The sequence below is a fragment of the Agromyces terreus genome (genome assembly GCF_009749465.1).
GTDB classification, from domain to species: domain Bacteria; phylum Actinomycetota; class Actinomycetes; order Actinomycetales; family Microbacteriaceae; genus Agromyces; species Agromyces terreus.
In genome coordinates this window covers 1-57,036 of the sequence record NZ_WBIS01000005.1, presented here as the reverse complement: position 1 = coordinate 57,036, position 57,036 = coordinate 1, and the positions used below count along the sequence as shown (strand labels likewise).

At 72.7% G+C, this 57,036-nt stretch carries 50 protein-coding genes and 1 tRNA gene; 29 read left to right on the top strand and 22 right to left on the bottom strand.

Annotated elements, in window-relative coordinates:
* Window positions 1-31 precede the first annotated feature (31 nt).
* Together rsgA and aroA are read right to left on the bottom strand one after the other, a co-directional pair.
* Window positions 32-1,069 carry a ribosome small subunit-dependent GTPase A gene (rsgA, locus tag GQQ92_RS11455; RefSeq protein WP_156999426.1) on the bottom strand — a complete coding sequence of 346 codons (1,038 nt, stop codon included), beginning with the start codon at window positions 1,067-1,069 and terminating at the stop codon, window positions 32-34.
* Window positions 1,066-2,436 carry a 3-phosphoshikimate 1-carboxyvinyltransferase gene (gene aroA / locus GQQ92_RS11450; RefSeq protein WP_156999424.1) on the bottom strand — a complete coding sequence of 457 codons (1,371 nt, stop codon included), beginning with the start codon at window positions 2,434-2,436 and terminating at the stop codon, window positions 1,066-1,068. The genes rsgA and aroA overlap by 4 nt, the downstream gene beginning before the upstream one ends.
* A 190-nt stretch (window positions 2,437-2,626) precedes the next feature.
* On the opposite strand from aroA, the gene GQQ92_RS11445 reads away from it, so the two are divergent.
* From GQQ92_RS11445 to GQQ92_RS11435, 3 genes are all read left to right on the top strand, one after another.
* Window positions 2,627-3,271, top strand: a complete 645-nt coding sequence (locus GQQ92_RS11445; RefSeq protein ID WP_156999422.1) for a sigma-70 family RNA polymerase sigma factor — start codon at window positions 2,627-2,629, stop codon at window positions 3,269-3,271.
* Window positions 3,268-3,525 (top strand): zf-HC2 domain-containing protein, encoded by a 258-nt coding sequence (locus tag GQQ92_RS11440; RefSeq protein WP_156999420.1) that lies wholly within the window; start codon window positions 3,268-3,270, stop codon window positions 3,523-3,525. Before GQQ92_RS11445 ends, GQQ92_RS11440 begins: the two co-directional genes overlap by 4 nt.
* A gap of 99 nt (window positions 3,526-3,624) precedes the next feature.
* Window positions 3,625-5,901 carry an MMPL family transporter gene (locus GQQ92_RS11435; protein ID WP_156999418.1) on the top strand — a complete coding sequence of 759 codons (2,277 nt, stop codon included), beginning with the start codon at window positions 3,625-3,627 and terminating at the stop codon, window positions 5,899-5,901.
* Between the two features lie 169 nt (window positions 5,902-6,070).
* Here GQQ92_RS11435 and GQQ92_RS11430 read toward each other — a convergent pair whose 3' ends face one another.
* Entirely contained in the window at window positions 6,071-9,886 is a 3,816-nt protein-coding gene (locus GQQ92_RS11430) for a multifunctional oxoglutarate decarboxylase/oxoglutarate dehydrogenase thiamine pyrophosphate-binding subunit/dihydrolipoyllysine-residue succinyltransferase subunit (RefSeq protein WP_156999416.1), read from the bottom strand.
* 147 nt (window positions 9,887-10,033) lie between these two features.
* Between GQQ92_RS11430 and guaB1 the strand changes: the two genes are divergently transcribed.
* From guaB1 to GQQ92_RS11415, 3 genes are all read left to right on the top strand, one after another.
* Window positions 10,034-11,473, top strand: coding sequence for a GMP reductase (gene guaB1 / locus GQQ92_RS11425; protein ID WP_156999414.1), 1,440 nt, complete (start codon window positions 10,034-10,036; stop codon window positions 11,471-11,473).
* 112 nt (window positions 11,474-11,585) lie between these two features.
* Entirely contained in the window at window positions 11,586-12,914 is a 1,329-nt protein-coding gene (locus GQQ92_RS11420) for a hemolysin family protein (RefSeq protein WP_156999412.1), read from the top strand.
* Window positions 12,911-13,948, top strand: a complete 1,038-nt coding sequence (locus tag GQQ92_RS11415) for a hemolysin family protein (protein WP_156999410.1) — start codon at window positions 12,911-12,913, stop codon at window positions 13,946-13,948. The genes GQQ92_RS11420 and GQQ92_RS11415 overlap by 4 nt, the downstream gene beginning before the upstream one ends.
* 44 nt (window positions 13,949-13,992) lie before the next feature.
* On the opposite strand, the gene GQQ92_RS11410 is transcribed toward GQQ92_RS11415, so the two are convergent.
* Together GQQ92_RS11410 and GQQ92_RS11405 are read right to left on the bottom strand one after the other, a co-directional pair.
* Window positions 13,993-15,120, bottom strand: coding sequence for an NADH:flavin oxidoreductase/NADH oxidase (locus GQQ92_RS11410; protein ID WP_156999409.1), 1,128 nt, complete (start codon window positions 15,118-15,120; stop codon window positions 13,993-13,995).
* Window positions 15,117-15,767 (bottom strand): HAD family hydrolase, encoded by a 651-nt coding sequence (locus tag GQQ92_RS11405; protein WP_156999407.1) that lies wholly within the window; start codon window positions 15,765-15,767, stop codon window positions 15,117-15,119. The genes GQQ92_RS11410 and GQQ92_RS11405 overlap by 4 nt, the downstream gene beginning before the upstream one ends.
* Before the next feature lie 23 nt (window positions 15,768-15,790).
* Here GQQ92_RS11405 and GQQ92_RS11400 point away from each other — a divergent pair, with 23 nt between their 5' ends.
* From GQQ92_RS11400 to GQQ92_RS11385, 4 genes are all read left to right on the top strand, one after another.
* Window positions 15,791-16,639: an ADP-dependent NAD(P)H-hydrate dehydratase gene (locus GQQ92_RS11400; RefSeq protein ID WP_156999405.1), complete on the top strand. Its 849-nt coding sequence runs from the start codon at window positions 15,791-15,793 to the stop codon at window positions 16,637-16,639.
* 114 nt (window positions 16,640-16,753) lie between these two features.
* Window positions 16,754-18,013 (top strand): glycosyltransferase 87 family protein, encoded by a 1,260-nt coding sequence (locus GQQ92_RS11395; RefSeq protein WP_156999403.1) that lies wholly within the window; start codon window positions 16,754-16,756, stop codon window positions 18,011-18,013.
* Window positions 18,014-18,036: 23 nt separating this feature from the next.
* Window positions 18,037-18,342, top strand: a complete 306-nt coding sequence (locus tag GQQ92_RS11390; RefSeq protein WP_156999401.1) for a thiamine-binding protein — start codon at window positions 18,037-18,039, stop codon at window positions 18,340-18,342.
* 156 nt (window positions 18,343-18,498) lie between these two features.
* Entirely contained in the window at window positions 18,499-19,773 is a 1,275-nt protein-coding gene (locus GQQ92_RS11385) for an MFS transporter (RefSeq protein ID WP_156999399.1), read from the top strand.
* 110 nt (window positions 19,774-19,883) lie between these two features.
* Here GQQ92_RS11385 and GQQ92_RS11380 read toward each other — a convergent pair whose 3' ends face one another.
* From GQQ92_RS11380 to GQQ92_RS11355, 6 genes are all read right to left on the bottom strand, one after another.
* Window positions 19,884-20,534, bottom strand: coding sequence for a response regulator transcription factor (locus tag GQQ92_RS11380; RefSeq protein ID WP_156999398.1), 651 nt, complete (start codon window positions 20,532-20,534; stop codon window positions 19,884-19,886).
* Window positions 20,527-21,843, bottom strand: coding sequence for a hypothetical protein (locus GQQ92_RS11375; RefSeq protein ID WP_156999396.1), 1,317 nt, complete (start codon window positions 21,841-21,843; stop codon window positions 20,527-20,529). Before GQQ92_RS11375 ends, GQQ92_RS11380 begins: the two co-directional genes overlap by 8 nt.
* Window positions 21,840-23,000: a sensor histidine kinase gene (locus GQQ92_RS11370; protein ID WP_156999394.1), complete on the bottom strand. Its 1,161-nt coding sequence runs from the start codon at window positions 22,998-23,000 to the stop codon at window positions 21,840-21,842. Before GQQ92_RS11370 ends, GQQ92_RS11375 begins: the two co-directional genes overlap by 4 nt.
* Before the next feature lie 111 nt (window positions 23,001-23,111).
* Window positions 23,112-24,317: a homoserine O-acetyltransferase MetX gene (gene metX / locus GQQ92_RS11365; protein ID WP_156999392.1), complete on the bottom strand. Its 1,206-nt coding sequence runs from the start codon at window positions 24,315-24,317 to the stop codon at window positions 23,112-23,114.
* A gap of 155 nt (window positions 24,318-24,472) precedes the next feature.
* Window positions 24,473-25,798, bottom strand: a complete 1,326-nt coding sequence (locus GQQ92_RS11360) for a bifunctional o-acetylhomoserine/o-acetylserine sulfhydrylase (protein WP_156999390.1) — start codon at window positions 25,796-25,798, stop codon at window positions 24,473-24,475.
* A 102-nt stretch (window positions 25,799-25,900) separates the two neighbouring features.
* Complete coding sequence (locus GQQ92_RS11355; RefSeq protein WP_156999388.1) at window positions 25,901-27,064, bottom strand: acyltransferase family protein; 1,164 nt, start codon at window positions 27,062-27,064, stop codon at window positions 25,901-25,903.
* Window positions 27,065-27,304: 240 nt separating this feature from the next.
* On the opposite strand from GQQ92_RS11355, the gene GQQ92_RS11350 reads away from it, so the two are divergent.
* The 6 genes from GQQ92_RS11350 to GQQ92_RS11325 all read left to right on the top strand — a co-directional run bounded on the left by GQQ92_RS11350 (window position 27,305) and on the right by GQQ92_RS11325 (window position 31,804).
* Window positions 27,305-28,093 (top strand): SDR family NAD(P)-dependent oxidoreductase, encoded by a 789-nt coding sequence (locus GQQ92_RS11350; RefSeq protein WP_156999386.1) that lies wholly within the window; start codon window positions 27,305-27,307, stop codon window positions 28,091-28,093.
* A 2-nt stretch (window positions 28,094-28,095) separates the two neighbouring features.
* Window positions 28,096-28,875: a potassium channel family protein gene (locus GQQ92_RS16575; protein WP_197738218.1), complete on the top strand. Its 780-nt coding sequence runs from the start codon at window positions 28,096-28,098 to the stop codon at window positions 28,873-28,875.
* A gap of 42 nt (window positions 28,876-28,917) precedes the next feature.
* On the top strand, window positions 28,918-29,451 hold the full coding sequence (locus tag GQQ92_RS11340; protein ID WP_156999382.1) for a phosphoribosyltransferase: 534 nt from the start codon (window positions 28,918-28,920) through the stop codon (window positions 29,449-29,451).
* Window positions 29,448-30,161, top strand: coding sequence for a Type 1 glutamine amidotransferase-like domain-containing protein (locus GQQ92_RS11335; protein ID WP_156999381.1), 714 nt, complete (start codon window positions 29,448-29,450; stop codon window positions 30,159-30,161). Before GQQ92_RS11340 ends, GQQ92_RS11335 begins: the two co-directional genes overlap by 4 nt.
* Before the next feature lie 4 nt (window positions 30,162-30,165).
* Window positions 30,166-30,864, top strand: coding sequence for a uracil-DNA glycosylase (locus GQQ92_RS11330; RefSeq protein ID WP_156999380.1), 699 nt, complete (start codon window positions 30,166-30,168; stop codon window positions 30,862-30,864).
* A gap of 361 nt (window positions 30,865-31,225) precedes the next feature.
* Entirely contained in the window at window positions 31,226-31,804 is a 579-nt protein-coding gene (locus GQQ92_RS11325) for a GNAT family N-acetyltransferase (RefSeq protein ID WP_156999379.1), read from the top strand.
* Between the two features lie 59 nt (window positions 31,805-31,863).
* On the opposite strand, the gene GQQ92_RS11320 is transcribed toward GQQ92_RS11325, so the two are convergent.
* The gene (locus GQQ92_RS11320) at window positions 31,864-32,508 is read right to left on the bottom strand and encodes a hypothetical protein (RefSeq protein ID WP_156999378.1); all 645 of its coding nucleotides are present in this window, start codon (window positions 32,506-32,508) and stop codon (window positions 31,864-31,866) included.
* Between the two features lie 47 nt (window positions 32,509-32,555).
* Here GQQ92_RS11320 and GQQ92_RS11315 point away from each other — a divergent pair, with 47 nt between their 5' ends.
* From GQQ92_RS11315 to GQQ92_RS11290, 6 genes are all read left to right on the top strand, one after another.
* Entirely contained in the window at window positions 32,556-33,977 is a 1,422-nt protein-coding gene (locus tag GQQ92_RS11315; RefSeq protein WP_156999377.1) for an amidase, read from the top strand.
* A 64-nt stretch (window positions 33,978-34,041) separates the two neighbouring features.
* Window positions 34,042-35,013, top strand: a complete 972-nt coding sequence (locus tag GQQ92_RS11310) for a siderophore-interacting protein (protein WP_156999376.1) — start codon at window positions 34,042-34,044, stop codon at window positions 35,011-35,013.
* The gene (locus GQQ92_RS11305; protein ID WP_308206776.1) at window positions 35,010-36,128 is read left to right on the top strand and encodes a FecCD family ABC transporter permease; all 1,119 of its coding nucleotides are present in this window, start codon (window positions 35,010-35,012) and stop codon (window positions 36,126-36,128) included. Before GQQ92_RS11310 ends, GQQ92_RS11305 begins: the two co-directional genes overlap by 4 nt.
* Window positions 36,128-37,216, top strand: a complete 1,089-nt coding sequence (locus GQQ92_RS11300; RefSeq protein ID WP_232057658.1) for a FecCD family ABC transporter permease — start codon at window positions 36,128-36,130, stop codon at window positions 37,214-37,216. Before GQQ92_RS11305 ends, GQQ92_RS11300 begins: the two co-directional genes overlap by 1 nt.
* The gene (locus GQQ92_RS11295; protein ID WP_156999375.1) at window positions 37,213-38,061 is read left to right on the top strand and encodes an ABC transporter ATP-binding protein; all 849 of its coding nucleotides are present in this window, start codon (window positions 37,213-37,215) and stop codon (window positions 38,059-38,061) included. The genes GQQ92_RS11300 and GQQ92_RS11295 overlap by 4 nt, the downstream gene beginning before the upstream one ends.
* A gap of 86 nt (window positions 38,062-38,147) precedes the next feature.
* Window positions 38,148-39,179: an iron-siderophore ABC transporter substrate-binding protein gene (locus tag GQQ92_RS11290; protein WP_156999374.1), complete on the top strand. Its 1,032-nt coding sequence runs from the start codon at window positions 38,148-38,150 to the stop codon at window positions 39,177-39,179.
* A gap of 161 nt (window positions 39,180-39,340) precedes the next feature.
* On the opposite strand, the gene GQQ92_RS11285 is transcribed toward GQQ92_RS11290, so the two are convergent.
* The 10 genes from GQQ92_RS11285 to GQQ92_RS11240 form a co-directional block, all read right to left on the bottom strand.
* Window positions 39,341-39,739: a Fe-S oxidoreductase gene (locus tag GQQ92_RS11285; protein WP_232057657.1), complete on the bottom strand. Its 399-nt coding sequence runs from the start codon at window positions 39,737-39,739 to the stop codon at window positions 39,341-39,343.
* Entirely contained in the window at window positions 39,736-41,289 is a 1,554-nt protein-coding gene (locus GQQ92_RS11280; protein ID WP_156999372.1) for a dihydrolipoyl dehydrogenase family protein, read from the bottom strand. Before GQQ92_RS11280 ends, GQQ92_RS11285 begins: the two co-directional genes overlap by 4 nt.
* A gap of 136 nt (window positions 41,290-41,425) precedes the next feature.
* A complete protein-coding gene (locus tag GQQ92_RS11275; protein ID WP_156999371.1) occupies window positions 41,426-42,301 on the bottom strand; it encodes an arginase family protein in 876 nt (291 codons plus the stop codon).
* 124 nt (window positions 42,302-42,425) lie between these two features.
* Complete coding sequence (locus tag GQQ92_RS11270) at window positions 42,426-43,160, bottom strand: PspA/IM30 family protein (RefSeq protein WP_156999370.1); 735 nt, start codon at window positions 43,158-43,160, stop codon at window positions 42,426-42,428.
* A gap of 76 nt (window positions 43,161-43,236) precedes the next feature.
* The gene (locus GQQ92_RS11265; protein WP_156999369.1) at window positions 43,237-45,225 is read right to left on the bottom strand and encodes a TPM domain-containing protein; all 1,989 of its coding nucleotides are present in this window, start codon (window positions 45,223-45,225) and stop codon (window positions 43,237-43,239) included.
* 88 nt (window positions 45,226-45,313) lie between these two features.
* Window positions 45,314-46,156 carry a hypothetical protein gene (locus GQQ92_RS11260; protein ID WP_156999368.1) on the bottom strand — a complete coding sequence of 281 codons (843 nt, stop codon included), beginning with the start codon at window positions 46,154-46,156 and terminating at the stop codon, window positions 45,314-45,316.
* Window positions 46,146-46,691, bottom strand: a complete 546-nt coding sequence (locus GQQ92_RS11255) for a sigma-70 family RNA polymerase sigma factor (RefSeq protein WP_156999367.1) — start codon at window positions 46,689-46,691, stop codon at window positions 46,146-46,148. Before GQQ92_RS11255 ends, GQQ92_RS11260 begins: the two co-directional genes overlap by 11 nt.
* Before the next feature lie 130 nt (window positions 46,692-46,821).
* Window positions 46,822-46,894, bottom strand: a tRNA-Arg gene (locus tag GQQ92_RS11250).
* Between the two features lie 75 nt (window positions 46,895-46,969).
* Window positions 46,970-48,166, bottom strand: a complete 1,197-nt coding sequence (locus GQQ92_RS11245; protein ID WP_156999366.1) for an ROK family transcriptional regulator — start codon at window positions 48,164-48,166, stop codon at window positions 46,970-46,972.
* Between the two features lie 12 nt (window positions 48,167-48,178).
* Window positions 48,179-48,808, bottom strand: coding sequence for an iron ABC transporter ATP-binding protein (locus GQQ92_RS11240; protein ID WP_156999365.1), 630 nt, complete (start codon window positions 48,806-48,808; stop codon window positions 48,179-48,181).
* A 38-nt stretch (window positions 48,809-48,846) separates the two neighbouring features.
* Between GQQ92_RS11240 and GQQ92_RS11235 the strand changes: the two genes are divergently transcribed.
* From GQQ92_RS11235 to GQQ92_RS11205, 7 genes are all read left to right on the top strand, one after another.
* The gene (locus GQQ92_RS11235) at window positions 48,847-50,520 is read left to right on the top strand and encodes an arginine--tRNA ligase (protein WP_156999364.1); all 1,674 of its coding nucleotides are present in this window, start codon (window positions 48,847-48,849) and stop codon (window positions 50,518-50,520) included.
* Between the two features lie 58 nt (window positions 50,521-50,578).
* Window positions 50,579-51,547 carry an LmeA family phospholipid-binding protein gene (locus GQQ92_RS11230; protein ID WP_156999363.1) on the top strand — a complete coding sequence of 323 codons (969 nt, stop codon included), beginning with the start codon at window positions 50,579-50,581 and terminating at the stop codon, window positions 51,545-51,547.
* A gap of 183 nt (window positions 51,548-51,730) precedes the next feature.
* The gene (lysA, locus tag GQQ92_RS11225; RefSeq protein ID WP_156999362.1) at window positions 51,731-53,152 is read left to right on the top strand and encodes a diaminopimelate decarboxylase; all 1,422 of its coding nucleotides are present in this window, start codon (window positions 51,731-51,733) and stop codon (window positions 53,150-53,152) included.
* Complete coding sequence (locus tag GQQ92_RS11220) at window positions 53,149-54,459, top strand: homoserine dehydrogenase (RefSeq protein WP_156999361.1); 1,311 nt, start codon at window positions 53,149-53,151, stop codon at window positions 54,457-54,459. Before lysA ends, GQQ92_RS11220 begins: the two co-directional genes overlap by 4 nt.
* Window positions 54,456-55,553, top strand: coding sequence for a threonine synthase (gene thrC, locus GQQ92_RS11215; RefSeq protein WP_156999360.1), 1,098 nt, complete (start codon window positions 54,456-54,458; stop codon window positions 55,551-55,553). Before GQQ92_RS11220 ends, thrC begins: the two co-directional genes overlap by 4 nt.
* Window positions 55,550-56,509: a homoserine kinase gene (gene thrB, locus GQQ92_RS11210; RefSeq protein ID WP_156999359.1), complete on the top strand. Its 960-nt coding sequence runs from the start codon at window positions 55,550-55,552 to the stop codon at window positions 56,507-56,509. Before thrC ends, thrB begins: the two co-directional genes overlap by 4 nt.
* A gap of 248 nt (window positions 56,510-56,757) precedes the next feature.
* The coding region (locus GQQ92_RS11205) for a Rho termination factor N-terminal domain-containing protein (protein ID WP_197738217.1) at window positions 56,758-57,036 on the top strand (279 nt) is incomplete at its 3' end.

Here is a 57,036-nt window from a genome sequence, read left to right as displayed (position 1 = left end):
CGGCCCGGGGCGATCGAAGGGCGCGGGTGCCTCAGCGGAACGTCTCGAGGAGGCGCTGCAGCGAGTCCAGGCGTGCCCGGCCGGTGTCGCCGAGGTCGCCGGCCTGCACCGCTTCGACGATCGCGCAGTCGGGCGCGTCGGGCAGGTGGGTGCAGCCGCGGGGGCAGCGCTCGGCGATGCGAGCGAGGTCGCTGAAGGCGCCGAGGATGTTCGCCGGGTCCACGTGCCCGAGCCCGAAGGAGCGCACGCCGGGCGTGTCGATGACCCACCCGCGCCCGGCGGGGGATTCGAGCCGGAGCGAGACGGTCGAGGAGGACGTGTGCCGACCGCGCCCCGTGACGGTGTTGACGACCCCGGTGGCGCGGTCCGCGCCGGGCACGAGGGCGTTCACGAGCGTCGACTTGCCGACGCCCGAGTGGCCGACGAACACGGTGCGGTGGTCGACCAGTTCGGCCGTGATCACGTCGATCGGCATCTTGTCGGATCGGGAGCGGATGACCGGCAGGTCGAGGCCGGCGAAGTTCTCGAGGAACTCGGACGGGTCGGCGAGATCGGTCTTCGTGAGGCAGAGGATCGGCTGGATCCGGGCGTCGAACGCGGCGACGAGGTACCGGTCGACGAGACGGATGCGCGGCTCGGGGTTCGCGGCGGCGACCACGATGAGCATCTGGTCGGCGTTGGCGACGATGACGCGCTCGACCTCGTCGGTGTCGTCGGCGCTGCGGCGCAGCAGCGTGGTGCGCTCGCGGACGCGCACGATGCGCGAGAGCGTGCCGGCGTCGCCGGTGGTGTCGCCGACGAGGTCGACGTGGTCGCCCGTGACGACGGACTTGCGGCGGAGCTCGCTCGCCCTCGCCGCGGTGATGGTGCGCTCGTCGCCCCCGTTCTCGTCGACGAGCACCGAGTAGCGCCCTCGGTCGACGCCGAGCACGACGCCCTCGACCGCATCGGCGTGCTCGGGGCGCACCTTCGTGCGGGGGCGGCTGCCGCGCCGGTTGGGACGCACGCGCACACTCGACTCGTCGAACTCGTCTTCGTCGTCGTCTTCGTCGGCGTCCCACCAGGTCATGCGAGCATCTGCTCCCAGAGGGCGGTGAACTGCGGCAGCGTCTTGCCCGTGCAGGCGATGTCGTCGACGACGACCCCGTCGACGGCGAGGCCGACGATCGCGCCCGTGGTGGCCATGCGGTGGTCGGCGTAGGCCCGCCACCCGCCGCCGTGCAGCGGGGCCGGGGTGATCTGCAGGCCGTCCTCGAGTTCGCGCACGTCGCCGCCGAGTCCGGTGAGCTCGGCGACGAGCGCGGCGAGCCGGTCGGTCTCGTGGTGGCGGATGTGGCCGATGCCCGTGAACGTGCTCGGCCCGTCGGCGAATGCCGCGAGCGCGACGAGGTTGGGCACGAGCTCGCCCGCCTCGGAGAGATCGAGGTCGGCGCCGCGGATGCCTCGGCCGCCGTCTGCGCCGGGGTCGGGGGCGTGCACGGTGAGCCGGTCCTCGACGCGTTCGACGCGCGCGCCGAACCGGGGGAGGAGGTGTTCGAGCTGGGCCCCGACCTGCGTCGTGCGCTCGGGCCATCCGGTGATGGTGACCCGGCCGCCGGCGACCACGGCCGCCACGAGGAAGGGCGCCGCGTTCGAGAGGTCGGGCTCGACGTGGACGTCGATCGCCCGGATCGGGCCGGGGGCGACGACCCAGCGGCCGACCTCGGGCGAGGAGACCTCGATGCCGCGCCGGCGCAGCGTCTCGACGGTCATCTCGATGTGCGGCAGGCTCGGCAGGCGCTCCCCGGTGTGGCGCAGGTCGATGCCCCGCTCGAAGCGCGCGGCCGAGAGCAGGAGGCCCGAGACGAACTGGCTGGACGCCGAGGCATCGAGCTCGACGAGCCCGCCCTCGATGCGGCCGGTGCCGTGCACGGTGAACGGGAGGGCGCCACGCCGGTTGTCGTCGAGGTCGACGCCGAGGGCCCGCAGGCCCTCGATCGACCCGCCCATGGGGCGACGGCGGGCGGCCTCGTCTCCGTCGAACGTGGTGGGGCCGAGCGCGAGCGCCGCGACCGGTGGGACGAAGCGCATGACCGTGCCGGCGAGCCCGCAGTCGATGGTCGTGGAGCCGAGCAGCTCGTCGGCCGGGAGCACCCGGAGGTCGTCGCCGAATCCGCCCTGTCCGGGCATCCGCTCGAATCGCGTGCCGAGCGCCCGCAGCGCGTCGATCATCAGCTCGCTGTCGCGCGACCACAGCGGCGCATGCAGCGTGGACGGGCCGTCGGCGAGCGCCGCGAGCACGAGTTCGCGGTTCGTCAGCGACTTGGAACCCGGCACGGCCAGCACCGAATCGATCGGGCCCTCGGCCACGGGCGCGCGCCAGCCGGCGTCGGGCTCCGTCTGGCGATTGTCGCCGTACGGGTCGAACTCGGGCGCGGAATACTTCGAGATCTGCATCGGTTACCAACAGTAGCGTTCGAGAACGCGGAAGGAGTCGATGCGCGTGCCGGTCACCGAGTTGCGTCCCCACGGGTTCGCCCCCGCGACCACGGGAGCGGTCCCGTCGAAGGGCACGAGTGCGGGCGGCTTCGCGGCGCGTCGACGACGCCCGGCGGGCGCGGAGGCCGACGGCCTAGGATGGCCCCTGATGACTGCCGATGAGATCGCCGCTGCACCCGATGCCGAGCGCACGCAGGCGCAGATGTTCGAGGAACAGGCGCTGCCGTTCCTCGATCAGCTGTACGCGGCGGCGCTGCGCATGACGAAGAACCCCGCCGATGCGCAGGACCTCGTGCAGGAGACGTTCGCGAAGGCGTACGCGGCGTTCGGCCAGTTCACGCAGGGCACCAACCTCAAGGCGTGGCTGTACCGCATCCTGACGAACACCTTCATCAACACGTACCGCAAGAAGCAGCGCGAGCCGTACCAGGGCACGATCGACGAACTCGAGGACTGGCAGCTCGGCGGTGCCGAGTCGACCACCGCGCGGGCGAGCCGCTCGGCCGAGGCCGAGGCGATCGACCACCTGCCCGACAGCGCCGTGAAGGACGCCCTGCAGGCGCTCCCCGAGGACTTCCGTCTCGCGGTCTACTTCGCCGACGTCGAGGGCTTCTCCTACCAGGAGATCGCCGACATGATGAACACCCCCATCGGGACCGTGATGAGCCGACTGCACCGTGGCAGACGGCTCCTCCGCGAGTCCCTCGCCGACTACGCGCGCGAGCAGGGCATCGCGGCCGCCGGGACGGCATCCACCCCCAAGAGGCAGAAACTGCCGAGGAGCCCCAAATGAACGACTGCGGCTGCGAGAAGGCCCGAGCCGAGCTCGAGGAGTACCTCCACCACGAACTGGCCAGTGCGGATGCCGCAGACATCCGTGCGCACGTCGAGAACTGCGCCGACTGCCGCAACGAGGTGCGGGTCGGCGTCGCGATCACCGAGGTCATGCAGCGCGCCTGCAAGGAGACCGCGCCCGAGCAGCTGCGCCTCCTGGTGCTGACGCAGATCCGCACCGTCCAGGCCGGGCACACGACCACGATCGATTGAGCCGCGATCGACTGAGCGTCTGACGGCATGACGGCCTGACGGCAGGTTCAACCGTTCGACGGACGCCCGCGGCGGCGGGGCGAGCGTAACGTCGAACCGATGAACACCGACGCCTCCTCCACCCGTCCTGCTCGCCGCCGCTCCGTGCCGACCTGGCTGCGGGTGCTGATCCCGGCCGTGCTGATCCTCGTGTGGTTCGGCGCATTCGGCGCCGGCGGGGCTTCGTTCGGCACGCTGAGCGACGTCGTCGAGAACGACCAGGCCCAGTTCCTGCCGGCCTCCTCTGAGTCCGCCGAGGTGCAGGAGCTCCAGGCGGGCTTCCGCGGCGACGAGTCGATCCCGGCCATCGTCGTGTACGCGAGGGACGCCGGGCTGACCGATGCGGATGTCTCGGCGATCGCCGACGATGCCGAGGCGTTCGCCGACCTCGACGGCGTGCTCGCCGACGGGGTGTCGCCCGCCGTCGAATCCGAGGACGGCGCCGCCGCCGAGGTGTTCGTGCAGATCGACTCGAGCGCCGAGGTGAAGGACGTCGTGGGCGAGCTTCGAGACGTGGTCGCAGAGACCTCGGTCGACGGTCTCGAGGGCGCGGTCACCGGCCCCGCGGGCTTCACCGCGGATCTCTCCGATGCGTTCGCGGGCATCGACGGGCTGCTCCTGCTCGTCGCCTTCGGCGCGGTGTTCCTCATCCTCGTGATCGTGTACCGCTCGCCCCTGCTGCCCTTCATCGTGCTCGGCACGAGCCTCACGGCGCTCTGCGCGTCGGTGCTCGTCGTGGTGTCGCTCGCGCAGGCCGACGTGCTCGTGCTCAACGGCCAGACGCAGGGCATCCTCTTCATCCTCGTCATCGGCGCCGCGACCGACTACTCGCTGCTGTACATCGCGAGGTACCGCGAGGCCCTGCACACGGAGGAGAGCAAGTGGGATGCCACGTGGTCGGCGCTGCGCGGATCGTGGGAGCCGATCCTGGCGTCTGGCGGCACCGTCATCGCCGGACTCCTCATGCTGCTCGCCAGCGACCTCGGCTCGAACAAGCTTCTCGGGCCCGTGTCGGCGATCGGCATCGTGTTCGCCCTGCTGACGTCGCTGACGCTGCTTCCCGCGCTGATGTTCTGGGCCGGCCGCGCCGCGTTCTGGCCGGTGCGCCCGAAGGTCGCCGCGCACGTCGAGGCCGATGACGTGGTGACCCGACGCGGCATCTGGCCGAAGGTCGCGCGCCTCGTCGCCCGCCGGCCCCGCGTCACGTGGATCGTGTCGACGCTGCTCCTGGCCGTCATGGCGCTCGGCGTCACGCAGCTTGAGGCCGACGGGGTGCCGTCGAGCGAGTTCGTGCTCGGGCAGTCGCAGGCGCGCGACGGTCAGGCGCTGCTCAGCGAGCACTTCCCCGGGGGCTCCGGCACGCCGGCGGTCATCATCGCCGCGGAGGAGGACCTCGACGCGGTCGCCGAGATCGTGCTCGCCACCGACGGGGTCGACGCGCTCTCGGTCGTCTCGGAGGATTCGCCGAGCGGCTCGCTCCCGGTCACCGACGAGGGCATCCAGCCGCTCGGCCCGCCCGGGACGCCGGCCGGCGAGCCGACCGTCGTCGACGGGCTCGTCGAACTCGACGCGACGCTCGACGCGGCGAGCGATTCCGACGAGGCGGAGGCGGTGATCCTCGACCTGCGTGAAGGGCTCGCCGACGTGCCCGCCGACCAGCCGGTGCTCGTGGGCGGCGTCACGGCGGTCGCGCTCGACACGAAGGTCGCCTCGATCCACGACCGCAACCTCATCATCCCGCTCGTGCTCGGCGTGATCCTGCTGATCCTGATGCTGCTGCTGCGGGCGATCGTCGCCCCGCTCCTGCTCATCGCCACCGTCGTGCTGTCGTTCGGCGCCGCGCTCGGCGTCTCGGCGATCGTGTTCGACGAGGTGTTCGACTTCGCGGGGGCCGACCCAGTGGTGCCGTTGTTCGGATTCGTCTTCCTCGTCGCGCTCGGCGTGGACTACAACATCTTCCTCATGACGCGGGTGCGCGAGGAGAGCCGGAAGCACGGCACCCGGCAGGGCGTGCTGCGGGGTCTCGTGGTCACTGGCGGGGTCATCACCTCGGCGGGGCTCGTGCTCGCGGCGACGTTCGCCGCCCTGGGGGTGCTCCCGATCCTGTTCCTCGCCCAGCTCGCGTTCATCGTGGCGTTCGGCGTGCTGCTCGACACCTTCCTCGTGCGCTCGCTGCTCGTGCCGGCGCTCTCGTACGACCTCGGTCGGGCCATCTGGTGGCCGTCGAAGCTGTGGCGCGACGGTCGCGAGGAGCCCTCGCCCTCGGAGGTCGCCGCCGAGCTCGACGCCGACGCGGTGACCGCCGACCCCCATCACGCGCCCGAGCACCGCGCCTGAACGAGCCCGCCCCCGCCTGAGTGCGGAATCGGCGCCCGAGTGCACGATCGGCCCCGCCGAATCCGCACTCGGGCGCCGATTCGCGGTCGAAGGGGCGAGCGAGGGGCAGAAAATGAAGAGAGCGGATGCCGCGTGGCATCCGCTCTCTTCGCGTCCGTCTCGGGTTGCGCTACAGCGTCAGCGCGCGCCGCACGAGTTCGGCCTGCTCGCCGGCGTGCCGCTTCGCGGAGCCGGTCGCGGGGGAGGCCGCGGCGGCGCGGGAGACGACCCGCACCGGGCGCTCGCCGAGCTTGTTCGTCTCGACGATGAAGTACGGCCAGACGCCCTGGTTCTCGGGCTCGTCCTGGGCCCACACGAACTCGGCGTTCGGGTAGCTGTAGGCCACCTTCTTGAGCTCCTCGGCGGGCAGCGGGTAGAGCTGCTCGAGGCGTACGAGCGCGACCTCGGGGTTCGGGTTCTTCTCGAGCTCGGCGAGCAGGTCGTAGTAGATCTTGCCCGACACGAACACGATGCGCTTGACGGCCGCCTTGTCGGTGATGCGGGCGTCGTCGATGACGGGCTCGAATCGACCGTTCGTGAAGTCGGCGACCTCGCTCGTGGCGCCGCGCAGTCGCAGCATCGCCTTCGGGGTGAAGACGACGAGCGGGCGACGGGGCCGGGCGTAGGCCTGACGGCGCAGCAGGTGGAAGTACGACGCCGGCGTCGACGGGCGCGCCACGGTCATGTTGTTCTCGGCGCACAGCTGCAGGTACCGCTCGATGCGGGCGCTGGAGTGGTCGGGACCCTGGCCCTCGTAGCCGTGCGGCAGCAGCAGGACGACGCTCGAGCGCTGGCCCCACTTCTGCTCGGCCGAGGAGATGAACTCGTCGACGATGGTCTGCGCGCCGTTGGCGAAGTCGCCGAACTGCGCCTCCCACAGCACGAGGGCGTCGGCGCGTTCGACCGAGTAGCCGTACTCGAAGCCCATGGCCGCGTACTCGGAGAGCAGCGAGTCGTAGATCCAGAACCGGGCCTGGTTCTCAGAGAGGTTCTGCAGCGGCAGCCACTCCTGGCCGTTGGAACGGTCGTGGAGGACCGCGTGGCGCTGCACGAAGGTGCCGCGGCGGGCGTCCTGGCCGGCGAAGCGCACCGGGGTGCCCTCGACGAGCAGCGAGCCGAGCGCGAGCAGTTCGCCGAAGCCCCAGTCGATCTTGCCGTTGCGGCTCATGTCGACGCGCTTCGTGAGCAGCTGCTGGATCTTCGGGTGCACCGTGAAGCCCGAGGGCTTGTTGCCGAAGGCGTCGCCGATGGCCTGCACGACCTCGACGGACACGCCCGTGGTCGCGAGCTCGCCCGTGGCGGGCTCCTCGTGGTCGAGCGACTCGGTGGCCCCGACGATCGGGATCGACCCGGTCTGCGCGGCGTGGGTCTCGGCGAACGCGCGCTCGAGGCGGTCCTGGAAGTCGCGGTGCGACTCCTCGTACTCGGCCTCGGTGATGTCGCCGCGGCCGACGAGCGCCTCGGTGTAGAGCTTGCGGACCGAGCGCTTGGCCTCGATGAGGTTGTACATGAGCGGCTGCGTCATCGAGGGGTCGTCGCCTTCGTTGTGGCCGCGACGGCGGTAGCAGACGAGGTCGATGACCACGTCGCGCTTGAATTCCTGGCGGTACCGGAAGGCGAGCTCGGCCACCCGGACCACGGCCTCGGGATCGTCGCCGTTGACGTGGAAGATCGGCGCCTGGATCGCCTTGGCGACGTCGGTCGAGTAGATCGACGAGCGGGCGTCGCCCGGCACGGTGGTGAAGCCGACCTGGTTGTTGATGTTGACGTGGATCGTGCCGCCCGTGCGGTAGCCGCGCAGCTGCGACATCTGCATGGTCTCGATCACGATGCCCTGGCCGGCCATCGCGGCGTCGCCGTGGATGAGGATCGGCAGGGTCGAGAACGTGCCGATCGGCTTGCGGTCCTGCTTGGCGCGCACGATGCCCTCGAGCACGCCGTCGACGGCCTCGAGGTGCGAGGGGTTCGCCGCGAGCGACACGGGGATCTGCGCGCCGTCGTCGGCGGTGAAGGTGCCCTCGGTGCCGAGGTGGTACTTCACGTCGCCCGAGCCCTGGCCGGACGTCGTGCCCTCGAACTCGCGGAAGACCTGGCCGTACGTCTTGCCGGCGATGTTCGTGAGCACGTTGAGCCGGCCGCGGTGGGCCATGCCGATGGCGACCTCGTCGAGGTTCTCCTTGGCGGCGCCCTGCAGGATCTCGTCGAGGAGCGCGATGACGGACTCGCCGCCCTCGAGGCTGAACCGCTTCTGGCCCACGTACTTCGTCTGCAGGAAGGTCTCGAACGCCTCGGCCTCGTTGAGCTTGCCGAGGATGCGCATCTGCTCGTCGTGGGTCGGCTTCTCGTACTTGCGCTCGACCTGCTCCTGGATCCAGCGGCGCTGCTCGGGCTCCTGGATGTGCATGTACTCGATGCCGATGGTGCGGCAGTACGAGTCGCGCAGGACGCCGAGGATGTCGCGCAGCAGCGCCGTGCGGGTGTTGCCGAAGCCGCCCGTCACGAACTCGCGGTCGAGGTCCCAGAAGGTCAGCCCGTGGCTCTCGATGTCGAGGTCGGGGTGCGAACGCTGCTGGTACTCGAGCGGGTCGATGTCGGCCATCATGTGGCCGCGCACGCGGAACGAGTTGATGAGCTCCTGCACGCGGGCCGTCTTGTCGATGGCGCTCGCGACGTCGACCGAGATGTCGGCCGACCAGTGGATGGGCTCGTAGGGGAGGCGGAGGGCCGCGAAGAGATCTTCGTAGAAGCCGCGCTGCCCGATGAGCAGCTCGTGCACCTTCTTCAGGAACTCGCCCGAGCCCGCACCCTGGATGACGCGGTGGTCGTAGGTCGAGGTGAGCGTGATCGTCTTGCCGATGGCGAGGTTCGCGAGCGTCTTCTCGGCCGCGCCCTGGAACTCGGCCGGGTACTCGAGGGCGCCGGCGCCGATGATGCAGCCCTGGCCCTTCATGAGGCGCGGCACGGAGTGCACCGTGCCGATGCCGCCCGGGTTCGTCAGCGAGATGGTCGCGCCCGAGAAGTCGTCGGCGGTGAGCTTGTTCGTGCGGGCGCGCCGCACGAGGTCTTCGTAGGCGTTCAGGAACTCGTTGAACGTCATCGTCTCGGCGCGCTTGATCGCGGGCACGAGGAGGGCCCGGGTGCCGTCGGGCTTCGGGATGTCGATCGCGATGCCGAGGCCGATGTGCGCGGGCTTGACGAGGCTCGGCTTGCCGTCGACCTCGCTGTAGAAGACGTTCTGGCTCGGGAACTCCTTGAGCGCCTGGATGAGCGCCCAGCCGATGAGGTGCGTGAACGACACCTTGCCGCCGCGCGTGCGGCGCAGGTGGTTGTTGATCACGATGCGGTTGTCGATCATGAGCTTCGCGGGCACGGTGCGCACGCTCGTGGCGGTCGGCACGGTGAGCGAGGCGTCCATGTTGGCGGCGAGGGCCTTCGGCATGCCCTTCAGCGGCACGACCTCGTCTTTGTGCTCGCCGTCGTCGATGACCTGCTGCGGGCTCGTGACCGGCACGTCGGCGGGAACCGGCGCCGACCGCGGGGCCACGGAGGTGGTGCGGGCCTCGGGCGCCTGGCCGATGACCGGGTTCGGGGTCGTCGGCGGTGCGGATGCCGCGGCCGTCGCGTCGGCGGCGGGCTGCGCCGTCGCGGACGGGGCGGATGCCTCGGGCTGCGCGGTCGCGGACGGGGCGGATGCCTCGGGCTGCGCCGTCGCGGACGGGGCGGATGCCTCGGGCTGCGCCGTCGCGGACGGGGCCTGGCTCGCGGGCGTCGCGCCCCCGGTGCCGCGGGCGTCGCGGTACGACTCGAGCACGGGCCACCACGAGCGGTCGACGGAGTCGGGATCCACGACGAACTTCTCGTACATCTCGTCGACGAGCCACTCGTTGGCTCCGTATTCGCCCGCCGTGGTCTCTTCAGACCCCGACCCGGTCAATTGGCTCGACACAGCCGATCGCCCACTCTCTCCGTTGATACTGGATGGATTCCTCGGCGATCGCGCTCTTCGCGCACTCGGTGGTTCCCGGTCGCCTGTACAAGCCTAAACCCCTTCCCCGAGCGCTTGCCCACAGTGTGCCGGGGTAGCGTGATCCCCATGGAGTTCTACCGCACCGAACCCACTCACGATCTCACCTACTCCGACGTCTTCCTCGTGCCGAGCAGGTCGGGGGTCACCAGTCGTCTCGACGTGTCGCTCGCGCCCGACGACGGGTCGGGTGCGTCGATCCCGATCGTCTCCGCGAACATGAACTCGATCACCGGTCCGCGGCTCGCGACGACGCTCGCGAGGCGCGGCGGCCTCGGCGTCCTGCCGCAGGACCTGCACCTCCAGGACCTCGCGGAATCGATCCGGTGGACGAAGGCGCAGTCGCCCCGCTTCGACACCCCGCATCTCTTCTCGCCCGACGACACGGCCGCCGACGCGCTTGCCGTGCTGCCGCCGGTCGCCGGCCACGGCGTCGTGCTGCAGGACGCGAACGGCGGGTTCGTCGGCTGCATCGCGGCCGACCGCCTCGCCACGGCGCTCGCCGACGCCCGCCTCGGCGATCTCGTGCACGGCGGCGTCGCGTCGATCGACGCCGACGACGTCGACACCCCGCGCGGCGCGTTCGATCTCATGGTCGAGGCGGGGCTCGAGTTCGCGCCGGTGCTCGAGCACGGCCGCGTGGTCGGCACGCTCAGCCGCCGGGGGGCGCTCCGCGGCACCGTCTACCGTCCGAACGTCGATGCCGCGGGCCGACTCCGGGTCGCCGCGGCGGTCGGCATCAACGGCGACGTCGCCGCGAAGGCGCGTGCGCTCGTCGACGCGGGCGTCGACATGCTCGTCATCGACACCGCCCACGGCCACCAGGAGGGCATGCTCCGTGCGGTGTCAATCGTGCGCGACCTCGACCTCGGCGTGCCCATCGTCGCGGGCAACATCGTCACGGCCGACGCCGTCGCCGACCTCGTGGAGGCCGGCGCCGACGTGCTGAAGGTCGGCGTGGGGCCGGGCGCGATGTGCACGACGCGCATGATGACGGCGGTGGGGCGCCCGCAGTTCTCCGCGGTGCTCGAGACGGCCGAGGCGGCCCGTGAGCTCGGCGCCAGCGTCTGGGCCGACGGCGGCGTGCGGTACCCGCGCGACGTGGCGCTCGCACTGGCCGCGGGCGCGGCATCCGTCATGATCGGCTCCTGGTTCGCGGGCACCGTCGAGGCTCCCGGCGGACTCGCGCGCGACGCCGGCGGGCGCCTCTACAAGGAGAGCTGGGGCATGGCGTCGACGAAGGCGGTGCGCGAGCGGTTCGAGCGCCTGTCGCCGTACGAGCTGGCCAGGAAGGAGCTCTTCGCCGAGGGCATCTCGTCGTCGAAGATCTACCTCGACCCCCTTCGGCCCTCGCTCGAGGACCTCCTCGACATGATCACCTCCGGGGTCCGCAGCTCGTTCACGTACGCGGGCGCTCGCTCGCTCGAGGAGTTCCGCGAGCGCGCGCGGGTCGGCATCCAGTCGGCCGCCGGATACGAGGAGGGCAAGGCGCTGCCCGTCAGCTGGTGATTCCCGGTTCTCGCGCAGCGGCGCGCCGGTATACTTGCGCGCACAATGGATGATCCTCCCTCTGCCAATCCCGGCCACAGACCCTCGCCCGTGATCGACCGGGGAGGTGCGGATGTCTGAGTGGGTACTCCTCGGCATCGGACTGCTCCTCACGGTCGGCACGGGCTTGTTCGTTGCGAGCGAGTTCGCGCTCGTCAACCTCGATCGCGCCGACGTCGAGGCGCGTCGGGCGCGGGGCGAGACCCGCCTCTCGCTCACCATCGAGGCCCTCAAGATCACCTCGACGCATCTCTCGAGCGCGCAGCTCGGCATCACGCTGACGACCCTGCTCACCGGATACACCATGGAGCCGGCAATCACCTCGCTCCTGACCGCACCGCTCACCGCGGTCGGCCTGCCCGAGGGCCTGATCCAACCGGTCGGCGCGGTCACCGCGATCGTGCTCGCCACGCTCCTGTCGATGGTCATCGGCGAGCTCGTGCCGAAGAACTTCGCGCTCGCGCTGCCGCTGCAGACCGCCAAGGTCGTCATGCCGTTCCAGGCGGCGTTCACGTGGGTGTTCCGCCCGGCGATCGCGCTGCTCAACGGCAGCGCGAACGCCCTGCTCCGGGCCGTCGGCATCGAGCCGAAGGAGGAGCTCTCGGGCGCCCGCTCCGCCGAGGAGCTCAGCTCCCTCGTGCGGCGCTCCGCGAGCGCGGGCCTGCTCGAGCAGGACACCGCCACGCTGCTCGGCCGCACCCTCCGCTTCGCCGACCACGACGCATCCGACGTGATGACGCCCCGACCCGCGGTGTCGGCCGTGCACCGGCAGGACTCCGCCGAGACCGTGCTCGAGCTCGCTCGGCAGACGGGCTTCTCGCGGTTCCCGGTGTTCGACGAGAACCTCGACGACGTCGTGGGGCTCGTGCACGTCAAGCAGGCCGTCGCGGTGCCTCGGGAGCGGCGGGCCGACGTCCCGGCGTCCGCCCTCCAGTCCGAGGCGCTGCGCGTGCCCGAGACGATGACCCTCGACGTGCTGCTCGGCGAGCTCCGCGGGCGGGGCTTCCAGATGGCGGTCGTGGTCGACGAGTACGGCGGAACCGCCGGCGTCGCGACCCTCGAAGACCTCGTCGAGGAGCTCGTGGGCGAGGTCGCCGACGAGCACGACCGCACGCGTGCGGGCATCGTGCGCCGCGAGGACTCGGTCGCGTTCCCGGGCATCCTCCGACCCGACGAGCTGGTCGACCGCACCGGCATCCGCGTTCCCGAGAACGGCGACTACGAGACCGTCGCGGGCTACGTCATCTCCGAGCTGGGCCGGCTCCCGGTCGTCGGCGACGAGGTCGCGATCGAGGGCGGCACGCTCGTCGTGCAGCGTCTCGACGGGCGTCGCATCGACCGCATCCGCTACCTTCCCGACCCCGTGCCGGTCGAAGCCGACGACGAGGGGGCGACCCGATGAACGACTGGATGGGACTCGTCTGGCTCGTCGTGCTGCTCGCCGGCAACGCGTTCTTCGTCGGCGCGGAGTTCGCCGTCATCTCGGCCAGGCGCTCGCAGATCGAGCCGCTCGCCGAGCAGGGCAGCCGCAGCGCGAAGACGGCCCTGTGGGCCATGGAGCACGCGACGCTCATGCTCGCGATGAGCCAGCTCGGCATCACGATCTGCTCGCTGCTGATCCTGAACGTGTCCGAGCCCGCGATCCACCACCTGCTCGAGGTGCCGCTGCACCTGACGGGCTGGCCCGAGGGCGTCATCTCGACGGTCGCGTTCATCGTGACGCTCGTGCTCGTCTCGTACCTGCACGTCGTCTTCGGCGAGATGGTGCCGAAGAACCTCTCGTTCTCGCTGCCGGATCGCGCCGTGCTGCTGCTCGCCCCGCCGCTCGTGTTCATCGCGCGCGTGTTCCGCCCGGTCATCGTGGCGCTGAACGCGATGGCGAACGGCGTGCTGCGCCTGTTCCGGGTCGAGCCGAAGAGCGAGGCGAACTCGACGTACACGCTCGAGGAGGTGCAGACCATCGTCGACCGCTCTCGTGCCGAGGGCGTGCTCGACGACACGAGCGGCACGCTGAGCGCCGCGTTCGAGTTCACGACGAAGCGGGTGACGGATGTCGCGGTGCCGTTGGCCGATCTCGTCAGCCTGCCGCCGACGGCGACGCCGGCCGACGTGGAGCAGGCGGTCGCCCGCCGCGGCTACTCGCGCTACGTCATCCTCGGCGCCGACGGCGAGCCCGACGGCTACGTGCACCTGAAGGATGTGATCGACCTGCGGGTCGACGAGTTCGACCACCCGATCCCGCCGAAGCGCGTGCGCCGGCTCGTGTCGATCTTCGACGGCACCGACCTCGAGGATGCGCTGGCGACCATGCGGCGCCTCGGCACGCACGTGGCCCGCGCGTTCGACGAGCAGGGCGCCACGACGGGCGTGATCTTCCTCGAGGACATCATCGAGGAACTCGTCGGAGAGGTGCAGGACGCGACGCGTCGCGGGTGAACGGCGACGGCCGCGGCATCCTCAACTGCGGATGCCGCGGCCGGTCACCACTCGCCGTCGTTGACCTCGGGCCTGGCCCGCAGGTACTGCACCGGCCACATCGAGGTCCCGGCACCGAGCTCGTCGGCCGCGCGGAGGGCGAAGTGCGGGTCGCGCATCATGGCCTTGCCGAACATGACCGCGTCGGCGGCGCCCGAGGCGACGAGGTCGTCGGCGTGGCGCGCGTTCGTGATGCGGCCGACCGCCGAGACGGGCACGTCGCCGTGCTCGCCGACGTACTCGGCGTGGCCGGCCTGGTACCCGGGGCCGACGGGGATGTGCGCGTGGGCGACGAGGCCGCCCGTCGACACGTCGAAGAAGTCGGCGCCGGCGTCCTGGCACCAGCGCGCGACGGTGGCGGTCTGCGCCTCGTCCCAACCGCCCTCGACCCAGTCGGTGGCCGAGAACCGCACGAACACGGGCACCTGGTCGCCCACCTCGGCGCGCACGGCGCGCACGATCTCGAGCAGGAGTCGGGCGCGGCCGGCGAGGTCTCCGCCCCACGCGTCGTCGCGGAGGTTCGACAGCGGCGAGAGGAACTGGTGCACGAGGTAGCCGTGGGCCGCGTGCACCTCGACGAGGTCGAAGCCCGCGTCGATCGCGCGCCGTGCACCGGCGCGGAAGTCCTCGACGACCTGCAGGATGCCCGGCTCGTCGAGCGCGACGGGCTCGCGAAGGCCTTCGAACGCCTGCGCCGAGGCCGACACCGTCGTCCACCCGCCCTCGTCGAGCGGCTGGGAGCCCGGCCGGCGCAGCGGCTCGGCCCACACGGAGGCCTTGCGCCCGGCGTGCGCGAGCTGGATGCCGGAGGCCGCGCCCTGCGAGCGGATGAACCGGGTGATGCGCGACCAGGCGCCGGCCTGCTCGTCGTTCCAGATGCCGGTGTCGTGATCGGAGATGCGGCCCGCCGGGTTCACCGCGGTGGCCTCCGCGATCACGAGCCCCGCGCCGCCCGCGGCCATCGAGCCCAGGTGCACGAGGTGCCAGTCGTGCGGCACGCCGTCGAGCCCGGTCACCGAGTACTGGCAGAGCGGCGGCACCCACACCCGGTTCCGGATCGTCAACCCGCGGATCTCGATGGGGCGGAACAGCGCGGGCGCGGCACTCCGCGCGTCGGGCGTCGGCGCGTTCACGGGGCGAGGCTCCGCAGCCAGGACTCGAGCGAGGCGGCATCGACGAACACGTGGCCCTCGCCGCCGACGGCGATCGCGCCCTCGACGTTCTCGGCCTTGTTGTCGATGAACACGAATCGGTCGGGCTCGATGCCGAGCGCCGCCATGACGTGCTCGTAGATGGCAGCGTCGGGCTTCACGAGGTTCAGTTCCCCGCTCACGAACACGCGCTCGAACAGCGGCGCGAACGAGCCAGAGCGCAGCCACCCGGAGAAGTCCTCGCCCGCGTTCGAGAGGAGCGCGAGGCGGGTGCCCCCCTCGTGCAGCGCGTGCAGCACGCCGAGCGTGCCCGGGTCGACGCTGAGCCAGCTGCGATGGTCGATCGCCCAGAGCTCGTGCACGTCGACGGGGCTCCAGTCGGCGCCGATCTCGACCGCGACATCCGCCCAGTACCGGGCGATGCTGCTGGTGCCCTGGTCGAGGGCCGCGCGGTGCCGCCAGTAGGCCGCCCAGAACGCGGCCTCGGCGGGGGCCTCGACGGGCACGCCGGCGCGGCGGAGGAGCGCGGTGCGATCGGCGTCGCCCGGCGGGCGGGAGATGACCTCGCCGTAGTCGAAGACGACCACGCGGGGAGACAGGCTGATGGGTTCGAGGGCTGTTGCTGGCATCCGCACCAACCTATCGTTGGAGCATGGCCACCGAATGGCGCACCTGGAACGTCGACGACGCCCGAGCGCACGTCCGGGCGCCGCTGGCCGACGACGACAAGTACTCGCGGGGGGTGCTCGGCGTCGTCACGGGCTCGGTCGAGTTCCCGGGCGCGGCGGTGCTCGGCGTCTCCGCCGCGCACCGCACCGGCATCGGGCTCGTGCGCTACATCGGTCCGCGCAACGTGCGGCGCGAGGTGCTCGCGCGCCGGCCCGAGACGGTCGCGGGCCGCGGGCGCGTGCAGGCGTGGCTCCTCGGCTCGGGCATCGACCCGACGCGGCGCTCGTTCCTGCTGCTCGGCGACCTGCAGCACGCCCTCGCCGACGGCGTTCCGGTCGTGCTCGACGCCGGCGCCCTCGACCTCGTCGGCACCCACACGGCGCCGACCGTGATCACGCCGCACCTTCGCGAACTCGTCCGCCTCCTGAACGCCCGTGAGATCCCCTCGACCATCGAGGAGGTGCGGGCCGATCCCGGCGAATGGGCGCGGCGCGCGGCCGGGGAGCTGGGCGTCGCCGTGCTGTTGAAGGGCGCGACCACCTACGTCTGCGACCCGAGCGGCAACCACCGGGTCGTCACCGCACCGACGCACTGGCTCGCCACCGCGGGCACCGGCGACGTGCTGGGCGGCATCCTCGGCGCGTTGGCCGCGACCCATCACGGCGAGCTCGCGGGCGATGCCGAAGCGCTCACCGACCTCGCCGCGACCGCGGCGTGGGTGCAGGGCGAGGCCGCGCTGCGCGCGAGCACCGCGAACGGCGGCGGGCCGGTCGCGGCGCTCGACATCGCCGAGGCCGTGCCGGGGGTCGTCGGGGCGCTGCTCGCGGGCTGAACGGTCCGATCGGGCGCCGGATGCCTCCGCGGCGGCGCGGCTCCGCGGCTCCGCGGCGGCGCGGCAACGGCAGGCCGACCGAGTCGGGAGCCCGCCTCGGATAGGCTCGCAGACATGACGGACGGGCGTGACGCTGCGGCATCCGCCCCGCCCTTCCGGCGCTTCCTCGCGGGTCGCGGGGCCCTCTGGGCCGTCTTCCTGCTCGTGCACGGCGGCCTCGCCTGGCTGAACCTCAACGCGCCCGGACTGCCGCTCGGCGACGTCACCGGCGTCTACCTGCGCTGGGCCGAGAACGCGGCGAACGGCTGGGTGCGCATGGGCATCGACACGCCATGGGTGTATCCGATCCTCGCGTTCGCGCCGATGGCCGCCGCGCTCGCGTTCGGCGCGGCCTCGTACGCCCAGACCTGGCTGCTCATGGTGACCGCGCTCGACGCCGTCGCGTTCTCGGTGCTGATCGGCACGGCTCGGCTCTCGCGCACCCGCCGCATCGCCGCGTGGTGGTGGCTGGTCTTCCTGGCGCTGCTCGGGCCGATCGCCATGGGCCGCATCGACGCGATCACGGTGCCGTTCGCGATCCTCGGCCTGCTGATGGCGGCAGGCCGGCCGCGCGTGGCCGCCGTGCTCCTCACGATCGGCGCATGGCTCAAGGTCTGGCCAGCCGCGCTGCTCGCCGCCCTCGTCATCGCCGCCCGACGGCGCCGCGAGGTCGCCGGCATCGCCTTCGCGCTCAGCATCGGCATCCTGGGCGTCAGCCTCTTCGCGGGTGCGGGGCTGAATGCGTTCGGCTTCATCGAGGAGCAGGCCGGCCGAGGCCTGCAGATCGAGGCCCCGCTCGCGATCGCCTGGCTGTGGCAGATCGTCGCGGGCTCTCAGACCGTGCACATCGTCTACTCGCAGGACATCCTGACCTTCCAGATCGACGGGCCGGGCGCCGAGGCCGCCGCCGCGCTCACGACCCCGATGATGGCGATCGGCGTGCTCGCGGTCGTGCTGCTCGGCGTCCGGGCCGTGCGCCGCGGCGCGGCGTTCTCGCTCGTGCTGCCGCCGCTCGCGCTCGCGCTGCCGGTGGTGCTGATGCTGGCGAACAAGGTCGGGTCGCCCCAGTTCGTGACCTGGCTGGCCGCCCCCGTGGTGCTCGGGCTCGTCTACCGGCCGGCGAGGTTCGCGGTGCCGGCGCTCCTCGCGGCGGCGATCGCCCTGTTCACGCACATCATCTACCCGTACTGGTACGGCTGGCTCCTCGTGGCCGATCCGGCGTTCGTGTTCCTGCTGACGGTGAAGGTCGTGCTCCTGGTCGCGCTGCTCGTGTGGGCGGCGAGGGCCCTGTGGCAGGCTGGAGCGCGACGGGATCCTGCGCCGCACGCCACGTGACGCGCCCGCCGCGAGGAGGAATCATGCTGGTCGCATTCTCGGTCGCGCCGAGCGGCACTGGGCGCACCGACGGCTCCGTGCACGACGCGGTCGCCGCCGCCGTGAAGATCGTGCGGGAGTCGGGGCTCGCGAACCGCACCGACTCGATGTTCACGACCGTCGAGGGGGAGTGGGACGAGGTCTTCGACGTCGTGCGCCGCGCCACCGAGGCCGTCGGCGAGTACGGGTCGCGGGTCTCGCTCGTGCTGAAGGCCGACATCCGCCCCGGTTTCACGGGCGAGCTCGAGGGCAAGGTCGAACGGCTCGAGTCCGCGATCGAGCGCGCCTGACGCGAGTCCGACGGGTCTGACGGGGCCTTGACGGGGGTCTGAGGGGCCGGATGCCGCGGGGCGGACGCCTCGGCACCCTGGCCGCGTCCTCGAGGCGGCATCGACGGATCCGCCGCCGGCATCGAATCGATTCGATTCCTGTGCGAGAATCGACGGATGACCGACTTCGACGGCGGCCGGGCGGCCCTCTCGCCGGCCCGCATCCGCTTCGCCCTGCTCGCCCTCGCGCTCGGCGGCTTCGGCATCGGCTCCACCGAGTTCGTCGCCATGGGCCTGCTGCCCGAGATCGCCGGCAACCTGCTGCCCGACCTCGCGGCGACCTCGCCCGACGACGCGAACGCCCAGGCCGGATGGGTCATCTCGGCCTACGCCCTCGGCGTCGTCGTCGGCGCCCCGACGATCGCCGCCGCCGCCGCGAAGTGGCCCCGCAAGCGACTGCTCCTCGTGCTGCTCACGGCGTTCACGCTCGGCACGATCGCCTCGGCCGTGCTGCCCACCTTCGGCCTCGTGCTCGTCGCCCGATTCGTCTCGGCCCTGCCGCACGGCGCCTACTTCGGCATCGCCTCGCTCGTCGCCGCGAGCCTCATGGGCCCGGGCAAGCGCGCCCGCGGCGTCGCCCTCGTGCTCTCGGGCCTGACCATCGCCAACGTCATCGGCGTGCCCGCCATCACCTGGCTCGGGCAGGCCGCCGGCTGGCGCACCGCCTACCTCGCCGTGGCCGGCATCTTCGCGCTGACCTTCGTCGCCGTCGCCATCGCCGTGCCCTACCAGCCCGGCGACCCCGGAGCCACGATCCGGCGCGAGCTCGGCGCCTTCCGCCGGTCGCAGGTCTGGTTCGCCCTCGGCATCGGCGCGATCGGGTTCGGCGGCCTCTTCGCCGTGTACACCTACGTCGCCCCGCTCGCGGTGGAGGTCACCGGGCTGCCCGCGTCGCTCGTCCCGATCGTGCTCGTCGCCTTCGGCATCGGCATGACGCTCGGCAACCTCGTCGGCGGGCGCCTCGCCGACTGGAGCGTCCGGCGCAGCATGTACCTGTTCTTCGCCGTGCTCGCGATCTCGCTTCTCGTGCTCGGCTTCACCGCCACGAGCCCCGTCGGCCTCTTCACGGGCGTGTTCCTCATCGGCGGCTCCTCGGCCGCGCTCTCGCCGACGATCCAGGCGAGGCTCATGGACGTCGCCCGAGACAGCCAGTCGATCGCCGCAGCCCTGAACCACTCGGCGCTGAACATCGGCAACAGCCTCGGCGCGCTGTTCGGCGGCATGGCCATCGCGGCCGGCCTCGGCTACGTCGCGCCGATCTGGATCGGCTTCGCGCTGACGATCATGGGCGCCGTGCTCGCCCTCGCCTCGTTCGCCCTCGATCGCTCGCGCGGCCGGCGCGGCGTCGTCGTGCCCTACGCGACGGGCGCGGTCGAGGTCGTCGACGCCTGAGGGGCCGCGCCCCGGCAGCCGTCTCGGTTCGCGGTGAGCGCTGCTCCGCGGCATCCGCCCTCGGTTCGCAGCGCGGCTCAGGGATCGCCCCCGGATGCGCCCCGCCGGGCTCAGTCGGACTGCAGCAGGATGCCGTCGAGGATCGCCCGCTTGCGCAGGGCCACCTTCGTGCCGACGTCGAAGCCCGAGAGCCGGTACTTCTCGCGGATGCGCTTGAGGTAGCTCTTCGCGGTCTCCTCGGAGATGCCGAGCTGGAACGCGACCGCCTTCACCGGCTGCCCCGCGCCGTAGAGCGCCATCACACGGCGCTCCTGCGCGGAGAGCTTGGGCACCTCGCCCTCGGCGGCGAGCGCCACCTCGAGCTCGGGCGTGAGGTAGGTCTCGCCGAGCCGCGCCGCCCGGATCGCCTCGACGATGTTCTCGACCGGCTCGGACTTGACGAGGTAGCCGAGCGCACCGGACCCGAGCGCCTCGCGCACGACCGCGGGCTCGGAGTAGGTGCTCATGAGCATGGTCTGCACGCCCGCCGACTTCAGCATCGACAGCTTGAGCGAGACGGGGATGTTGTCGCGCAGGTCGAGGTCGAGCAGCACCACGTCGACCGGGAACTCGGGATGCGCGAGCAGCTCCGACCACGACGGCACGGCGGCCACGAGGTCGATGTCGGACGCGCTGCCTCGCAGCCACTCGGACAGTGCGCCCAGCAGCATGCGGTGATCGTCGACGATGGCGAGCCTGATCGGACTCTCGGTGTCAACCATTCGACTTCTCCTCCATCGGGTGGCCGGACTGGCGTTGGCCTGGTGCGTGCGCCTCAGGTTCGAGGCGGCAGACGATCTCGATGCGGAAGCCTACTGCGGTCGTGATCACCTGGTGCACTCCGACACTAGCGACTGCCTCCCACGTCGAGGGGTCGACGCGGCGGTGAGTGACGCCGTCGACCTGGATCGCGATGTCGATCGTGGCCGCGTCGGGGCCCGCCGCGAGGTCGTGGATCGCCGGCTCGTGCTCGTCGTCGTGCTCGCGGCAGACGATCACGACCGAGGCGGGGGCCGCCGACGGCTTCGCCGGGTCGGCGACGAGGAGCCACAGCGCGAGCAGGAGCCCCTCGCGCTGCGCGGGGGAGAGCGGCCCGGCGAGACCGGTGGGGTCGTCGACGACGACGCGCCCGCTGAGGTACTTCGACTCGGCGACGGCGTGCCGGAGCCACGTGTCGTTGCGCCCCTCGATGAGCCGGACGCGCAGCCTCGCCGCGAGGTCGCCCGCGCGTTCCGCGTCGGCGGGCGGCAGCGGGAGGCCGATGCGTCCGGCGCTGACGTCCTCGAGGAGGGTCTCGGCGTCGAAGTCGAGCTGGGCGAGTTCCTCCGACGCGCGCATGCCGACCGCGGACCTCGCCGTGCCCACCGTGCTCTGCACGAGCGAGAGGTCGAGCTCGTGCCGCACGAGACGGCTGAACCCCTCGAGCAGCACCTTCGTGAGCACCATCGGCAGCACGGTGGCCGCCGCGATCGCGACCGCCGGCACCACGGCGGCGCCCGCCGTGCCGAGCTGCGCGAGGGCCTCGACGGCGAGCACGACGCCGATGGCGCTCGCGATGCCGAGCGACACGCGGATGGGTCGGATCGTGGCCACCGGCATGAGGACGGCGCCGATCGCGGGAGCGGCGGTGGGCGTGAGCCCGAGGGCGAGCGTGCCGATCGTGGCCTGCACGTCGAGCCACACGGGCAGCACGAGCGCGGCGAGCAGCATCACGTAGAGCCAGCCGGGCAGTCCGCCCAGCACGAGGCGCGCGGCGACGCCGACCGCGATGATCGAGGCGAGGGCGATCCACGCCGGCCAGGGGCCCAGGCCGGGCGGGAAGTACGGCGTCATCGCCACCGCGTGCAGCAGGTGGGCGATGACGATCAGCCCGCCGGCGATGGTCGCGCCGATCGCCGGCCGACGGCCGCCGTGGCTCGAACGGATGTCGCTGGCCGCGCGGGCCGAGCGGCTCGGGCGGAGGAACGAATGCTCGATGATGGGCGTCGTGCTGTCGTGGCCGCGCCCGACGCCCCGTGACGATGCGCTCATGCCTTCGGCACCTCCAGCATGACCGTCGTGCCCGAGCCGGGCGAGGAGAACACCCTCGCCCGCCCGCCGACCGCCTGCAGGCGCCCGACCACCGACTCCGCGAAGCCGAGACGCGCGGGGTCGATGCCGGCGGGCTCGAAGCCGTCGCCCGCGTCGGTCACCATGGCGCGCACCGTGTGCTCGTCGTCGGTGATGGTGACGTCGGCCTCGAAGACGCCGGAGTGGCGCCGCACGTTCTCGAGGCACTCGCCCAGCGCCCCGACGAGGGCGTCGAGATGCTCGCGCGGCAGGGCGAGCTGCGCCGCGCCGTGCCAGCTGACGTCGAGGCCCATGCGCGCGAACCGCTGCCGCACGGACTCGAACGTCGTGCTCAGCAGGTCGTCGTCGGACCCGGGGGAGAAGATCGCGTTCGAGCCGCCGTCGAGGGGGACCCCGAGACGGAGCTGACGGAGCAGGCGCGCGTCGTCGCCCGCCTGGTCTCGGAGGGCCCCGGCCCCGACGCCCACCCCCGAGTGCGCGAGGAGGGAGAGGGTCGCGAGCACCGTGTCGTGCAGCACCCTGGCGTCTTGCCGCTGCTGCGCCTCGAGCTCGCTCGCGAGCCGCTCGGCCTCATGCGCGCGGCCCACCTCCGCGATGCGCGCCGCGGCCACGCCGACGCCGTTGTCGAGCCATCCGGCCAGCACGGCGAGCACGGCCCATCCGACCGCCGTCACGACGGCGACGGCGAGCAGGTCGTGCCCGAACCAGAGCGCCGCGGCCCATTCGCCGACGAGCACCACGGCGGCGAGCGTGCCCACGAGCACCGGGCCCCGCGGGCGCACGACGAGCGTGGGCGCGACCGACGCGCTCGTCACGCCGCCGGTGACGGCGAGCGCGGTGCTCGCGCCGGGGTCGAGCACGCTCGCCGAGCCGAGCACGAACACGAGGACGACGGATGCCGCGACCAGGACGATCGCCGCCGCGAGCGAGCCGCGCACGGTGTGCACCACGGCGAGCGCGGCGATGCCGATCGACAGGGCCGTGGCGACCGCGAGCTCGGAGCCGGCCGTCGTGCCGGGCACGAGAAGGCACGCGAACGCTCCGACGGAACCGACGATCGCGGTCGTGCGGGCGAGACGCCGCAGCAACCGATCGCGTTCCTTGTGGATGCGCTTCACGTCGCCCTCGTCTCGTGCTCGTCAGGCCGGATCGGTGGGATCCGTGCGGGCGCCGCGCACGTGCGTGCGGCGACGGCGCCGTTGCTCTCGAAGATTACTCCAGAGCGCCCGTCATGCGGCGAGCAGGGCGGCGAGGGCGGCACCGACGACCTCGTGCTCGATGAGGAAGGCGTCGTGTCCGTACTCCGAGCGCACGACGACGGGGTCGGTGCCGTGCACGCTGTTCGGGAGCGCCGCGGCGAGCTCGACCTGGCCCGCGAGCGGGAAGTACCGGTCGCTGTCGATGCCGAGGACGAGGCTCTTCGCCGTGACGCGCGCGAGCGCGCCGGCCACGGTGCCGCGGCCGCGCGCGAGGTCGTGCGAGTTCATCGCCTCGGTGAGCACGAGGTAGCTGTTGGCGTCGAACCGGCGGGTGAACTTGTTGCCGTGGAAGTCGAGGTAGGACTCGACGGCGAAGCGACCGCCGCCGCCGAGCGGGTCGATCTCGCTCTGCCAGCCGCGCTCGAACCGCGCGTTGAGCTCGGCCGAGGTGCGGTAGTTCAGCATCGCCATGCGCCGGGCGAGCGACAGACCCCTCGTCGGCCCGTCGCCGTCTGGCGCGTCGTAGAAGTCGCCGTCGCGGAACGCGGGGTCGGAGCGCACCGCCTCGATCTGCACCGAGTTCAGGGCGATCTGGTCGGCGGTGGTCGCGGGCGGCGCGGCGAGCACCGCGATGCGCTCGACCGCGTCGGGCGCCATGACGGCCCACTCGAGCACGTGCATCGCGCCCATCGAGCCGCCCACGACGGCCGCGAAGCGCTCGATGCCGAGCTCGCGGGCGAACGCGATCTGCGCGTTCACCTGGTCGCGGATCGTGAGGAACGGGAACCGCGAGCCCCACTCGGACCCGTGGGGCGCGAACGAGGCCGGGCCGGTCGAGCCCTGGCAGCCGCCCAGCACGTTGGGGGCGACCACGAACCAGCGGTCGGTGTCGATCGCGAGGCCCGGGCCGACGACGCCCGGCCACCAGCCCGCGCTCGCGTGCCCCGGGCCCGCGGGGCCGAGGACGTGGCTGTCGCCGGTGAGGGCGTGCAGCACGAGCACGGCGTTGTCGCGCGCGGGCGAGAGCTCGCCCCAGGACTCGTACGCGATGCGCGCGCCGGGCAGGGTGCGCCCGGACTCGAGCGGCAGGTCGCCGACGGCGACGAAACGGCGATCGCCGACCGGGTCGCCCTCGCGCCAGGCCCCCGTGACCGGCGCGCGGGCCGCGAGCGCGAGCGCGCCCGCCTCGGGCACGATCGCCGCCGGCACCGCATCGGTCATCGTCTGCCAGTCCATGCCTCGATTCTCCCGGACGCCGGATGCTCCCGCGGGATTGTTACGGCGGCGGGCAGACGCGTCGACGGCACGGCGAGGCGGAGCGGCTCCCACGAGAACGGCGGATGCCGCGGGCCCGTGCAGCCCGCGGCATCCGCCGTTCGTCGTCGCTCGCGTCAGAGGCGCGCGGCCGCCGTCGCGACCCGCGCCGCGGCGAAGCCCGCCTCGAGGTCGGCCTTGAGGTCGTCGACGTTCTCGATGCCGACCGAGAGCCGCACGAGGCCCGGCGTGACGCCGGTCGTGAGCTGCTGCTCGGGGGTGAGCTGCGAGTGCGTCGTCGACGCCGGGTGGATCACGAGCGAGCGCACGTCGCCGATGTTCGCGAGGTGCGAGAACAGCGACAGGCTATCGACGAGCGCGCGACCGGCGTCGACGCCGCCCTTGAGCTCGAACGAGAGCACCGCGCCGACGCCCTTCGGCGCGTAGCGGTTGGCCGCCGCGTACCACGGGCTCGAGGGCAGGCCCGAGTAGTTGACGCTCGCGACGTCGGGGTGGCCGTCGAGCCACTCCGCGATCTCCTGCGCGTTCTGCACGTGGCGTTCGATGCGCAGCGACAGGGTCTCGATGCCCTGGATCAGCTGCCACGCGCTCGCCGGGGCGATGGAGGCGCCGAGGTCGCGCAGCAGCTGCACGCGGGCCTTGATGACGTACGCGAGCGAGTCGCCCACCGCGGCGGTGTAGCTGGCGCCGTGGTACGAGGGGTCGGGCTCGGTGAGGCCGGGGAACCGGTCGACGTGCTTCGACCACTCGAACGCGCCGCCGTCGACGATGACGCCGCCGATGACGGTGCCGTGGCCGCCGAGGAACTTCGTCGCCGAGTGCACGATGATGTCGGCGCCGTGCTCGAACGGGCGGATGAGGTACGGCGTCGCGATCGTGTTGTCGACGATGAGCGGCACGCCCGACTCGTGGGCGACGTCGGCGACGAGGCGGATGTCGAGCACGTTGATCTTCGGGTTGCCGATCGTCTCGGCGAAGAAGAGCTTCGTGTTCGGACGCACCGCGCGGCGCCACTCGTCGGCGTCGTCCTGGTTCTCGACGAAGGTGGTCTCGATGCCGAGCTTGGCGAGCGTGTACTTGAAGAGGTTGTACGTGCCGCCGTAGATCGACGAGGAGGAGACGATGTGGTCGCCCGCCTGCGCGATGTTCAGCACCGCGAAGGTCGAGGCCGACTGGCCGGATGCGACGAGCAGCGCGCCGCTGCCGCCCTCGAGCGCGGCGATGCGCTCTTCGACGACGGCCTGCGTCGGGTTCTGGATGCGGGTGTAGATGTTGCCGAACTCGGCGAGCGCGAACAGGTTCTGCGCGTGCTGGGCGTTGTCGAACACGTACGAGGTGGTCTGGTAGATCGGCGTGGCGCGGGCGTGCGTGACCGGGTCGGGCGCTGCGCCGGAATGCACCTGCTTCGTCTCGAAGCGCCAGTCGGCGGAGTTCTCGCTCATGTGCTCTCCTTCTCGGATCGTGGCGCGGGCTCGCCGCGATCAGGCCACGCTACGTACGTCGCGACGGCGGGGCAACGACGGCCGACACACGGCGTCACGGCGTCACGGCTGCCGAGGGGCCCCGCCCGGCGGCGGCACCTGCGGCGGCGGCGCGTCGCCCGGCGGGGGAGCGTCGCCCGGCAGCATCGGCAGCACGATCGTGCCGGTGGCCGTCGCGGGCTCGGGGCGGAACAGCCATCTGGCCCGCGGCTGCACGAGCGGCCGGAACACCCGTCGCACCGGTTTCAGCGAGAGCACGATCGAGATGCCCACGCAGAACGCCATCATCGCCGGGAGCACCCAGAACGGCTGGTCGCCCTCGAGCACGGCGGTCTCGCGGAACGGGTAGAGCACGAAGGAGTGCAGGAGGTAGATGTACATCGTCGCGCCGCCGAAGGACGTGAACCAGTGCCGCCCGCGCGGCATGAGCACGAGGAACGCGACGGCGAGCAGCATGGCGAGCAGGAGCAGGACGAGGCGGATGGCGCCCGACCACGGCTCGTCGTAGCCGATCGCCTCGTACGACTCGTCGTAGAGCATGAAGCGGCGCAGCTTCAGGTCGCGGAGCGTCTCGATGGTGGCGGGCATGATCGCGAGCACGGTGCCGAGCAGCACGATGGCGCCGGCCCGCCAGCGCCAGGCGACGGCCGACCCGAGGGCGAGCCAGCGGTCGGTGATCTGCCACTGCCGCAGCTTCCAGCCGAAGACGAAGAACGGCAGCATGCCGAACGTGCGCGTGAGCGCGAGGGTCGAGTCGATGGACTCGGTGTAGCCCGCGGCGATCGAGACCGCGATCGCGATGAGCAGCGGATACCGCAGCAGCACGAGATACGGCAGCACGATGCGCCAGACGGCGAGCGCGATGAGGAACCAGAGGGTCCACGACGCCGTCGTGTAGTCGAGCGGAACGTCGCTGCCGAGCAGCCACTTGATGACGGTCCAGATCGTCTCGAAGATGAAGTACGGGAAGACGATGTCGGTCAGGATCTGCCGCAGCGCCTTCGCGTTCGGCGGCCCCGACTTCGCGAAGTAGCCGCTCACCGTGACGAACACGGCGACGTGGAACGAGTAGATGAACAGGTAGACGCTGTAGGCGCTGTCGGACTCCGCGATGAGGGGGAGGATGCCGTGGCCGATGACGACGAGCGTGATCGCGATCCAGCGGGCGTTGTCCCAGAGCGGAACCCTTCGCCGCGTCGCGTGCCTCGGCGTCGCGGTGTGTTGCATCCCACCATTCAACCGCAGTCGGGCGGATGCCGCACCGCGGGCGCTCGCCGATCGAGGAGCGCCGCCCGCGGCGTGTTCGCCGATCGAGGAGCGCCGCCCGCGGCGTGTTCGCCGATCGAGGAGCGCCGCCCGCGGCGCGTCTCGAGATCGCGTCCCGATCCGCTCCTTCGTCGCCCCCGACCGGCGGGTTGCCCCCGCCCCTTCGACCCCACCGGGCCGGCGCACGGCAGAATGGGGCCCATGAGTGTTTTCCGTGTTGTCGTGACCGGTGCGAGTTCGGGCATCGGAGCCGCCACGGTGCGCGCCTTCCGTGCCGCCGGATGGGAGGTGCTCGGCGTGGCCCGCCGCGAGGACCGCCTGCGGGAGCTCGCCGAGGAGACCGGGGCATCCGTCTTCGTCGCCGACCTGACGGTGCAGTCCGACGTCGACGCCCTGCGCGATCACGTCGAGGCCACCGGCCCGGTGCACGCGCTCGTGAACAACGCGGGCGGCGCGAAGGGGCTCGAGAGCGTCGAGGCCTCGTCGGTCGAGGACTGGGCGTGGATGTTCGAGGTCAACGTGCTCGCGCTGAAGCGCGTGACCTCGGCGCTGCTGCCCCTGATCCGGCGCGGCGCGACCGAACGCGGCGTGGGCGACGTCGTGAACGTCACCTCGATCGCCGGGCACACCGCCTACGTCGGCGGCGGCGGCTACAACGCCGCGAAGTTCGCCGCGCACGCGCTCACCGCGGTGCTGCGCCTCGAGCTCAGCGGCGAGCCGCTCCGCGTCATCGAGGTCGCGCCCGGAATGGTGAAGACCGAGGAGTTCGCGCTCGTGCGGTTCGGCGGCGACCGGGCGCGTGCCGATGCGGTGTACGACGACGTGCCCGAGCCGCTCGTCGCCGAGGACGTCGCCGAGGTCATCGTCGACGCGGTGACGAAGCCCCGCCACGTCGACCTCGACCTCGTCGTCGTGAAGCCCGTCGCCCAGTCGGCGCCGCACCTCGTGGCCAAGGGCGCGCTGGCCGTGCGCACTCCGGACGGCGACTGAACGTGGCCGCCGCGCCCTCGAGGCCCGCTCCGCGTCGTGACGCGTGGGAGCGGGTCACGACCGTGCCGCTCGTGCTGCTCGGCGTCGTCTTCATCGTCGCCTACACGGTCTACGTGCTCGCCCCGTGGATTCCGCGCGGGCCCGGATCGGCGCTGTTCGTCTCGCTCATGGTCGCCTGGCTCGTGTTCGTGGCCGACGTGGTCGTGCGCATCGCGCTCACCCCTCGCGGCGGCCGATGGGCGTTCATCCGCACGCATCCGATCGACGTGCTCTCGGCGGCGTTGCCCGTCTTCCGGGCCTTCCGCGTGCTCGCGCTGTTGCGCAACGTGCCGTACCTGCAGCGGCGGAGCGGATCCGCGGTGCGCGCGAACATCATCATCTACGCGACGACGTACGCGGTCGTGTTCGTGTACTTCATCGCCCTGGCCACGCTGCAGGCCGAGCGCGACGCCTCCGGCGCCACGATCACCTCCTTCGGCGACGCGATCTGGTGGGCGGTCGTGACCATCGCGACCGTCGGCTACGGCGACATGTACCCCGTCACCACCGGGGGGCGCGTCTACGCGGTCCTGCTGATGGCGGGCGGCATCGTCATCGTCGGCACCGCGTCGGCCACGGTGATCTCGTACATCGGCGAACGCGTCAGCCAAACACGCGAACGGCACGGCGGATCCGCCGCGCTCGACATCGCGCACGCCGTCGTCGACGACGCTCCCGACACGGCGGACGGAACAGCGGAGGGCGGAGCCGATGCATCCGGCGATCGAGGTCGCCCCGCCTGAGCGGCCGCGCACCGGCGGGAGCGCGGCGACTACCCTTGTCGCATGAGCTTCGATGCGAATGACGGCGGCCCGGCAGATGACGGCGTCCGGCGCGAGATCCTGACCTGGGACGACTTCGCGGAGGCCTCGCGCAGCGTTGCGGCCGACGTGCTCGCCACCGGGTTCCGGCCCGATGTCGTGATCGCGATCGCCCGCGGCGGACTCCTCTTCGCGGGGGCCATCGCCTACGCGCTCGGAACGAAGGCGTGCGGCTCGATCAACGTCGAGTTCTACTCCGGCATCGACGAGCGCCTGCCCGAGCCGATCCTGCACCCGCCGATGCTCGATGCCCCGGCGCTCGACGGCAAGCGCGTGCTGCTCGTCGACGACGTGTCCGACTCCGGTCGCACGTTGGCGAAGGTCGTCGCCATCCTGGGCGATGCGGGCGCCGAGGTGCGCAGCGCGACGCTCTACACGAAGTCGCACACGGTGCTCGAGCCCGACTTCGACTACCGCCGTACCGACGACTGGATCGTGTTCCCGTGGTCGGCGCTGCCGCCCGTGCAGGTCGCCGCGGCCGAGGGGTCGGTCGCATGAGCGTGCACCTCGTCGGCGGCGGTGCGCTGAGCCCCGCGGATGCCCCGCTGTACGCCCCGTTTTTCGCCGAGGCGGCCGCCCGCGGTCGGGCGGCCGGGCGGGCGCTTCCGCGCATCGCGGTGATCTCGCTGCATCCCGAGAGCGCCTCGCGCGCGCCCGAGTTGGTCGAGGTGCTCTCCACTGCCGGGTCGTTCGACGCCGTCGTGACGGCCGCCGTCGGCGGCGACGTCGTCGAGCCGACGGCCGTGGCCGACGTCGACGGCATCGCCGTGGGCGGGGGCGTCGTCGAAGAGGTGCGCGCCGGCCTCGAACCGGTGTTCGGCGAACTGCGGCGCCAGGTGGCGTCGGGCGTGCCGTACCTCGGCATCTCGGCGGGCGCGATGATCGCCGCCGAGGGGTCGCTCGGCGGCGGCTCGCGCATCGACGACGTGACGGTCGCCCCCGAAGACCCCGAAGATCCGGCCGAGCTCGTCGTCGAGGGCGGCATCGGACTCGTCGACGTCGCGGTCGACGCGCACGTCGCCCAGCGCGGGACCCTCTCCCGCCTCGTCGCGGCCGTCGAGTCCGGACTCATCGAGAGCGCCCTCGGCATCGACGAGCGCACGGCGCTCATCGTCGGCGAAGGCGGGCTGCGGGTCGTCGGCTCCGGCAGCGTCTGGCGCGTGCTCTCCACGGACGGCGGCGTCCTCGTCTCCACGCTCGGAGCCTGACCGGGTGAAGACGCTCGACGAGCTCGCCGCCGACGGACTCCTCGATCCGGGCTGGGCGGCGGCGTTGCAGCCCGTGGCCGGCGACATCGCCGCGCTCGGAGAGTTCCTCCGCGCCGAGACCGCCGCCGGGCGCGGCTACCTGCCCGCCGGCGATCGGGTGCTCCGTGCGTTCGCCGCGCCCCTCGACGGCGTGCGGGTGCTCATCGTCGGCCAGGACCCGTACCCGACTCCGGGGCATCCGATCGGCCTGTCCTTCGCGGTCGAGGGCCACGTGCGCCCACTGCCGCGCAGCCTCGGCAACATCTACGCGGAGCTCGCCGCCGACCTCGACGTCGTGCCGCCCGTGCACGGCGACCTCTCGGCGTGGACCGGCAACGGCGTCATGCTCCTGAACCGCGTGCTCACCGTCGAACCGGGCGATGCCGGCTCCCATCGAGGCAGGGGCTGGGAGCGGGTGACCGACCACGCGATCCGCACGCTCGCCGCGCGCGGCACGCCGCTCGTGGCGGTGCTCTGGGGGCGCGATGCGCAGCAGCTGAAGCCGCTGCTCGGCGCCACCCCCGTCATCGAGTCCGCGCATCCGAGCCCGCTGTCCGCGCGGCGCGGCTTCTTCGGATCCCGCCCGTTCAGCCGGGCGAACGAACTCCTCGTCGCGCAGGGCGGGGAGCCCGTGGACTGGTCGCTCCCGCCGGCGGTCGAGTAGCGGAGCGATCTCGTCGGTCGAGGGCGCAGCGGGCCCTCGTCGGTCGAGGAGCGCAGCGTCTCGAGACCTCGTCGGTCGAGGAGCGCAGCGTCTCGAGACCTCGTCGGTCGAGGAGCGCAGCGTCTCGAGACCATCGCTTCGACCAACTGCAGGAAGAACGACCGACACGCCGACCGTGCGGGCGGGCCGAGCGGCGTGTCGCCGGAATCCTCCTGCAACTCGTGCTGGCGACGGCCTCGAGGGGGCCGGGGCGGGTCATGCCCGGCGTCGGCTCGGCCTGACACCCGCGGCATCCGCTCGCCCGCGGCATCCGCTCGCCCGCGACATCCGCTCGCAACACGCCCGGCGTAAGGTGGTCGCCATGCTCGAGGAGGAATACCAGCAGCGTCGCACACTGCCGCCGCACCTGCGCAAGGCACCGCCGGCCGAGGCGCCGTTCGCCTACCGGCTGCGAGACGCGGTCCCGGCCGATCTGCCGGCCGTGCGCGAGATCTACAACTACTACGTCGCGAACTCGACCGTCACCTTCGACGAGGACGCGATGACCCTCCGCGAGTGGAAGGCGAAGTTCGCGTACCTCCACAAGCTGGGCATGCCCTTCCTCGTCGCCGAGGCGCCGTCGGGGCAGCTGCTCGGGTACGCGCTGGTCTCGCCCTGGAAGCAGAAGCGCGCCTACCGCTTCACCGTCGAGAACTCGATCTACCTGGGCCCCGCGGCGTCCGGCAAGGGGCTCGGGCGCGCGCTGCTCGCCGAGCTCATCGACCGGTCGAAGGCGGCGGGCCTGAAGGAGATCATCGCGGTGGTCGCCGACCAGGGCGCCGAGGCCTCGATCGCCCTGCACGAGAAGTTCGGCTTCGTCGAGATCGGCCGCATGGGGCGGGTCGGCTTCAAGTTCGACCGCTGGCTCGGCACCGTGCTCTTGCAGAAGACGCTGAAGTAGGGCGGCGGGTCCGCGGCAGCTGCGCCGGCATCCGATGAGGCCGGTGAACCGGCGAGTCGTCAGAAGGTGATCTCGAGCGTGCCGGCAGCTGGCGGACCCGCGAGCGCCACGACGAGGCCCGTCGCCGCGAAGAGCGCGGGATGCGCGAGCCCGATCACGATGCGGCGCACGGCCGGCCGGGCCTCGAACAGGCTCGCCGGCACGCGGTCGCCCTTCGGCACCTCGGCCCAACCGCGCACCCTCACGAGGAACCACGCGCAGCGAAGCACGAACGCCGCCCAGAGCACCGCGGCCACGACCGGTACGACGACGAGCATGAGGTCGAGGCCGATGCCGATGATCTCGTCTTCGCGCTGCTCGGCCGCGAGCTGGATCGACTGCGAGATCGCGGCCCCGACGACCACCGACAGGCCCCACGCGGCCAGTCCGAACACGAGCGCGAGATATCGCACGAAGAAGTGCGAGAACACCGAGCTCATCTCCTCGAAGTGCGACCGTGGGGTCGCGGCGAGCACGAGCACGGTCGCGAACGTCGACGGCAGCACGAGCAGGCCGATCAGGAGCCAGTCGATCAGTCCGTGCCAGTCGAGTGACACCGCGACGAGGAGTGCGGCGCCGAACACGAGGCTCCACGCCACACCCCAGACGAGCGGATGCCGCGTGATCGAGTCGATGACGTGGGCCACCACCGGATTCCTGCGCACGGGGTCATGCTATCCGTCGGGCGCCGCAGGAGCCGTAGGCTCGAGCCGTGGAACTGCACGAGCACACGGCCCTCGAACTGCACCAGCTGCTGCAGCGCGGGGAGGTGTCGCCGGTCGAGGTCGCGGCGCACTACCTGGCGCGCATCGAGCGCCTCGATCCCGAGCTCGGCGCCTTCGCGACGGTGACGCCCGAGCGGGCGCTCGAACGGGCCGCGGCGGTGGCGGCCGAGGTGCCGAGACCGGCCCCGCTGTGGGGCATGCCGCTCGGCGACAAGGATCTGCATCCGCGGGCCGGGGTGCCGACGGCCTTCGGGTCGCGTGCGTTCTCGGGCTTCGTGCCGGATGCCTCCGACGAGACCGTGCAGGCCGTCGACGATGCCGGCGCGGTGAGCCTCGGCAAGACCGCGACCCCCGAGTTCGGCCTGCCCTCGTACACCGAGGCGCTCGTCGGGCGTCCGACGCGCAACCCGTGGGATCCGACGCTCGGCGCTGGCGGCTCGAGCGGGGGCGCGGCGGCGGCCGTCGCGTCGGGCATGCTGCCCTTCGCCCCGGGCTCCGACGGCGGCGGATCGATCCGCATCCCGGCCGCGGCGTGCGGGCTCGTGGGCGTGAAGCCGTCGCGCGGCCGCGTGCCGAGCGGATCGGGGCTCGCGAGCCTCGCCGGGCTCGGCGTGGTCGGCGCGATCGGGCGCACCGTCGCCGATGCGGCGCTCCTGCTCGACGGGCTCATCGCACCGACCGGGTATCCCGCGCGGCATCGCTCCTCGGTGCGGGCGCCCGGCGACGACGGGCCGTACCTCGGCGCCGCGATCCGCGGGGAGGGGCGCTTCCAGATCGGCGTGCTGGGCGATTCGCCGTGGGACGACGCGTACGACATCGTCGTCGCGCCCGAGGCGCGGTCGGCGCTCGACCGCGCCGTCGCGGTGCTCGACGCGGGCCGTCACGGGATCGAGCTGATCCCGCCGGCGCCCGAGCCCGGCTACGCGCCCGCGTTCCGCACGATCTGGCAGGCCGGTGCGGCCTCGATCCCGGTCGAGGGGGAGCGGCTCGCGCTGCTCGAGCCCCTCACGCAGTGGCTCCTCGAGCGCGGGCGGGCACTGCCCGCGCGGCAGCTCGCCGAGTCGCTCTCCTGGCTCGCCGAGTACGAGCGTCGCGTCATCGCGAGGTTCGCGCCGTACGACGCCGTGCTCTCGCCCGCCCTGGCGATGACGCCTCGGCCGGTCGGCTGGTACGACGCCGACGACGGCGAGCGCAATTTCGCGCAGCAGGTGCAGTACACGCCGTTCACCTCGTTCGTCAACGTGTCGGGGCTGCCCGCCGTGACCGTGCCCGTGGAGTTCACCGCCGACGGCGCCCCCATGGGGGTGCAGCTCATCGGGCGTCCGGGCGGGGAGGCGACGCTCTTCTCGATCGCGGCGCACCTCGAGCGGCGGTTGCGGCGCGAGCCGAGGCATCCGCCCGTCTGGTGACCTGCGGGTCGACCGCGCGACGCGCTGATTCGGGCCGCCCGCGCCCGTATGTCAGACTTAGGTAATGCTTACCTCAACTGCCGGCGTTGCGCCCAGGGTGCGCCCCGCGTACCGCAACTTCCGCGTCGAGGTCGCTCGCGTCGAACGGCTCTCGCCCACGTTCACGAGCATCACCTTCACGGGCGACGACCTCGCCGACTTCGGCACCGCCGGCCTCGACCAGCGCGTGAAGATCGTGCTGCCGCTCGAGTCCGACGGCTTCGCCTCGTTCCCCGACGGCGAGCAGTGGTACCCGATGTGGCGCGAGCTGCCGGGCGAGCGCCGCAACCCGTTCCGCACCTACACGGTGCGCGCCGTCCGGCCCGACGCGCGCGAGGTCGACGTCGTCTTCGCCGGGCACGGCGACGGCGGCCCCGCCTCGGCGTGGGCCTCGCGCGCACGCCCCGGCGACGAGATCGTCATCATCGGCCCCGACGAGTTCGGCCCCGCCCGAGCCACCGGCATCGACTGGCGTCCGGGCGAGGTCGACACGCTCCTCCTCGCGGGCGACGAGACCGCGGTGCCCGCCATCTGCGCGATCCTCGAGTCCCTCCCGGCGGATGCCTCGGGGGCGGCCTTCCTCGAGGTCCCGACGGCCGGCGACCGCCTCGAGGTGCGCGCCCCGGCCGGCATCCGGGTGACGTGGCTGGCCAGGGGGGCCGACCACGACGCGGTGTCCGCGGCCCACGGCGAACTCCTCGCGCCGGCCGTGCGCGACTGGGTCGTGCGCCACCTCGCCGATCTCGGCGTGAGCCGGGCGGGCGGCGACGCGGCCGCCGCGGCGCTCGCCGAGGCCGAGCGCGCCGATCTGCCCGACACCGCGCTGTGGGACGTGCCGGAGGGCCAGAGCCTCGACGGCGCGTGCTACGCCTGGCTCGCGGGCGAGGCATCCGTCATCACCGGGCTCCGACGCTTCCTGGTGCGCGAGGCCGGTCTCGACCGGCGACAGGTCGCGTTCATGGGCTACTGGCGCCGCGGACGAGCCGAACTCGAGTGAGCGTCCCGCATTCCGCGACGGGCCGCACGGCCGGTTCGCTCGTGCCGGAGGCGCCCGCAGCGGGCCGGAGCTCCGGCGGCACCGGTCGGTCGGGTGGGCGCGACGGCGCACGCCGCCGCCCGCGGCGCGTCGGCACCGCCCGCGCGCTCGCCGTGCTGGCCGCCTGCACGCTCGCGCTGCTCGCGATCGTGGCCGCGAGCCTCGCCTTCGGCGTGCGGTCCATCGACCCGGCCGTGGTCTGGCAGGCCGTCATCGGCCCCGACGCCGCGAACGCCGACCACAACGTCGTCTGGCAGCTGCGCGTGCCCCGCACGGTCATCGGCCTGCTCGCGGGGGTGGCGCTCGGGCTCGCGGGCACCCTCATCCAGGGCGTCACCCGCAACCCCATCGCCGACCCGGGCCTGCTCGGGCTGAACTCGGGCGCCTCGCTCGCGGTCGTGCTCGCGATCTCCTTCCTCGGGGTGAGCGCGCCGCTCGAGTACATCTGGTTCGCGTTCGGCGGCGCCGCGGCGGCGGCCGCCGTCGTCTTCTCCATCGGGCGCGGCCAGCCCGTCCGCCTCGCCCTCGTGGGCGCCGCGGTGACCGCGTTCATCACGCCGCTCATCGCGCTCGTGCTCCTCCGCGACGTCGACGCCTTCAACCAGTACCGGTTCTGGGCCGTCGGCTCGCTCACCGGTCGCGGCCTCGAGGTCGCCGCGGTGCTCTGGCCGTTCATCCTCCTGGGCGCGGTCATCGCCTTCGTGCTCGCGAACCGGCTGAACCTGATCGCCCTCGGCGACGACGTGGCGAATTCGCTCGGACAGCGCGTCGGCACCACGCGCGCCGTCGCGGGCCTGGCGCTCGTGCTCCTCTGCGGCACCGCGACCGCCCTCGCCGGGCCGATCGCGCTCGTCGGCCTCGTGGTCCCGCACGCGGCGCGCCGGCTCGTGGGCAGCGACTACCGCTGGATCATGCCGACCGCGCTGCTGCTCGGCCCCGTCATGCTGCTCGCCGCCGACGTCATCGGCCGCCTCATCGTGCCGAACTCCGAACTCGAGGCGGGGGTCGTCGCCGCCTTCCTCGGTGCTCCGGTGCTCATCGCGATCGCGCGCAGCAGGAACGTGGCGGGTCTGTGATGGCGATGACGACGGATGCCACGACGCGACCCGCCGCGGACCTCGCCGACGTGCGGGCGGGCGTCGCCGCGGTGCGCCGCCGCAACCGCATGCGCCTCGCGCTGACCCTGGGCATCGGCACCGTGGTCGCGGCCGTCTTCGCCGTGATCGCCCTCTCGTCGGGCGCCGCGAGCCTCACGCCCGATCGGGTGCTCGCGACCCTGTTCGGGCAGGGCGACCGAACCGAGAACCTCGTCGTCTTCACGCTCCGGCTGCCGCGCATCCTCGCCGCGCTGTTCGTCGGGGCGGCGTTCGGCCTCGCGGGAGCGGTCTTCCAGGCCGTGCTCCGCAATCCGCTCGCGAGCCCCGACATCCTCGGCGTCTCGGCCGGCGCGAGCCTCGGCGCCGTCTGGGCGATCCTCGGCCTCGGCCTCGCGGGCGCCGTGGTGTCGGGCTTCGCCCTCGCGGGCGGCATCGCGGTCGCGGCCGTCATCTGGGCGACGGCCTGGCGGCAGGGACTGCACGGCATCCGCTTCGTGCTCGTCGGCGTCGGGCTCGCCTACGTCTGCGGCTCGCTCATCGCCTGGCTGCTCGCCCGCGCCGAGGTCCGGCAGGCGCAGGCGGCCCTGCTCTGGACCGTCGGCAGCGTCGCCGACGTGCGCGGCGACGCGCTCGCGCTGCTCATGATCGGCGTGACGATCGGATGCCTCCTCGTCGCCCTGGTCTCGCGGGGGCTCCCGGTGCTCGCGCTCGGCGACGACCACGCGACCTCGCTCGGCGTCCGCTCGAGCCTGCGCCGCGGCATCCTGCTCCTGGTCGCCGTGCTGCTCATCGCGGTCGCGACCTCCGTCGCCGGGCCCATCGCGTTCGTCGCGCTCATCGCCCCGGCCATCGCGCGGCGGCTCGTCGACGACGGCAGCGCCGCGCTCACGGCCTCGGTCATGACGGGCGCCGTGCTGACCCTCGGCTCCGACGTGATCGGGCAGTTCGCCCTGCCCCAGTTCACCGCGCCGGTCGGCATCGTCACCGGGCTCATCGGCGCCCCGTACCTGTTGTGGCTGCTCGCCCGCACCGAGCGGCGCGGCAGCGGAAGGAAGGCCGTCGCATGAGCCCTGACGCAACCGCCCCCTCGTCGGCCCCGGTCGGCCTCGCCGCCGAGGGCGTCAGCCTCGGGTACGACGGACGACGCGTGATCGACGGACTCGACCTCGTGATCCCGACCGGGCGCATCACGGCCGTCGTCGGGCCGAACGCGTGCGGCAAGTCGACCCTGCTGCGCGGGTTCGCGCGCCTGCATCCCCTCGAGGGCGGGCGGGTCGTGCTCGACGGCGTCGACGTCGCCGAAATGCCGCGTCGCGACCTCGCGCGTCGCGTCGGCGTGCTGCCGCAGTCCTCGATCGCGCCAGACGGCGTGCGGGTCGCGGAGCTCGTTGGCCGGGGGCGCTACCCGCATCAGGGCTGGTTCGGACGCCACTCCAGCGACGACGACCGCTTCGTCGCCGAGGCGCTCGCGGCGACCGGCATCGCGGATCTCGCCGACCGCCGCCTCGAGGAGCTCTCGGGCGGCCAGCGGCAGCGGGTGTGGATCGCCATGGTGCTCGCGCAGCAGACCGACATCGTGCTCCTCGACGAGCCCACGACCTACCTCGACGTCACGCATCAGCTCGAGCTGCTGGACCTGCTCACCGAGCTCAACCGGGAGCGCGGCACGACCGTCGTCATGGTGCTGCACGAGTTGAACCTGGCCGCCAGGTACGCCGATCACCTCGTGGTGATGTCGGCGGGGGCGGTCATCGCCGAGGGGCGGCCGTCCGACGTGCTCACCCCCGAGACCGTGCGGAGCGCGTTCGCGCTCGAGGCATCCGTCATCCCCGATCCGGTCGCCGGGTCGCCGATGATCGTGCCGGTCGGCCGCTTCCACACCGCCGCGCTGGACGCAGCCGACGGATCGTGACGCGTCCGTGACCGCGCGCGTTTCGCCCCCGACTCGCGCTTAGGTTAGCCTTGCCTTATTCCCATCACTGAACCGAGGAGTTCTCCGTGCGTCTTCGACGTCCGCTCATCGCCCTGGCCGGCCTCGCCGCCACCGCCCTGACCCTGACCGCCTGCGCATCCGGCACCTCGGAGGAACCCTCCGCCGCCCCCGACGCGGCCGTGGGCGAGGGCTTCCCGATCACGATCGAGCACGCCTTCGGCGAGACCGTCGTCGAGGCCGCTCCCGCGCGCGTCGCCACCTGGGGCTGGGGCTCCACCGAGGCCGCGATCGCGGTCGGCGTCTACCCGGTGGCCGTGGCCGAGCAGAGCTGGACCGTCGGCGAGGGCAACCTGCTGCCCTGGGTCGAGGGCGCCTACGACGAGGCCGGCATCGAGCACCCCGTCGTGCTGAACGACGACGAGGGCGGCGCGAGCGTGCCCTACGAGGAGTTCATCGAGGCGACCCCCGACCTCATCCTCGCGCCGTACTCGGGCCTCACCGAGGAGCAGTACGACACCCTGAGCGACATCGCGCCCGTCGTCGCCTACCCCGACGCCCCGTGGACCACGGCATGGGACGAGAACATCGAGATCACCGCCCGTGCGCTCGGCCTCGAGGCCGAAGGCGAGGCCGTGCTCGACGACATCGACGCCTACCTCGCCGACGAGGCCGCCGCGCACCCCGAGTTCGCGGGCAAGAGCTTCGCTGGCATCTGGGACGGCGACGGCGTCGTGTCGGTCTACACGGCCGCCGACCCGCGCGTCGCGGTGCTCACCGAGCTCGGACTCGAGGTCGCCCCGAGCGTCGCCGAGCTCGACTCCAGCGACGGCGGCTTCTACTACGACCTGAGCTACGAGCAGCTCGACAAGCTCGGCAGCGATCTCGTCGTCAACTACTCGAGCTCGAAGGAGGCGGCCGAGACGCTGCTGACCAAGCCCGAGACGCAGGCGATCTCCGCCGTGGCCGCCGGCCGCGTCGCGCAGGTCTACGACCCGATCACGGTCTCCTCGGTCTCGCCGCCCACCGCGCTGAGCTTCACGTGGCCCGACGGAATGCCCGCGCTCATCGAGTCCATCGCGGGCGCGCTCGCGGAGTAGCGCCCTCCCCGCCCGGTCCCGAGCCCCGGCCCCGAGCCCCGGCCCCGAGCCTCCTCGCAATTCAGGTTCGCGCGCGTGTCGCGCCGGGTTCTGCCCGATGTCGATCCCGACGCGCCGTGCGTCATCCTGAATTGCGTTGGGGCAGGGCAGGGCAGGGCGGATCAGGGCCGGGCAGATCGGGGCCGGGCGGGCTTGCGGAGGTACCCGCCCGCCTCGAGGCCGGCCTCGATCTCGAACCGGTTCCGCAGCGGGTCGCGACCGGCGAACAGGTAGAGCACCGGCAGCAGCATGCCGTACTTGCGCCACTGCTGCTCGTGCACGGCCTCGTGGCCGAGCACCGTGTCGGAGTCGTTGCTCGCGGTCAGGTAGCACCGGCCCACGCAGGACCCGCCGCGCCCGAACGTCCACTTCGGCATGCCCGTGAACACGAAGAGCCCGTTGCGGCGCTCCACGCGGCCGGTGCTCCAGAGCGAGCCCCACACGAACCCGACGCAGGTGGCCCACCAGTAGCCGGCCCGGCTGATGGGGGAGTCGGTCAACCGGATCGTGACCCGGCTCACGCGACATCCCCGGATGCCTCGTCGTCAGATGCGTCGGAGTCGCCGGATGCCTCGGAGTCGCCGGATGCCTCGGGGTCCCCGGATGCCTCGGAGTCCCCGGATGCCTCGGCATCGCCGGGGCGGCCGAGCGCCTCGAGCAGGCGCAGCCAGACCTCGCTCATCGTCGGGAACGCCGGCACCGCGTGCCAGAGCCGATCGATCGGCACCTCGCCGACGATCGCCACGGTCGCCGCGTGCAGCAGTTCGCCGACGTCCTGGCCGACGAAGGTGGCGCCGAGGATCGTGCCGCGCGATGCGTCGATCACGAGCTTCGCGCGTCCTTCGGCGCCATCGGCGTGGATGCCGGTGCCGCTGGCCGACTCGAGGGCGACCTCGGCGACGCCGACCTCGCGGCCGGAGGCCCGTGCCTCGGCCTCGGTCGGCCCGACCTGCACGGCCTCGGGCTCCGAGAACACGACCTGGGGCGCGGCGCCGTGATCGGCGGTCGCGACATGCGCGCCCCACGCCTCGGTGTCGACCGGATGCCCCGTGGCCCGCGCCGCGATCAGGTCGCCGACGGCTCGCGCCTGGTACTTGCCCTGGTGGGTGAGCAGGGCGCGATGGTTCACGTCGCCCGCGGCGTACAACCACGGGTCGTCGTCGGCGCCCTCGACGCCGGCGACGCGCATCGTGTCGTCGACGTCGAGCCAGTCGCCCGGTTCGAGCCCGACGCGCTCGAGCCCCGCGGCATCCGTTCGCGGCTTGCGGCCGGTGGCGACGAGCACCTCGTCGGCCGTGACCGTCGAGCCGTCGTCGAGGGTCAGCACCACCTCGCCGGATGTGTCGCGCTCGACGCGCGCGGGAGAGGCGCCGGTGCGCACCGTGGCGCCGAGGTCGCGCAGACCTGCGGTGACCGCGTCGCCGACGAACGGCTCCATGCGTCCGAGCAGGCCGCTGCGCGCGAGCACCGTGACCTCGGTGCCGAACCCGGCGTACACCGTCGCCATCTCGCAGGCGACGACCCCGCCGCCGATGATCGCGAGCCGAGCCGGCACCTGTTGCACGCTCGTCGCCTCGCGGCTCGTCCACGGCGCCGACTCGGCGAGCCCGGGAATGGGCGGGATGACCGGGTCCGAGCCCGTGGCGAGGACCACCGCGTGCCGCGCGAGCAGCGTGACCGGGTCGGCGTCGTCTCGTTCGACGACGACCCGTCGCGGACCGTCGAGGCGACCGTGGCCGCGCACGAGCCCGATGCCCGCCCCGTCGAGCCACTCGGTCGCGCCGGCGTCGCTCCAGTCGGAGACCCAGTAGTCGCGTCGGCGCAGCACGGCGGCGACGTCGAGCCCGCCCGAGATGGCCTCGGCGGCACCCGGCACGCGTTCGGCCGCACGCAGGGCCGCGGCGCTGCGAAGGAGGACCTTCGAGGGGACGCAGGCCCAGTACGAGCACTCGCCGCCGACGAGCTCGTGCTCGACGATCACCACCTCGAGCCCGGCGGACCGCACCCGGTCGGCCACGTTCTCGCCGACCGGTCCGGCTCCGAGGACGATCACGTCGACTTCGCGTTGCATGCGTCTCCCCTCGTGCCCGGCGCACCGGGCGTCGGCCCAAGCCTAGGCACAGCGCGCCCTCGCGCACACCCCTTGACGGCGGGCGGCGACGGGCGGACGGGCGGACGGCCTCGGAGGAGGCGCCGGGCGCCGGGGCTCAGCCGGCGACGGCGGCCGTGCCCGCGCGTCGGTCGGCCGCACCGCCCGCGAGCGCGCCGACGAGCCGGAGGATCGTCGGCAGGTCGTCGTCGGCCGACTCGGGCGAGCTCGGCGCGAATCCGGCGATCGCGGCGCCGGCCAACGGGAAGCGGGCGACCACGGCCTTCACGAGGTCCACGAGCACGGGCGCGTGGACGCCGAACGGCATCGGATACGACAGCCCGCCCATGGCCGACGGGTCGAGCACGTCGAGGTCGATGTGCACGAAGACGCGCGACGCGCCGGTCGACTCGATCGCGGCGATGACGACCTCGGGGTCGGCGAGGTCGTCGACGGTCAGCACGTCGATGCCATGCTCCTCGATGAAGCGGTGCTCTTCGGCGTCGATGGCGCGGATGCCGCCGAGCACGAGCCGCTCGGGAGCCACCCGGGTCTCGGGGGAGAGCGCGAGCCCGTCGATGCCCTCGCCGGCGATGTGGCGGAGGGTCATGCCGCCGAAGCCCCCCGACGGCGAGGAGTCGGGGGTGTTCAGGTCGGGATGGGCGTCGAGCCAGAGGACGGCGAGGTCGCCCTCCGCGTGCCGGGAGGCGTGGGCCACCCCGGCCAAGGCCGCACCGCAGTCGCCGCCGATGATGATGGCGGGCGCCGGCGCGGTCTCGAGCATCTCGTCGGTGCGCTCGCGCACGCGGCGCAGGGCGCTGTAGCGACGGATGCCGGTGCCGAGCGACTCCCCGGCCTCGGCGGGCACGTCGACGGTCAGGGTCGCCGCGGACGGGAGGTCGCCGCGAATCGCGGCGGCGCCGTCGGCGAGGCTCATCGCTCGCGAGGAGATCGAACCCTGCCAGAGCGGGACGACGACGAAGGTTGCGGGCATGAGCCAAGTATCGCGCGATCGGGTCGGCCGGTGCCAGCCGACCCGATCGCGGATGCGGTGCGGTGCTCGTGCGATCGAGGTCGCGGTGTCCGGTCTCGGCGACCGGATCGAGGTCAGCTCGAGGTCAACTCGAGATCGCGCCCTGCGAGCCGCCCGACTTCAGCGCGGCGAGCCGCGCGTCGACCTCGGTGAGCTCGCCGAGGTCGTCGAGCTCGTTGAACTGCGCGTCGAGGCTCGAGGCGGCGAGTTCGGCCTGACCGCGCACGACGGCCTCCTCGCGCCGGATCTTCTCCTCGAAGCGGCCGAGTTCGCTCGTGGGGTCGAGGATGTCGATCGACTTCACGGCGTCGTGCACCTGACGCTGCGCCTCGGCGGTCTTGGCCCGTGCGACGAGCTCGGACCGCTTGTTCTTCAGCTGGACCAGCTTCTCCTTCATGCCGTTCAGCCCGGACTTCAGCTGCTCGACGACCTGGGTCTGGGCCGCGATCTGCGGTTCGGCGGTCTTCGCCTCGTTCTCGGAGGAGATCTGCCGGCCGAGGGCGACCTTGGCGAGGTTGTCGAACTTGTCGGCGCCGGCCGTGTCGCCGGCGGCGCGCAGCTCGTCGCCCTTGCGGCTGGCCGCGATGGCCTTCTCGCCCCAGGTGCGGGCCGCCTCGACGTCTTCGCGGTGGTCGTCTTCGAGCAGGCGCAGGTTGCCGATGGTCTCGGCGATGGCGGCCTCGGCGTCGGCGATGCTGTTCGTGAAGTCGCGGACCATCTGGTCGAGCATCTTCTGCGGGTCTTCGGCCTGGTCGATGAGCGCGTTGACGTTCGCGCGCAGGAGGGTGGAGATCCTCCCGAAGATGGACTGCTTGGTCATGCTGGTTTCCTTTCGTCGGTTCGGTGGTCGCGTCGCCGGGGGCGTGCGGCGGCGTCGTGGGTCGTGGTCTTCGCGTTCAGAAGCGGCCTCCGCTCCCGCGGCGGCCCCTGGTGCCGCCGCCGCCGAAACTGCCGGCGGAGCGGCGCGTGCCGGACCGTGCGCTGCTGCGCGAGCCGCCGAACCCGCCTGAGCGGCTGCCGCCGTAGCCTCGGGACCGACTGCTGCGCGAGCCGCCGAACACGGAGTCGACGAGGATGCCGCCGAGCACGGCGCCCATCACGTCGCCGCCGCCCCCGCCGCCGTCGTAGGTGCGGTCGAAGCTCGCGACGTCGCGCTGCGCGAGGGTCAGGGCGTCGGTGGCGAGTTGCGCGGACCGCCGCGCGGACTGGAGCGCGGCGGCGGGGTCGGTGCCCGCGACGGCCCGCTGCAGCAGCCGGCTCGCCTCGGCCAGTCGGGTGCGCGCCTCGGCTCCGACGGCTCCGCGCCGGGCCGTGACGTAGTCTTCGGCCGTCTGCACCTGGATGCGGGCGCCGTCGACGGAGCGCTGCAGCACGGCCCGCTCCCTCGCGGCCCGTTCGGCGGCGTCGCGGGCGGTCGCGATGGCGGCGTCGATCTCGGCGTTGCTCCGCTCGAGGAGTGCGGCGTCGGCGCGGGGGTCGCGCCCGGCCGCGCCGATCCGGGTCCGCAGGTCCGCGGCGACGACGGCGGTGCCTTCGGCCGCGGCGGCGGTCGCGCCGCCGAGCGCGCGTGCCGTCTCGACGTCGCGCTCGAGGTCGGCGACCCCGTCGGCGAGGGCCCGGTCGGCAGCCGCGAGGTCGTCGGCGAGGCGCGCGACGGCGGCGGTGAGCAGTTGGGCTTGGTCGACGGCCTCTTCGGCGGCGCGGATCGCGACGGCCGCCTCGGCGGTGCGCGAGCCGGCGATCGCGGCGGCGGCCCGCTCGAGCGCGGCGTCGGCGAACGCGAGGCGCGACCCGGCCTGCGCCGGGTTGTCGGCGAGCGCGGCCAGAGCGGATGCCGCGTACTCGCCGCTGAGCGCACGGAGCCGCGCGTCGGCGGGCGCCGTCGTCGCGCGCGCGGCCGCCGCCTCCGCGCGCACGCGCTCGAGTTCGGCCGGAGCGTTGCGCTCGAGGTCGCGGAGGGCGTCGAACGCCTCGGCCTGTTCGTCGAGCAGGGCGTCGGCCGCGGCGGTGGCCGCGAGGATGCCCTCGTAGACCTCGCGCTGTTGCGCTTCGGTGTCGGGCACCTCGTCGTCGAGCCGTTGCTGCAGCCGGAACGCCTCGGCGACCCCGGCCTTCGCCGTCTCGAGCGCCTGGCGGAACGCCGAGGTCGCCGCGTCGCCGTACGACGCGACGGCGAAGCCGAGTTCCTCCTCGCTCGTCTTGATGGCGTCGTCGGCGGCGACGAGCGCGGTGGCGGCACGTCGGCGGAGCTCGGGCAGCGGCACGGCGGGAGCGGTCGCGCCCGAGGCATCCGGCGCCTGCCGTCTGCGACGGCGCGAGAGCACGATCGCGATGACGGCGACTGCGACGGCCGCGAGCACGAGGAACCACACCCAGCCCCAGCCGGACCCGCCCGAGCCGTCGTCGAGGGCCTCGGCCGCGGCGATGGCGGCCCCCGCCCAGTCGCCGTCGCGGAGCGCGGGCTCGATCTCCCGGAGGCTGATGCGGTCGAGTTGGTCGTCGGTGACCGAGGCGTTGCCGGCCGCCGAGAGGTAGTAGGCGCGCCCGTCGATGGCGACCGCGAGGAGGTAGTCCTCAGCGCCCATGTTGTTCGCGACGGCGGTGTCGTTGGCCCAGGTGTCGGCCTGCTCGGGATTCGTGAACTCGTCGACGTACGCGACGAACAGCTGCCGCCCGGTGTCGTCGGCGGTCTTCTCGATGGCGGCGCGCACGTCGTCGGCGTCGTCGCCGAGCGCGCCGACGGTGTCGACGACGGGGTCGGCGCCGAAGGAGACGGGGTCTTCGGCCCAGGCGGGCGACCCGCCGACGAGCAGGAGTGCGGCCGTGACGACCGCCGTGGCCAGGATCCGGTCGATCGAGATTCGACCGCCACGCGACGACGCCATGCACCCTGCCCCTTCTCCGTGCGAGCACGGATGCCTCGAGTCTATGGGGACGCGGTGCCACCGTCCACGGCGTCGGAGCTCGGGCGGCTCATCCGATGCGCGCGGATGCCGCGGGGGAGACGACGAGCTCCTGCGGCGCGCCGTCCGCGGGCGTGAAGGAGATCGCGGCCGAGAGCCCGTACGGGCCGGGGGCGAGCGGATCGAGCTCCACCGTGCCGAGCGAGTCCTCGCCCCCATCGGCGCAGGACGCCGCCGTGAACGCGCCCGTGAGCGTGACCGACTCGCCGGGCCCGAGTCGGACCTCGATCGGCGCCGCGCCGGCGTCGGCGGATCCGAGCCGCGGATGCCAGACGGTCGCGCCCCCGTCGGAGACGGTGATCGCCGGCGCGCTCAGCACGCCCTCGACGATGCTCGGGCCGGCGTTGGCGACGACCACCGCGACGGTGGCCTCCGAGCCGCTCGGGACGGATGCCGCGGGCGGCTCGACCGTGGCCGCGAGCGGCGACGCGGCGGCATCGCTCGCGGGGGCGATCGCCGCACCGCACGTGTTCAGGGTCTCGGGCGCGGCGACGAGCAGGTCGTCGCCGAACTCCGGGCCGACCTGCGGGGCTGAGGCCGAGTCGTCGCCCTCGCCCGCGGAGGATTCGGACTCCGCGGAGGACTCGGACTCGGCGGCGGGCGAGTCCGCGGCGGCGAGGCCGTCGGACGAGGAGGCACCCTGGAACGGCCCGGTCGCGCCGACCGCGAACACGAGGCCGCCGACGACGAGCAGGCCCGCGATCGAGGCCGTCGCGCCGACGACGGCCCTCCGGCGGGTGCGGCGACGCGCGCGGCTCCCCTGCAGCACCGCCTCGAGGTCGACGGGGCGTGCGGATGCGGCATCCGCTTCACGGGACATCGCCTCGGACAGGTCGTTCGGTTCAGGAGACATGGTCGTCCTCCGTTCGGTTCGGGTCGGCCCCGACGGTCGCGCCGTCGGATGCCTCGATCGAGGAGGAGAGGGCCCGCAGCCCGTCGCTCAGGTACCGCTTGACCGCTCCCGAGCTCAGCCCGAGCGTGCGCGCGACCTGGTCGACCGTGAGGTCGTCGTAGTAGCGCAGGACGATGCAGGCGGCCTGCCGGGGCGCGAGCGAGCGGATGCGGCGCATCAGGTCGATGCGCACGTCGCTTCGGTCCTGGGGCACGTCGACGGGTGCCGGCGCCACCGCCAGGTGCCGGACCCGTCGCCATGTGCCGTCGCGGCGGGAACGGTCGATGACGGCGTTCAGGACCGCCCGGCGGACGTACGCCTCGGCCCGCGGCAGCGTGAGCTGGAATCGCGGGCTGCCGAACGTGCGCACGAGCGCGTCCTGCACGAGGTCGGCCGCGTCGTCGGCATCGCCCGTGAGCAGGTACGCGTAGCGCGTGAGCGCGTCGCCGCGTTCGACGACGAGCTGCGTCGCGACGTCATCCCATGACCGGGCCAAGCCGAGCTCCTCCCGACGGCGGTCGATCCGCCGTCATGAGAAGAGACGAACGGGCGAGGCGTTTCGTTGGGGCGGTGTCGCATCCGTGGACGGCGACCGTTGCACGGTCGCCGTCGAGAACGGGATTCTGTGCCCCCGGAGGGATTCGAACCCCCGACCTACGGTACCGGAAACCGGCGCTCTATCCCCTGAGCTACGGAGGCGCACAGCCAGCAACGATAGCACCGATCGGGACATCCCTCCGACCCGTCGGCGGGACGCGCCCCGCAACCGCGGAGTCAGCCGCGCGCGACGGCGGCGACCGAATCGAGCAGCTCCTCGCGCACCCGGTTGGCGAGCAGGCTCCTCGCGCCGCGGAGCACGGCGTCGCCGTGGACCGCCGTGGCCACCACCTCGGGGTACCAGCGGCTGAGGCGACGGATGCCGGCGCCGACCGCCGTCGCGAACTCGGGGCCGCCGAGGTCGGCGGTCGGGCCCGCGAGCACGACGAGCCGGGGGTCGAGCGTGGCGATCACGGGCAGCGCGATATGCGCCACCCGCTCGGCGAGGTCGTCGAAGACCCTGCGGCGAGCGTCGTCGGCGTCGGGCGCGGCGAGTGCGGCGCGTGCGGCGTGGAAGCCGTCGGCCTCGATGCCGTGGCGTCGCGAGAGCAGCGCGACGGCGCGGCCGCCGACGAGGTCTTGCACGCTGCGGGCGGCCGGGTCGATCGCGTTCGCCTCGCTCGAGATCGGGAGGAAGCCGATCTCGCCCGCGCCGCCGAAGGAACCGCGGTGCAGGTCGCCGGCGACGTCGAACGAGGCGCCGACGCCGTTGCCGAGCCAGAGCAGCGCGAACACGTCGTGGCCGGCCGCCGCGCCGCCCTCGCGCTCGGCGAGCGCCGCGAGGTTCACGTCGTTCTCGATGAGGACCGTGCGGCCGAGGTCGCTCTCGAGGATCGATCGCAGGTGCCGCACGGGCCACCCGGGCAGGGTCTCGCTGAACAGCTCGCCGCTGGCGCCGGGATCGACGTAGCCGGGGATGCCGAGGCACACGGTGCGCACGGCGGTGGCCTCGGTGCCGGCGGCCGCGCTCGCCTCGTCGATGGCACGGCGCACCTCCTCGACGGCCGAGCGCGCGGTCGGGTCGTAGGGGAGGGGGAGGCGCACCACCGGGCGCTCGGTGCCGGCCGCGTCGACGACCGTCGCCCGGAGCTCGAACGCGTCCAGGTCGAGCGCGACGCCGACGCGACGGTCGACCCTGGCGGCGTAGACGACCGCCGCGCGCCCGGCGGAGCCCGCGAGCGTGCCCTGCTCCTCGATGAATCCGGCCTGGAGCAGCCGGCTCATCATCTGCGACGCCGTCGGCTTCGAGACGCCGACGAGTTCGCAGATGCGGTTGCGGGTGAGCGGGCCGTGGTCGAGCAGCACGGCGAGGCCGGCGCGATCGTTGACCGCGCCGAGCCACGACGGCGTTCCCGGAGTGTTCGTCGCCCCCATGATGCCTCCTCGTCAGCTCGCGGGCAGGTTCGCGAGCACGTCGGCGACGAGCGTCTGGGCGTCGCCCGGCTCGAAGAACGCCGTGGAGTCGACGACCACCCAGTAGGGGCCGGTGAACACCTGCACCTGGCCGTTCTCTCCGGAACGGGTGAAGTAGCCGCTCACCTCGGGAGGGGTGCCGTAGGTCGGCACCGCGGTGCTCGCGGCGGCGGCGTCGTTGGCGAGGGTCGTGGCGGCCGACTCGCTCGGCGTCGCGACGGCGATCTCGATGACGTCGCCGCTCGTCTGGTTGAGGTAGCCGCACGAGGTGCCCTCGTGCTCCTCGACGAGCGTCGCCACCGTGCGCGCCGACGGGGCGTAGTCGGGTGCGACGCCGTAGTTCGGGTTGAACGCGTAGAGCTGCTCGGGCGTGAGCAGCGTGTCGCACTCGATCGCGAACGGGATCGCCGGGTCGGGCTCGGCGGAGGGCGTGGCGGGCTCGGTGCTCTGCACGGGCACGTCGGTGCCGTCTGCGGTCGACGTCGCCGTGGGATCGCCGGCGGCGCACCCGCTCAACAGCGCCGCGGAGGCCGCGACGAGCAGGAAGGAGGCGACGATCGGGCGGAACGGGCGGCCGATGCCGTTCATCACTGGGCGGGACATGGACAGACCCTATCAACGTCGAACGATAGGATCTGCGGGTGACTCCCGACGATCTCTCCCGTGTCCTGTTCGACCTCGTGACCGACCTGGTCGAACGACGTCGGCGCGCGGGCGACGACGTCGAGCTCGTGCTGACGCCCGAGCAGATCGTGCTCGAGCGCCCGAAGAACCGCGACCACGGCGACTGGGCCTCGAACATCGCCATGCGCCTGGCCAAGCCGCTCGGCTCGAACCCGCGCGAGGTCGCGTCCGAGCTGGCGACCGGGCTGGCCGCCGTCGACGGCGTCACGAGCGCCGAGGTCGCCGGCCCCGGGTTCATCAACGTGCGCCTCGACGCCGCCGCCGCGGGCGCGCTCGCGAAGGCCATCGTCGACGCCGGCGCCGACTACGGGCGCAGCGACAAGCTCGCGGGCGAGCGCATCAACCTCGAGTTCGTGTCGGCGAACCCCACCGGTCCGCTGCACATCGGGCACACGCGCTGGGCCGCGCTCGGCGACTCGATCTCGCGTGTGCTCCGCGCCGCGGGCGCCGACGTCGCGAACGAGTACTACATCAACGACGCCGGCAACCAGATGGACGTCTTCGGCCGCTCGGTGCTCGCCGCGGCCAAGGGGGAGCCCACGCCCGAGGGCGGCTACCCGGGCAGCTACATCGCCGACCTCGCCGCGCGCGTCCTCGAGCGCGAGCCGAACCTGCTCGCCCTCGCCGACGACGTCGCGCTGCACACCGCGAAGGAGATCGCCTACGAGCTGCAGCTCGGCGAGATCCGCGAGTCCCTCGAGCGCTTCAACGTGCACTTCGACGTCTTCACGAGCGAGCGCCGCCTGCACGCGAGGAACGACGACGGCCTCTCCGACGTCGACACCGCGGTCGAGCGCCTCCGCGCCCAGGGCCATGTCTACGACGAGGACGACGCGGTCTGGGTGCGCACGACCGACTTCGGCGACGACAAGGACCGCGTCATCCGCCGAGGCAACGGCGTGTACACGTACTTCGCCGCCGACGCGGCCTACTACCTCGACAAGGGCGACCGCGGCTTCGGGCACAAGATCTACCTGCTGGGCGCCGACCACCACGGCTACGTGCACCGCCTCAAGGCGCTCGCGGGCGCGGCGGGCGACGACCCCGAGCGCGACATCGAGGTGCTCATCGGGCAGCTCGTGTCGATCAACGGCGCGAAGCTCTCCAAGCGCGCCGGCAACATCATCGAGCTCGACGACCTGCAGGCCTGGCTCGGCACCGATGCGCTGCGCTACACGCTCGCCAGGTATCCCGCCGACTCGCCGCTCACGATCGACCCCGAGATCCTCACGCGCCGCACGAACGACAACCCCGTCTTCTACGTGCAGTACGCCCACGCCCGCACCTGCGCGGTCGACCGCAACGCGGCATCCGTCGGCCTCGACCGCTCGGCGTTCGCGCCCGAACTGCTCGAGCACGAGACCGAGTCGGCGCTGCTCGGCGCGCTGCAGGAGTTCCCGCGCATCGTCGCCCAGGCGGCCGAGCTGCGCGAGCCGCACCGCGTCGCCCGCTACATCGAGGAGCTCGCCGGCCTCTACCACCGCTGGTACGACAACTGCCGCGTGCTGCCCCTCGGCGAGGAGCCCATCGGCGATCTGCATCGCACCCGCCTCCACCTGAACGACGCCACCGGCCAGGTGCTGCGCAACGGGCTCGACCTACTGGGCGTCTCGGCGCCCGAGCGCATGTGACCGCACGCCCGCGGCCGGCGACGCCGGCACCGCGACCACGACGACCTCGGAGGCACCAGTGAGCACACCATCCGACGAGAACCGCGACGAGCGGGCGGATGCCGCGGAGCAGCCTCCTGCGGTCGAGGCCGACGCGCTCGCAACGGCGGAGGGCGGCGATCCGGCCCCTCGCGAGGAGCTCGAGCAGACCGCCGTCCTCGACGACGTCCGCAGCACCGAGGTCATCGAGCCGCTGCCCGGAGAGGCCGGGGGCGCAGCGGCGCCGGTCGCGGCCGAACCGCGTCGGAAGCGACGCGTCGCGCCCTGGGTGATCGTGCTCACGTGCGTGGTCGCGCTCGCCGCCGTGCTCGTGGTCGCCGACCTCGTCACCCGGTCGCTGCTCGAGCAGCGCATCGTCGACCAGACCGAGCAGAACCTGCCCGGCGGCGTCGAGGGCGAGGTCACCGCGCACATCGGCGGGTTCTCCGTGCTCGCCCAGCTGGCGACCGGATCATTCGAGCAGATCACCCTCGACGCCCCCGAGCTCGCGGTGAACGGCAACCCCCTCGACGCGCACGTCGTCGCCCACGGCGTCCCCGTGCAGGAGGGCCGCACGATCGACCGCGTCGCCGGCACGGTCGACATCGACGAGGCATCCGTCAACGCATTCGTCGACATCCCCGGCGTCGACGGCGAGATCTCGCTCGGCGACGACGCCATCGGATTCCGCATGCCGTTCGAGGTGCTCGGGTTCGAACTCAGCGCGTCGGTCACCGCCGAGGCCGAGGCCGCGGGCACGAGCGTGCTGCTCACCCCCGTCGGCGTCGAGCTCTCCGCGGGCGGCAACGACCTCGACCTCAAGGGATTCGCCCAGCAGGTGCTCGGCGACTCGCCGATCGACGTGTGCGTGGCCCAGTACCTGCCCGAGGGACTCATGGTCGACGACATCGCCGTCACCTCGGGTCACGCGAAGATCGCGTTCGCGGCGACCGACGTCGCCTTCGAGGAGGACTCGCTCCGCACCCGGGGCACCTGCGACGCCCCCTGACCCGCGGCCCGTTCGCGGCCCGCGGCGTCCGACGTCATCGGATTCGGCCGCCGCGATCCCGCTCGGTAGACTCGCGGGCAGGCCGCCCCACAAGGGCTGCGCGCTGCACGCTCCACCGAACCGCATCCGGATTCGCTCGCCGTGAGCGAAGCCCGAGATCCGCCCCGTCCCCAGAGGTTCCCCGTGGCAACGACCACCGCCGTCCCGTCGTGGCTGCGCGCGCCCGCCGATCCGAACGCCCTCGCCGAGCAGGTCTGGCCCTCCGGAGCCCGCCGCGACGACGACGGGGCGATCGAGATCGGCGGCGTCGCGCTCCCCGACCTGGCCGACCGGTTCGGCACACCGCTCTACGTGGTCGACGAGGCCGACGTGCGTGCACGGGCCCGCCGGTTCCTGGCCGCGTTCGAGTCGGCCGCCGCCTCCGCCGGCACCGCCGCGACCGTGTACTACGCCGGCAAGGCGTTCCTCTCCACCGAGGTCGTGCGCTGGGTCACCGCCGAGGGCCTCGCGGTCGACGTGTGCAGCGGCGGCGAGCTCGCCGTCGCGCTCGCCGCGGGTGCCGACCCCGCACGCCTCGGGTTCCACGGCAACAACAAGTCGCTCGATGAGATCGAGCGGGCCGTGCAGGCGGGCGTCGGGGCGATCGTCATCGACTCCGAGATCGAGATCGAGCGCGTCGCGCGGGCCGCTGCGGCCGCGGGCCGGGTGCAGCGCGTCCGGCTCCGGGTCAACAGCGGGGTGCACGCCTCGACCCACGAGTTCCTCGCCACCGCCCATGAAGACCAGAAGTTCGGCGTCTCGCTCGACCGCGCGGTCGAGCTCGGCACGCGCATCCGCTCGCACCCCTCGCTCGACCTGCTCGGCCTGCACTGCCACATCGGCTCGCAGATCTTCGACTCCGCCGGCTTCGCCGAGTCGGCCGAACGGCTGCTCGCCGCGCACGCCGAGCTCGCTCGCGTGAGCCCGGTGCCCGAACTCAACCTCGGCGGGGGCTTCGGCATCGCCTACACCTCGGTCGACGACCCCACCCCCATCGAGCAGATCTCGCAGGGCATCGCCGACGCCGTCGCACGCGCCTGCCGCGACCACGGCGTGCCCGTGCCGAAGCTCGCGTTCGAACCCGGTCGCTCGATCATCGGCCCGGCCGGCGTCACCCTCTACCGGGTCGGCACCGTCAAGCCCGTGCCGACCGAGTGGGGCTGGCGCCACTACATCTCGGTCGACGGCGGCATGAGCGACAACGCCCGCACCGCGCTCTACGGCGCCGATTACACGGTCCGGCTCGCGGCCCGCGTCTCCGACGAGCCCGCGGCCCTCGTGCGTGTGGCGGGCAAGCACTGCGAGTCCGGCGACATCGTCGTCGACGCCGACTACCTCCCGCACGACGTGGCGCCCGGCGACCTCGTCGCCGTCGCTGCGACCGGCGCCTACTGCTGGTCGCTCGCGAGCAACTACAACCACGTGCCGCGCCCCGCGGTCGTCGCGGTCCGCGACGGCGCGGCCAGGGTGATCGTGCACGGCGAGACCGTCGACGACCTGCTCGCCCGCGACGCCGGCATCCCGCAGCACCCCGATTCCAACCACTCCGGAGGAACCACCGAATGATCGAGTACCGCTCCATCCGGGTCGGCCTGCTCGGGGCCGGGTCCGTCGGCTCCCAGGTCGCCCGGCTCCTGCTCGAGCACGGCGACGAGCTCGCCCACCGCATCGGCGCGCGCATCGAACTCGTCGGCATCGCCGTGCGCGACCTCGAGGCCAGACGCGACGTCGACCTGCCGCGCGAGCTCCTCACGACCGACGCCGACGAGCTCATCATCGGCTCCGACATCGTGATCGAGCTCATGGGCGGGCTCGAACCGGCACGCACCCTCGTCCTGAAGGCCATCGCCGCGGGCGCCGACGTCGTCACCGGCAACAAGGCCCTCCTCGCCACCCATGGCCCCGAGCTCTACGCCGCCGCAGAACAGGTCGGGGCGCAGCTCTCGTACGAGGCCGCCGTGGCCGGCGCGATCCCCATCATCCGCCCGCTCCGCGAGAGCCTCGCCGGCGACCGCATCGAGCGCATCCTCGGCATCGTCAACGGCACCACGAACTTCATCCTCGACCGCATGGACACGACCGGCGCCTCGCTCGAGGACGCGCTCGCCACCGCGACGGAGCTCGGCTACGCCGAGGCCGACCCGACCGCCGACATCGGCGGCTACGACGCCGCGCAGAAGGCCGCGATCCTCGCGAGCATCGCGTTCCACACGAGCGTCCCCGTCGAGGCCGTGCACCGCGAGGGCATCACCGGCGTGACGGCCGAGCAGGTCGAATCCGCCCGCCGCGCCGGCTTCGTCGTGAAGCTCCTCGCGATCTGCGAGCGGCTCGTCGACGCCGAGACGGGCGAAGAGGGCGTCTCCGCACGCGTCTACCCCGCCCTGGTGCCGCGCGAGCACCCGCTCGGCGCGGTGCGCGGCGCGAACAACGCCGTCTTCGTCGAGGCATCCGCCGCCGGCCCCCTGATGTTCTACGGCGCCGGGGCCGGGGGCGTGCAGACGGCCTCCGCCGTGCTCGGCGACCTCGTCGCCATCGCCCGCCGGCACGTCGTGGGCGGTCCGGGCACGGCCGAGTCGACGCACGCCGAGATGCCCGTGTTCGAGATCGGGCGCATCACCACGCGCTACGCGATCACGCTCGAGGTGGCCGACGAGCCCGGCGTGCTCGAGCGCATCGCGCACGTGTTCGCCGAGCACGACGTCTCGGTCGAGCAGCTGCAGCAGACGGTGAGCGAGGGGTCCGAGCGGGCTACGCTGGTCATCGGAACGCACCAGGCGACGGAGTCCGCGCTCGCCGAGACCGTCGCCTCCCTCGCCGAGAACCCCGTCGTCGTATCCGTCGCGTCCGTCCTCCGAGTCGAAGGAGCATTGTGAACCAGCCCACCCCCAAGGCCACGTCCCGCCAATGGCGGGGCGTCATCCGCGAATACGCCGACCGGCTCGACGTCACCGACGCCACGCCCGTCGTCACGCTCGGCGAGGGTGGCACGCCGCTCCTGCCCGCACCGGCGCTCTCGCGCCGCACGGGCGCCGACGTGTGGGTGAAGTACGAGGGCATGAACCCGACCGGCTCGTTCAAGGACCGCGGCATGACCATGGCCGTGACCAAGGCCGTCGAGCACGGCGCGAAGGTCGTCATCTGCGCCTCGACCGGCAACACCTCGGCCTCCGCCGCCGCGTACGCCACGCACGCGGGCATCAAGGCCGCCGTGCTCGTGCCCGAGGGCAAGATCGCCATGGGCAAGCTCAGCCAGGCCATCGCGCACAACGGCGAGCTGATCCAGGTGCAGGGCAACTTCGACGACTGCCTCGACATCGCGCGCGACCTCGCCGAGAACTACGCCGTGCACCTCGTCAACTCGGTCAACAACGACCGCATCGAGGGGCAGAAGACCGCCGCGTTCGAGATCGTCGAGGCGCACGGCGACGCCCCCGACTTCCACTTCATCCCGGTGGGCAACGCCGGCAACTACACCGCGTACACGCGCGGCTACCGCGAAGACCTCGCGGCGGGCAACAGCACGCGCATGCCCCGCATGTTCGGGTTCCAGGCATCCGGCTCCGCTCCCATCGTGCGCGGCGAGCCGGTGCGCGATCCCGACACCATCGCCAGCGCGATCCGCATCGGCAACCCCGCCTCGTGGGAGCTCGCGCTCTCCGCGCGCGATGAGACCGACGGCTACTTCGGCGCGATCGACGACGACAAGATCCTCGAGGCGCAGCGCATCCTGTCGGCCGAGGTCGGCATCTTCGTCGAGCCCGCGTCGGCCATCTCGGTCGCCGGCCTCCTCGAGCGCTCCGAGGCCGGCGTCGTCCCGGCCGGCTCGCGCGTCGTGCTCACGGTCACCGGGCACGGGCTGAAGGACCCCCAGTGGGCCCTCCGCACGGCCGACGGATCCGACGTCCAGCCGACCGTCGTCCCGGTCGACACGGCGCAGATCGCCGCGGTGCTCGGGCTCACCTCATGAGCGACGCCGCGCTCGCGCCCGACGGTGCCCCCAGTTCCGTCGTCGGGCGCCGCGTGCACGTGAAGGTGCCCGCGACCAGCGCGAACCTCGGCCCGGGCTTCGACACCCTCGGCCTCGCGCTCGCCCTGTACGACGACCTCGAGGTCGAAGCGACGGATGCCGCGGCCCACGAGATCTCCGTCCACGGCGTCGGCGAAGGAGAGGTGCCGCTCGACGAGTCGCACCTCGTCGTGCGCGCCATGGCGCACACCTTCGCACGCGCGGGGGTCGAGATGCCCTCGGTCCGGCTCGTCGCACGCAACAGCATCCCGCACGGCCGAGGGCTCGGCTCCTCGGGCGCCGCGATCGTCGCGGGCGTCATCGCGGCATCGGGGCTCCTCGAGGGCATCGTCGACTTCAGCGCCGACGACCTGCTCGAGGTCGCGACCGAGCTCGAAGGCCACCCCGACAACGTCGCCCCCGCCCTGTTCGGCGGGCTCACGATCGCGTGGGTCACGCCCGACGGACCCAGGCACAAGAAGCTCATCGTGCACCGGGGTGTTTCGCCGCTCGTGCTCGTTCCCGAGCACGAGATGTCGACGGCGCTGGCGCGATCGCTGCAGCCCGAGTCGGTGCCGCACGAAGACGCCGTGTTCAACGTGTCGCGCTCGGCGCTGCTCGTCGCGGCCCTCATCCAGAGCCCCGAGCTGCTCCTGCAGGCGACCGAAGACAAGCTGCACCAGCACTACCGCGCGCAGGCGATGCCCGAGACCGACCGTCTCATCCGCGAACTCCGCGCGGCGGGGCATCCGGCCGTCGTGTCCGGCGCCGGACCGTCGATCCTCGTGCTCGCGAGCGACCCGAGCGAGCGCGCCGAGGCGATCCGCCTCGTCGAGCAGGCGGCCGAGACGGCGTGGCAGCCGCTGCCCCTCGCGGTCGACTTCCTGGGCGCGACGGTCACGCGGGCAGACGGCTGATCGGTTCCGCGGCCACCTGTCCTCCACAGGGCGGGTCGCGGATCCGCGGGGTGCTCCTCGGGTGATAGCATTGAGGGGCACCCGACGAGTGACGCACTGTTCGCGTCCATCGTCGCATCGTGCAATTCCCAGCAATCCCTTGCTCTCGTTCTCGCGCACGTCTGCGCTCCGCGCATGACCTGCGACGTGTCGACGACCAGCTCTCCTGGGTCGGCAGCTCTTGCCACCGGGGGAAAGGAACATACCCAGTGACCAACGCAACCGACCACGCCGAATCCGGCGCGGCGAACCGCACCCGACTCTCGACCCTGAAGGTCGCCGAGCTCCAGGAGCTCGCCGCCTCGCTCGGCATCCCCGGCGGCTCCAAGCGCCGCAAGGGCGAGCTCGTCGACCTGATCTCCGCCCACCAGGAGGGCCTCGCGGCCGACGGCGCCGGCGACGGCGCCGAGGCCCCTGCCGCTGCCGAGCCTGCCGCTGCGGAGCCCGCCGCGGCCGAGCCTGCCGCTGCGGAGTCCGCCGCGGCTGCC

Excerpts from the sequence above, each read along its gene's own strand:
- rsgA (WP_156999426.1), bottom strand. The coding sequence starts at position 1,069 with ATGACCTGGTGGGACGCCGACGAAGACGACGACGAAGACGAGTTCGAC.
- GQQ92_RS11245 (WP_156999366.1), bottom strand. The coding sequence starts at position 48,166 with ATGGGGGCGACGAACACTCCGGGAACGCCGTCGTGGCTCGGCGCGGTC.
- GQQ92_RS11280 (WP_156999372.1), bottom strand. The coding sequence starts at position 41,289 with ATGCAACGCGAAGTCGACGTGATCGTCCTCGGAGCCGGACCGGTCGGC.
- metX (WP_156999392.1), bottom strand. The coding sequence starts at position 24,317 with ATGGACTGGCAGACGATGACCGATGCGGTGCCGGCGGCGATCGTGCCC.
- GQQ92_RS11385 (WP_156999399.1), top strand. The coding sequence starts at position 18,499 with ATGACCGACTTCGACGGCGGCCGGGCGGCCCTCTCGCCGGCCCGCATC.
- GQQ92_RS11380 (WP_156999398.1), bottom strand. The coding sequence starts at position 20,534 with ATGGTTGACACCGAGAGTCCGATCAGGCTCGCCATCGTCGACGATCAC.
- aroA (WP_156999424.1), bottom strand. The coding sequence starts at position 2,436 with ATGCAGATCTCGAAGTATTCCGCGCCCGAGTTCGACCCGTACGGCGAC.
- GQQ92_RS11220 (WP_156999361.1), top strand. The coding sequence starts at position 53,149 with ATGATCGAGTACCGCTCCATCCGGGTCGGCCTGCTCGGGGCCGGGTCC.
- GQQ92_RS11400 (WP_156999405.1), top strand. The coding sequence starts at position 15,791 with ATGGCCACCGAATGGCGCACCTGGAACGTCGACGACGCCCGAGCGCAC.
- GQQ92_RS11240 (WP_156999365.1), bottom strand. The coding sequence starts at position 48,808 with ATGTCCCGCCCAGTGATGAACGGCATCGGCCGCCCGTTCCGCCCGATC.
- GQQ92_RS11440 (WP_156999420.1), top strand. The coding sequence starts at position 3,268 with ATGAACGACTGCGGCTGCGAGAAGGCCCGAGCCGAGCTCGAGGAGTAC.
- GQQ92_RS11405 (WP_156999407.1), bottom strand. The coding sequence starts at position 15,767 with ATGCCAGCAACAGCCCTCGAACCCATCAGCCTGTCTCCCCGCGTGGTC.
- GQQ92_RS11390 (WP_156999401.1), top strand. The coding sequence starts at position 18,037 with ATGCTGGTCGCATTCTCGGTCGCGCCGAGCGGCACTGGGCGCACCGAC.
- GQQ92_RS11265 (WP_156999369.1), bottom strand. The coding sequence starts at position 45,225 with ATGGCGTCGTCGCGTGGCGGTCGAATCTCGATCGACCGGATCCTGGCC.
- GQQ92_RS11340 (WP_156999382.1), top strand. The coding sequence starts at position 28,918 with ATGAGCTTCGATGCGAATGACGGCGGCCCGGCAGATGACGGCGTCCGG.
- GQQ92_RS11375 (WP_156999396.1), bottom strand. The coding sequence starts at position 21,843 with ATGAGCGCATCGTCACGGGGCGTCGGGCGCGGCCACGACAGCACGACG.
- GQQ92_RS11415 (WP_156999410.1), top strand. The coding sequence starts at position 12,911 with ATGAACGACTGGATGGGACTCGTCTGGCTCGTCGTGCTGCTCGCCGGC.
- GQQ92_RS11335 (WP_156999381.1), top strand. The coding sequence starts at position 29,448 with ATGAGCGTGCACCTCGTCGGCGGCGGTGCGCTGAGCCCCGCGGATGCC.
- thrB (WP_156999359.1), top strand. The coding sequence starts at position 55,550 with ATGAGCGACGCCGCGCTCGCGCCCGACGGTGCCCCCAGTTCCGTCGTC.
- GQQ92_RS11355 (WP_156999388.1), bottom strand. The coding sequence starts at position 27,064 with ATGCAACACACCGCGACGCCGAGGCACGCGACGCGGCGAAGGGTTCCG.
- guaB1 (WP_156999414.1), top strand. The coding sequence starts at position 10,034 with ATGGAGTTCTACCGCACCGAACCCACTCACGATCTCACCTACTCCGAC.
- GQQ92_RS11350 (WP_156999386.1), top strand. The coding sequence starts at position 27,305 with ATGAGTGTTTTCCGTGTTGTCGTGACCGGTGCGAGTTCGGGCATCGGA.
- GQQ92_RS11260 (WP_156999368.1), bottom strand. The coding sequence starts at position 46,156 with ATGTCTCCTGAACCGAACGACCTGTCCGAGGCGATGTCCCGTGAAGCG.
- GQQ92_RS11325 (WP_156999379.1), top strand. The coding sequence starts at position 31,226 with ATGCTCGAGGAGGAATACCAGCAGCGTCGCACACTGCCGCCGCACCTG.
- GQQ92_RS11270 (WP_156999370.1), bottom strand. The coding sequence starts at position 43,160 with ATGACCAAGCAGTCCATCTTCGGGAGGATCTCCACCCTCCTGCGCGCG.
- GQQ92_RS11295 (WP_156999375.1), top strand. The coding sequence starts at position 37,213 with ATGAGCCCTGACGCAACCGCCCCCTCGTCGGCCCCGGTCGGCCTCGCC.
- GQQ92_RS11360 (WP_156999390.1), bottom strand. The coding sequence starts at position 25,798 with ATGAGCGAGAACTCCGCCGACTGGCGCTTCGAGACGAAGCAGGTGCAT.
- GQQ92_RS11435 (WP_156999418.1), top strand. The coding sequence starts at position 3,625 with ATGAACACCGACGCCTCCTCCACCCGTCCTGCTCGCCGCCGCTCCGTG.
- GQQ92_RS11300 (WP_232057658.1), top strand. The coding sequence starts at position 36,128 with ATGGCGATGACGACGGATGCCACGACGCGACCCGCCGCGGACCTCGCC.
- GQQ92_RS11310 (WP_156999376.1), top strand. The coding sequence starts at position 34,042 with ATGCTTACCTCAACTGCCGGCGTTGCGCCCAGGGTGCGCCCCGCGTAC.
- GQQ92_RS11420 (WP_156999412.1), top strand. The coding sequence starts at position 11,586 with ATGTCTGAGTGGGTACTCCTCGGCATCGGACTGCTCCTCACGGTCGGC.
- GQQ92_RS11445 (WP_156999422.1), top strand. The coding sequence starts at position 2,627 with ATGACTGCCGATGAGATCGCCGCTGCACCCGATGCCGAGCGCACGCAG.
- GQQ92_RS11275 (WP_156999371.1), bottom strand. The coding sequence starts at position 42,301 with ATGCCCGCAACCTTCGTCGTCGTCCCGCTCTGGCAGGGTTCGATCTCC.
- GQQ92_RS11395 (WP_156999403.1), top strand. The coding sequence starts at position 16,754 with ATGACGGACGGGCGTGACGCTGCGGCATCCGCCCCGCCCTTCCGGCGC.